Raw genomic sequence first — 57,671 nt, 5'->3', positions numbered from 1 at the left:
TGCGCGGCTACACGGTGGTGGTCAACAAGAGCACGGTCCCCGTGGGCACGGCCCGTCAGGTGGCGCGGGTCATCGCGGAAGCCAATCCGGAAGCCGATTTCGATGTGGCCAGTAACCCGGAATTTCTGCGGGAGGGGGCGGCCATCGGGGATTTCATGCGCCCCGACCGCGTGGTTATCGGAACGGACAATGCCCGGGCGGAAGAAATGCTCAAAGCCATCTACCGGCCCCTCTATCTGATCGAAACCCCTTTTGTCCTCACAACCATCGAGACGGCCGAGCTGATCAAGTACGCCGCCAACGCCTTTCTGGCCACCAAGATCAGCTTCATCAACGAAATGGCGAACCTGTGCGAAGAAGTGGGCGCCGATGTACACGCCGTGGCCAAGGGCATGGGGCTGGACGGCCGCATCGGCCCCAAGTTCCTCCACCCCGGGCCCGGATACGGGGGCTCATGTTTTCCAAAGGACACGCGGGCCCTGCTGCGCATCGCCCAGGAACACGGGGTGGCGTGCCGCATCGTGGAGGCGGTCACCGAAGTGAACGCCGCCCAGAAGGCCCGGATGGTCCGAAAGATCCGAAACGCCCTGGGCGGCAGCGAAGCGGGCAAGGTCATCGCCGTGCTGGGACTGGCCTTCAAACCGGAAACGGACGACATGCGGGAAGCTCCGTCTCTCACCATCCTGCCGGCCCTCATGGAGCACGGAGCCACAATCCGGGCCCACGATCCCCAGGCCATGAAGGAGGCCGCCAGGCACCTGCCGGAAATCACCTACTGTTCATCGCCCTATGAGGCATGCCGCGGCGCCGACGCGGTGGTGCTCATGACCGAATGGAACGAATACCGAGCCCTGGACCTGGTCCGCATCAAGGAGCTTCTCCGAACGCCGGTCTTCATCGACTTGCGAAACGTCTATGAGCCGAAACACATGGCGGAGCTGGGCTTTTACTACGAAGGCGTGGGCCGCCCGATCCGGCCGGCGGGGAGAACGTGCTGAGTCTTCCCTGCCATATGCCAAAGAATCGGCTGAAACCGCTTCGCGGGGAGCACCCATGGAGAAAGCTCATGGGGTCCCCTCTTTCACGGGTGCGGCCGCGGCAGGATGAACGCTCACCGGCAGATAGATGGATACGGTGGTCCCCAGACCGGGTGTGGAGTCAACGGTAACGGCCCCCTCATGACGCCGGACGATGGAGTGGACGATGGTCAAGCCCAGACCCTGGCCCTTATCGGTTCCGCGGGGCTTGGTGGAAAAGTAGGGATCGAAGATCTTGTCCAGCACCTGGAGGGACATTCCCTGTCCGTTGTCCCGGACCTGGATGCGGACGACCTGTCGGCATTGGAGCCCCATTCTTTCCAGCTCCGCAAATTCATCGGCCCCAAGGGATACCCTGCTCGCCTCCACCTGCACTGTTCCGCCCCGGGCCATGGCTTCCCTGGCGTTTTTCAGCACATTGTAGAGAGCGTGGCGCAGCTGGTCCGGATCCGCCTCCACCGAATCGAGCCCCTCCCCGATCCTGGATTCACAACGCACATTCGATCCGGCCAAGGCCAGGGAGGCCGCATCCTCAATCAGGCTCTTCAGGGATGTCTCCAGCTTCCGGGGTGTGCCCCCCTCGGAGAAGGTGATGAGTTTTTGCGTCAAATCCTTCGCCCGGAGAGACGCCTTTTCCGCCGCCAGGAGCCTTTCCGCTTCGGGGCTCGCGGGCGGAATCCACAGCCTGGCCATGTTGATGTTACCGAGGATCGCCGTAAGCAGATTGTTGAAATCGTGGGCGATGCCCGCCGCCAGATAGCCGATGGCCTCCAGCCTTTTGGCCTTGTGGAGCTCTTCTTCCATTCGGCGGATCGGAGTCAGATCGATGTCGAATGCGAAGAACTCCGGCCGCTCGTCTTGGCGCCGTAGAACCACCGTGCTGGAAAAGACGTCCACGGGGCTGCCGTCCTTTCGCAAGTAGGTCTTCTCCCTGGGCTCCGAAACCCGATGGGTGTTCGGCAAGGCCCGGATCCCACCGCGGTCGGCCGGGTTCAAGACCTGCCACACGTTCTTTCCGATCACCTCTTCGGCTCGATATCCATAGATTTCTTCGCAGGAACGGTTCCAGTAGTGGATCGTTCCATCCGGCCCGAAGCCCCGGACCGCCACCAATGGGATGGTCTCGAGAAGGTAGCTGAACCTTTCTTCGCTTTCCCTGAGCGCCTGCTCGCTCCTGGTTCTTTCCTTCACTTCCTTCTGGAGTGCTTCGTTGGTGCGCAACAGGTCCGCAGTCCGCTCCTCCACCAGCTCCTGGAGCCTTTCCTGGTGAGCCTCCAACCGCTCGTAATTTTCCATCAGGCTGTGCTGCATCCGTTCGAAGGCGTCCTTGAGGTCGCTCACCTCGCGGGTGGTGGTCTGCACCTGGGACAGGTCCAGGGCGCGCACGCCGGAAGCCATCTTCTCAGGCCCGCCCGCAAAAACGTCTCTCAACTTTTCGGTCATCAGCTGCAGCGGACGCACTTCGCGGCGCACCACCAGGAAGATGGCCCCCAGAACAGCCACTAACAGACAGCCCTCCAAAGCCAGGAACGTCCGGCGGTTTTGGCGAACCGATTCCAACACGGGGCGCCTCGAAAACCCCATGCGCAAATGTCCCAACACGGTGTCTCCGTGAATCACGTCGGCGCGCACGTCCAGGATCCGTTCGCCGGCGTGTCCCCGGAGGCGCCCCCCGTGGACGACGGAGCGTTCCAGCCGCGTTTCCTGGACCAACAGCCTCTGGCGCAGCCGGGAAGCCAGAAGCTGGAATGTCCGGTCGAGCAGGACCTTGTCGGGATCAACCGACGTCTTCATGTAAAAAGGTTCGCCGCTTTCCATCTCCTCGGGAAGGGTGGAAAGGAGTACGCGTCCCAACGGATCGGTCACACGGCAATAAACCAGATCTTCCCTGTTGGCGAAATCATTGGAAAGGGTGATGAGTACGTTGGCCCAGCTCTGGCTGTACACAAACGGGGAGATGCGCCGCACCGTATTCTCGGCCATCATCGCCATGTCCTGGAGAGCCGAGACGGTGAGAATTCGGGTTCTCCACCACGAGATCCACAGAGCGCCGGCCAGGCTCACACCGACGATGATCGCCGCCACGGATACCGCCAGTTTGCTCTGAAGTTTCCATTTTCTCATGGCCTTGAACCGCTTCCTACCCCCATGTCGGGTCACCCGTCAAAGCCCGCCCTTTCAGCTCAGGGGTGCAACCGCACCGCCTTGAGGAAGAAAAAGGCGGGAGCTTCCCCCACCCATTGGAGCAATTCCCGATATTCGCCCGTGGGCAGCAAGACCCAAACCGGTCCCCCGAACGCCACCGGGACTGGTCGACCATCCCAGATATTCACGAGTAAAATCGGGATTCTCTCCGCCACCTCCCAGGGCAGGTGCAGTGATTTTCCCACCAACGGAACGAATTCCACGAAGTGAACGCCGGAAGGATTCCCACCCAGCACATCCCGCAGCAGAAGTCCCCGCACTTCACTCAACACAGGCAGCGGGTCCCATCCCGCCCGATAGCCCTTGGGCACGGTGGTGGGAATGCGCTTCAAGAAAAGTTCTTTCTGGGAGGATGGAAATGTGAAGGTGGCGGCGCGCCCCGACGTGTCCACGACCTGAACGGAACTCCCGCAATCTTCTCCGATCCAAAAAGCCTTCACGTACCAGATGTACGCCGCTGGATCCGCCTCGCTTTCCTTGGGAAAAACGATCTTCAAAGGACCGCCCTTGAGCGGCGAGATGGGGTTTCCATCCCTTTCGAAGGCGAGAAAGGCCTTCATCTTGGAGAACATGAGGCGGGGCATGGCCAGAACGTAGTGGTCTTCCGCCAGGACCGTGATCTGGGTGTCGGCGGCGACGCCCAGTTCGTCCAGCAGCGAACCGAGATACACCCCTCGGTAGGTGCCCGGGCCCTGCGCCGGAAAGTTGGGGTCCTCCGTCTCCAAAGTCGCCCACAGGTCCCGATAGGATTCCAGGGACACGGTCCGAGGTTCTCCTCCGCACCCTTCCGGCAAATTCCCGTAAAACTCGATCTCCGGGAGCGTGGCGGCCGAGGCCGAAGGCCCCGCCCAGACGGTCCAAAAGGCCCACACCAGCAACAGCGCCTTCTTCAACGCCCTTCCCGTCACCTTCCATCTCCCGCGCCCATCGTTACCGGATCTTCAGGGTTGCCAGGGCCATGAGGGCCAGCAGGCCCGAAATGATCCACAAACGGATCACCACCTTGGTTTCGGCGATCCCCTTGTGCTGCAGATTGTGGTGGAGCGGGGCCCGATAGAAGATTCTCCTTCCCAGCCAGCGCACACCGATCTTGTCCTGGATCTGGCTGGTGAGGGCTTCGGCCACGAAGAGTCCCCCCAGAATGGGAAAGAGAAACTCCTGCTTCAGGAGGACCGAAATGACCGCCATGGTGCCTCCGATGGCCAGAGAACCCGTATCTCCCATGAAGATCTGAGCCGGGTAGGCATTGTACCAGAGGAAGCCCAGCCCGGCCCCCACACAGGCTGCCGCGAAAACGGTCAGTTCCCCCGCCCCCCTCAGGTAGGGATAGAAAAGGTACGAGGAATAAATGGTGTTGCCCTCCACGTAGGCAAAGACCCCCAAGACCCCAACGACAAAAAGGGACGGCGTGATGGCCAGGCCGTCCAGGCCGTCGGTGAGGTTCACGGCATTGGAAACGAAAATGACAAAAAGGAAGATGAAAATACCGTAGAGCACCGGATGCAAGCTGAAGAGGGGGTATTTGATGAAGGGCACATAGATGCGGGTGGCCATTTCGGGACCCACCGGGGAAAGAGGCCCGACCATGGCCCAGGCAAATCCCGCGCTGAAAAGGCTCTGCAGCAGCAGTTTCATGCGCTCGGACATGCCCCGGTTTCCACTGCCTCTGCGTATCTTGGCGTAGTCGTCCCAGAACCCCATGGCCCCGTGCCACAGCATGGCGATCAGCGGGTAGAGGAGAAAGGGGCTTGTCCAGTTGCCCCACAGCCCCAAGGAAAAGACCACGGCCCCGATGATCAGGATCCCACCCATGGTCGGGGTGCCGCTCTTGTCGTGGGTGGCCAGGCCCGTGTCCCTTTCCTGGTCCTGAAAGCCGAGTCGATGCATGTGAAAGATGAAGGACCGGCTGAAAACGAACATGAAGACCGCGGCACTCAGCGCCGCCATGATGGCCCGGAAAGTCAGATAGTTGACCAGCCGGAGAAAGGAAAAGAGATCCGAGTATTCCTGCAGGATTCTGCCCAGTTCAAAAATCATGCGTCTTTCCTCGAAACCTCCAGGTCCGATCGGCCCTGCCGAGCTTCCTCCCGGCCCATGTTTCCCCGGCGGCACAAGTTCACGATGGCGTTGTAGTTTTCCCGTATGGTGAAGGTGGGTCGGAAGTCAGGCGCCGTGAGGAGGAAGCGATTCACGTCCCGGAGGACTTCCTCGCAAGGACGGAGCACCCTCCGATCCAACAGGCGCTTGATCCCCATGAGTGCGGCGTTGCGCACCTGCCAATGAAAGGCATGTTTCAATCCCACCAGGGCATCGAGGGCACGGCCATCCACCCCCACCTCGCCCAGGGCCTTGGCGGCCTCCACCACCACCTCGAAGGACGGATCCCGAAGCCGCCGGAGCAGGGCCTCCACCCATGCGTCCTTGCCCGCCAGGTGCTGGGCGAAATTCGGCACCACCCGGCAGACCTCGGCGCGCACTTCATAATAGGGGTCGTCCAGGGCTTCCAGGAGCGCTGCTTCCACCGAAGAATCGAAGCGGCCGATGACGGAAAGCGCCGTTACGATGTTGCGCCGGATGAAGCCCACCTGCTCGAAATCACCTCCCAGCAGCCTCTTCAAGCGGCCGACCGGCGTACGGTCCCGCAGCATGTGGAGCAGAGCGGGAACCTTGGCCTCGTAGCGGGTCAGCCCCACCAGTTTGACGCCCACATTGCGCACCTGCCACGAGGGGCTTGCGAGGAGGGCCGCCGCCCGGTGTCGGTAGTAGGTGAGATCGTCCAAGTCGCCCACCACTTCCGTCGGGTCATAATCTTTGGGGTTGGACGCATGGGCCGCCTGCAATCGGCGCAGCAGTTGGGCATTGGAAAGGAAGGGGGGACCGCTTTCCACCGTCTGAAGGGCGTAGCCGTTGTCGTAGAGCCTGTCCTGATAAAGTTCGCTCAGGATGCGGGCCGTGGCCTTCCGGCGGAGAAACCCCCGGCTTCGCAAGGCCATCTGGCTGAGCCGCTCCTCATCGTCGAGAAGCGACAGGATGCGGGATGCCAGCTCTCGGCTGTCGACCCGGATCTCCACCCTTCCATCCGCCAAAAGCACGTCTTCGAAGAGCACTTCCGCGGCGCCCGCCTGTTTCATGGCCCGAGCGTTCATCACCTGGTGATCTCCCGGCAGGTTGGCCTTGGGGATCAACAAAGCGGGTTTACCCAGTCGGGCCAGTTCGTTGAGACTTCCGGCGCCGCTGCGGCAGACCACCAGATCGCTCACCGCATACACATCGGCGATATTGTGAAAATAGTCCTGGCGGTAGTAAAAGTCGGAAAAGGAATCCAGGGTTTGGTCCGGATAGAGTTCACGCAGAAGCCTTTCGGTGTCCTCCGCGGCATGGTAGTCCTCGGACCGGGCCAGACCCATGCCGTGGATGATGAAAAGGCGATCCCTGTGTTCGGCCAGGTGCCCCAGGGCCTCCACCAGGGCGCGATTGATGGTGCGGGCCCCCTGGGAGCCTCCGAACACGAAGACAACCCGCCTCTGAGGAGGCAGCCGAAAACCGAGCCTTTGGAGCGCCTCCTCCCTGGGTACGGCGCCGATGGCGTGGCGCACCGGGTAGCCCACCACCACGCCATTTTTCGGAAAGTAGGAAAGGGTCTGCGGAAAGGTGAGCAGCACCCGATCCGCCCATCTTCCCAACAGGGCGTTCATCTGCCCCGGAACGCTGTTTTGCTCGTGCATGTAGATGCGCACCGGCGCCACGCGAAGGAAGCGCAGGAAGATGGCCGCCGAAACGATAGGGGCGCTCACATAGCCTCCGGTGGCGATGACCCAGTGGGGCCGGAACCGCACGAGAATCACCGCGGCTTGAAGGATGCCCCAGCCCACGGTGGCAACGAAGCGCACCAAGGCCGGAGACGGGCGCATTCCCGGAAAGCCCCGTGAAGAGACGAAGGCCAAGGGATAGCCCGCCCGCTTGACGATCACGGCTTCCGCCTTGCCGGCAACCCCCACGTAGAGAAAGCGGGCATCGGGCTCCCGCTCCTTGATGGCCTCGGCGATGGCCAGTGCCGGGTTCACATGACCGCCCGTGCCGCCGCCGGTCAGCAACACACGCCTGGGAGCGGTGAGCGCCCGGCGCCAGCGCCGGGCGCTCAGCACACCGGCCGCCAGAAGGACTGCCAAAACACCTAGGAGAGAAATCAATAGTATATCCACGTCCTAATCACCGGACTCCATGGCGTCCACGCCGAGAACCCGGGCCACGTCTTCCATTTCCACGGCTCCCCGGCGCAGGCACCGCCATCTCAGGGGCCCGCCCCGCAAGAGCTCCACCACCGTGGACGGAACCTCCTTTTCCAGGCACCCCCCATCCACCAGGCCGTCCACCCGGCGGAGCAGTTCCCGTGACAGGTTCTCCGGATCCCGTGTCGGGGGCTCCCCCGACAGGTTGGCACTGGTGGCGATGATCCAGCCTCCGCAGGCTTCCGCCAGTTGTCTGGGAACCGGATGGGGGCTGATGCGAACAGCGACCGTCCCCTCATCCGAAAGAAGTTCTTGGGGGAAGAGGGGAGCCGCGGGGAGGACCAGGGTCAGGGGCCCGGGCCAGAATTTTGCCGCCAGTGCCCGGGCGGCCTGCGGCCACCAGGCAACTCCTCTCAGCACGGCTTCCCTGTGGGCAGCCACCAGCGGCAGGGGCTTTCCTTCCGGGCGCTCCTTGATGGAAAAGATCTTCCGGATGACGTTCTTATCCAGCGGATTGCCGCCCAACCCATACACCGTTTCGGTGGGAAAGACCAGCACCCCTCCGCGTCTTATGACCCGTAAGGCCTCTTCGGGCACGCGCCCCTGTTCGATTCGCCACCTGCGCACGGGTCCCTCCAAGCTCAGAAAGCCACCCCGATCGCGGGCAAGTGCATCTGAAATCGGATTGGTGTCCACCTTCGGCACAAGATTGGTCCTCCATTGGTGGCCGCGGGGCGGCACATAAGGGCACAATCAAATGTCCAGGAGCCTTTTGCGAGAACATGCCGGCATGCCATTCATGTGCGCCGCTTGTAGGGGCGAAGGATCATTCGCTCCCACAGGGCCCTGGGAGCTTGTCTGAGAACGCCGCGGGCGACCTCTTTTCTCGTAGCGCAGCCCTTCAGGGCTGCGGAGGAACCCCCGGCCGCCCAATAGGCCATCGTCTATTTCCTGTCGCTTTATGGAGTTACGATGACCCTTTCCGCGGGGCTGAAGCCCCGCGGCTACGAGGAGGACCAAAATTCCTCGGCCTTGTAAGTCGGAGAGCCGTTGTCAGGGCCTCCCAGGATGGAACGTTTTGAGGCACGTCCCTAAAGCTCAAGCACGCGCACGGCGGGGTCGATCTTTTCGTTCTTTTTGAGGACACCCGCCGCCATGTCCGCCTTGTATGCCTTGAGCCGGGCCGCCAGGTTTTCGTCGGCCACGGCCAGGATCTGCACGGCGAAGAGCGCCGCATTGCGGGCCCCGCCCTTGCCGATGGCCATGGTGGCCACCGGTATCCCCGGCGGCATCTGGACGGTGGACAAGAGGGCGTCCATGCCGTTCAGCGGCGAAGAATCGATGGGCACGCCGATCACCGGGAGCGTGGTCTTGGATGCCAGAACGCCGGCCAGGTGCGCAGCCCAGCCCGCACCGGCGATGAGCACCTTGATCCCCCGTTCGGCTGCTTCGGCCGCATACCGGGCCGCCTGTTCCGGGGTGCGGTGGGCGGACAGGATCGCCATCTCAAAAGGCACGCCGAATTCCCGAAGCACCTCCGCTGCGGCTTCCATCACGGAAAGATCCGAATCGCTTCCCATCAGGATGCCCACCAAAGCCTTCTTCCTCTCCATGGAATCTTCCTCCCGCACGTTCTAATCTTTGCCGATGTCGCTTCGATAATACATCCCCTCAAAGGAAACCTTGGCCATCTCCCGATAGGCGATGTCGCGCGCCTCGTTCAGCGTGTCACCCGTGCTGACGATACAAAGCACCCGCCCGCCCGTGGTCACCAGGTTCCCGTCTTCGCCCCATCCGGTTCCCGAATGGAAGACCAGACAGCCCGGGTCCACCGCCTCCAGGCCCTGGATGGGCACCCCGATCTTGTAGCGCTCGGGATAGCCCTTGTACCAGCCCTTTTTCCCCCTGGTTCGTCCGCTCACGGCGATGAGGCAGAGCCGATAGCGGGGATCCCATTGGAGATCGAGGTCCTTGAGGTTCCCCGTGAGGATGGCCTCGGACACCTCCACGAGATCCGTTCGGAGCCGGGGAAGAATAACCTGAGCTTCCGGATCTCCCAAACGGATATTGATCTCCAGAACGTACGGCGTGATGCCGCCCGGTTCCTCCACCAGCATCAGCCCCAAATACAGGATACCACGGTACAGGATATCGTACTTTTCCCGAATGCCCCGGATGACCGGCTCGGCCACCCGGCTCATGATGGTTTCCACCAGGGCGTCATCGAGCCACGGATGAGGCGAATAGGAACCCATCCCTCCGGTGTTCTTTCCCTCATCGTTGTCGCGGGCGCGCTTGTAGTCCTGGGCCGCCACCATGGGCACGATGCTGTAGCCGTCCGTAAAGCAAAAGAAGGAAAGCTCCCGGCCGTACAACCGCTTTTCGATATCCACCCGGGCACCGGCATCTCCAAAGATCCTCTTTTCCATGATGTCGTGGATGGCCGCTTCGGCATCGGCCACACCGTCGCAGACCAGGGAGCCCTTTCCGGCTGCGAGTCCGTCGGCCTTGACCACCACCTGATGGCCCACGGACCGCACGTAGTCACGGGCCTTGTCGGGATCCGAAAAGATCTCGAATTCCGGCACCGGAATCCCCAGCTCCCGCAGCATGACCTTGGTGTCGCACTTGCTCGATTCCAGGCGGCTCGCCTTTTGATTGGGGCCGATGATGGGCAGTCCGCGACTCTCGAAAAGATCCACAATGCCGGCCGAGAGGGGTTTTTCCGGCCCCACGAAGGTCAGATCGATCCCTTCCTTTTCGGCGAAGGCCGCCATCTCTTCCGGCGTCTTGGCATCCACGCATTCCGCCGTCTGAGAGATACCCGCATTGCCATGGGCCACGTACACCTTCCGAACCCGATCGCTCCGGGTGAACTTCCACGCGATGGCGTGGTCCCGACCCCCGCTGCCGACCACAAGAACCTTCATGCTCTTCCTTCCATCCTTTCCCAATCGTTGAGAGATATTCGGATTCCGTCCCGGCTCAGCTCCTTCAGACGGAATGGAAAAGCGGGGAACTTCCCCGCTTTTCCTTCCTCGAACCTGTCACGATCTGGCGAAAACCGTCCTCTTCCAGGTGGCGTTTAAGTTAGCGGCTATCGCTCATCTTCTTCAAATAGTCGCAGATGGCGCCGTCGTAACGGTGCGTCAGGCAAAACGCCTTGGCGGCCAGGCGAAGACGCGTCTCCCTGGAGAGGGCCCCGTTGGAGCGATCCATTTCCTCCAGGATCCGTTCATAGTCTTCCGGATCGGTGACCACGGCCACGTGGGCATTGTTCTTGGCCGCGGCCCGGATCAGGGTGGGCCCCCCGATGTCGATGTTCTCGATGGCCTCTTCCAGCGTGCACCCCGGTTTGGCCACCGTTTGCTCGAAGGCGTACAGATTGACGACCACCATGTCGATGGGCTCGATCCCATGCTCGGCCATGGTGCGCCGGTGCTCCTCCCGGTCCCGCATGCCCAGGATGCCCCCGTGGATTTTGGGGTGGAGAGTCTTGACTCGACCGTCCAAGATTTCGGGAAATCCCGTGAAATCACTGACGTCCAGGACCTTCAGACCCCCTTGGCGCAATGCGGCGGCCGTTCCCCCCGTGGAAAGGATGTCCACGCCGTGCCGGGCAAGCCCCCGGGCGAACTCCAGGAGGCCCGACTTGTCCGTCACACTCACCAAAGCCCTCTTGATGACCGTCATGATCGCCCTCCCCTTTGCAAGCCGCTCGGCTCCCTCAGGCCGCCTTTTCCGCCCGGGGCAGCACCTTGTCGAAGATCGCGTAGGCTTCCTGAACCACCGGCGCATCGGCGGGAAGCCGGCTGGTGGGCTTTCCTTCCATGTCGAACTGAGCCAGCAAGGGATCCGCGGGAAGCACGTAGATGTTGCCGTCGCCGAACATCTTTTCCACATCCTCCGGCCACCGTGCCGGCGGTTCCTGAACCTGGTTGACCACCAGGATGCGGTGGCCCACCCGCATGGGCAGAGAATCCACCAGCTCGGCGATCCGGCAGGCCGCCATGAGGCCCCTCCGACTGGAGTCGGAGACCAACAGCAGGAGATCCACGTCCTTTTGGGTCAACCGGCTGAAATGTTCCATGCCCGCTTCGTTGTCGATCACCAGATAGTCGTAGTTCTTCATCAGCCTGTCCAGCAGGCTGCTCAGCAGGTTGTTGGCCGCGCAGTAACAGCCCGGTCCTTCCGGACGGCCCATGGCGATCAGGTCGAAGCCTTCGCCTTCCACCAGAGATTGTTCCATCTTCATCTCCATGAAGATGTCCTTGGTCATTCCCACGGGGACGTCCTTTTTCATCATTTCCCGGGCATCGGAAAGCGTCTCTTCCAAAGGAACACCCAGCACCTCGTTGAGGTTGGAATTGGAATCCGCATCCACCGCCAGGACGGGCTTCCGCCCGGTTTCGATGAGATACCGGATCACCAGTCCCGCCAGGGTTGTCTTGCCCGTGCCGCCCTTACCACCCAGCGCTATTGTCAGGCCCACGCGTTTCCTCCTTGATTCGCCGACATATTAAGATCTTCAGAGCCGCATCATCCTATTCAGCCCTCCCGGGAGTGTCAACCGCGGGTCCCTTCTTCCCGGCCGGCGGCCGTCGGGTTTCGCGCCCCCTCCCGGCGCCCCCGCCGGGCCGAGCCAAGAAAAAAGGCGGGAAAATTCCCGCCTTTTTTCTGCGAACAGGATGGGATGAGGCGGTGCGCCTCAGTCCACTTTGGGCCGCGGCAGGAGGCCCGCCGCTTCCATGATCTCCGGCACCTTGTGTTCCCACTCGATGGCCATGAGGTGGATGCCGGCCACGCCGGGCATTTCCCGGATCTCCTGGATCTGTTCCACGGCGATCTTGATGCCTTCCTCGGCCTGCTTCCTCTTTTCCACGCCTTTGAGGCGCTCGATGTAGTAATCGGGCACATCCAGACCGGGAACGAACTTGGCCATGTAGCGCGCCATGCCCACGGACTTGAGGGGCGTGATGCCGGCCATGATGTAACACTTCTCGGTGAGACCCTCTTCGTGGGCGATGTGCATGTACTTGCGGAACTTTTCCATGTTGTAGATGCATTGGGTCTGAATGAAATCCACCCCGGCGTCGATCTTCTTGGCAAGACGCGTTACCCGGAATTCGAAGGGATCGCCGAAGGGGTTGGCGGCGGCTCCGATGAAGAACCTGGGCACGCCTTCGCATTCCTGGCCGCTCAGCATCTTGCCCTCATCGCGAAGCTTCTTCACGATGGAAATGAGCTGGACCGAGTCCACATCGAAGACGTTTTTGGACTGGGGATGGTCCCCGAACTTGTTGTGGTCGCCCGACAGGCACAGGACGTTTCGGATCCCCAGGGCGTAGGCCCCCAAAAGATCGCTCTGCATGGCGATCCGGTTGCGGTCGCGGCAGACCATTTGCAAGTTGGGCTCCAGACCCATGTCCACCAGCAGCTTGCAGACAGCCACGCTGGACATGCGCACCACCGACGTCTGGTTGTCGGTCACGTTGATGGAGTCCACCATGCCCTTCAGGTAGCCGGCCTTCTTTTCCACGGCCTCCACACTCGCACCCCGGGGAGGACCCAGCTCGCCAGTGACCGCAAAATGCCCGCTGGTCAAAACCTTTTCCAGATTGCTTCCGGCTTTCATAGCTTCAAATCCTCCCTCACGATCTTGCGTGGACCACCATCACGGCTCGTCGACCAGTCTTTGATGGGAAAGACGGTGCGGAGCTTTTCCACCTTGCCCAGTTCCACCATGCGGTCGTAGATCAAGTGCCAGATACAGTCGATCTCCGGGCTCACTTCGCACTGCTTGTTGGCCGAACCGCCGCACGGACCGTTCATGAGGCTCTTGGAACACCGGGCGATGGGGCACAGGCCTCCGAAGTTGTGGATGATGCAGTTGCCGCAGGACTGGCAGAATTCCGCCCACACGCCGTGCTCCAACGCGCCGCCGATGAAGGTGGTGTTGAGCATGGGGAAGACCTGGATGGGATACTTCTTGGCGATGAACTGGGGCCCCACGCTGCAGGCCATGGAAAGGACCGCGTCGAAACCGTTTTCCTTGATCATGGGGGCCAGCTGATCCACGTATTCCGGATCGCACTGACGCTCCAGGGTGTGCTCCACCACCTCCAGCGGGTTTCCTGCCTTTTTTCTGGCGATCCGAAGCGCGGAGGCCAAGATGCCCACCTCTTTGGTTCCTCCGGCACAGCAGACCGTCACGCAACCCTTGCAGCCGACCAGAAGCACCTTTTTGAAGTCGGCGACCATCGCAAGGATCTCCTCGATGGGTTTGCGTTCTGCAACAACCATGGATCCTTTCCTCCCCCGGCATGCCTCCACGCATGCCTTGCCAAATGACCGGTCACATCCCTTCTGGTGCAGTCAGATCGAACCGCACCCCCAAAATGTCATGTGCTCATGGCCTCGGCCCCACCGCCTTCCCACAGAGGATCCTCTTCGGCCGCCCCCCTGACGGGCGACGGGCCCAGACGGCGGATCCTTTCGGTCATCTCCCGCGCAGCGGCGGCAAAGCCGGGGCCGTCGGAAGCGGCCACATGGAACATCTCCACACGCTCCGGCTCCAGCCCCACCTCTTTCAGGATCTCTTTGACCGCCGCCACCCGGCGCTTGGCCTTCAGGTTGCCGTTTTGGAAGTGGCATTCCCCTTCGTGGCATCCGGCCACATAGACCCCGTCGGCGCCGTTTTCGATGGCCTTGAGCAGATGGAGCATGTCCACCCGCCCGGTGCACGGGACATTGACAATACGCACATTGGGCGGGTAGTCGAGCCGCATCGAACCTGCCAGGTCCGCCGCCGTGTACGCTCAGTACATGCAACAGAAAGCCACGATACGCGGTTCAAAAGGTTCCATAGGCAGCTCTTCGGTGGGGTTTCTGGAAACGGCTCGTCATCCCCCGACCCATCGCGCCTCCATCGTCCCACGGGCCCGTCGGCGTCGTGCGGGGTGCCGGCCGCACTGGGGAAGCTGGCGAAATGGGACAATTTTCACACGCTGAGCATATATCGGATGGGCATTTCCTTGTCAAGCTGTCAACCGGATCCGATGATGTTTCACCCCCCACGGTCCATCCGCACTGCACAGGGAAAGAAATTGCCCATTGAGGTCACGATTTTTTTCACGCATCCGGGGCTTGGACCAGGGCCCGGACCGCCCTTCGGAGCACAAAAAAACAGCGGGGACAAAAAAGGACGTCCAGCCGGTCCAGGTGTTGGACGGACGGACTGAACTGCATGAGGCATCCCGGCGTGTCGCAATGATAGATCTCCAGGGTGTGGCCCAACTCGTGCAAAGCCACCTTCACCAGCCGCTCGTAATACCGGTCCAGGGGCGCCTCCCCCCCGTCCGCATTCCGCCTGAGCCTCGCCCCCGAAACCAGAGCGAACCGGCCGCCTATCTGAGCCTCCCCGAACACGAAACGGAGGATGGGCACGCACAGGTCCACCGAAGCCAGCCCCACGATCCGACGGTGTCCGGGAAGATCCGTCCATGCGGCCATGTGGGCCACGATCCTGGACGCGTCGAACTGATGCCTGTCGGCCAGGTAGGCCGATTCGGGCAAGGGGCGCGGCTCCAAGATATCCGTGGCCAGTCCCAGGACCGCCTGAACATTGGCCGCCACAATCCGCACCGCCACCCCGCCCACGTCCCCCAGAGGAACCACGCCCACCACGCCCCCAGTCCCGGAAGATCGCCTGTCTGCTTGGGTTGCACCCGTCACCCGTTCACCCGCAAACCATACTTCTTGATTTTGTTGTGGAGCGTGGTTCGATTGATCTCCAACAGCTTGGCGGCCCGGCTGATGTTGCCCCCGCACAGGGAGAGGACCCGCTGGATGTGAAGCCGCTCCATCTCCTTGAGGGAATGGGGCTCACTGGGAGCGCCCCCCCGAAAGAGAAAGGCGAAATCGTCCCGCTGCAACCTCCGGCCCTTGGTGAGCACCACGGCGCGCTCCACCGCGTTTTCCAGCTCCCTCACGTTTCCCGGCCAGTCGTAGGCACACAGCAGTTCCAGCGCCCCCGCATCGAAGCCCTCCAACGGCTTGTTGGTCTCACGACGGAATTTGCCCAGAAAGTGCTCCGCCAGCACCGGAATGTCCTCCCGGCGCTCCCTGAGCGGAGGCACCTGGATCTCAATGACATTCAGCCGGAAATAGAAATCCTGCCGGAAATGGCCCCGCTCCATTTCCCGGCTCAGGTCCCGGTGGGTGGCGGAGATGAGCCGGAAGTCCACCGGGATGTCCCGGGTCCCTCCCACCCGGTGAATGCGCCGTTCTTCCAGGACCCGCAGGAGATCCACCTGCATCTTCATGGGGATCTCCCCGATTTCGTCCAGAAAGAGCGTCCCGCCTTGGGCGATCTCCAGCCGGCCCTTCTTGGCCTTGGTGGCCCCGGTGAACGATCCCACTTCATGGCCGAAAAGCTCGCTTTCCAGCAGGCTTTCCGTGAAAGCTCCACAGTTGATGGGTACGAAGGGACCGAAACGCCGGGGGCTGCGCGCGTGGATGGCCTTGGCCACCAGTTCCTTTCCCGTGCCCGTCTCACCCCGGATGAGCACGGGCGAATCCACGGCGGCCACTTCCTCGATGAGTTGGAAAAGGGCCTGCATGGGTTCCGAGATCCCCACGATGTCCTGGTATCGCTCGGCGGCGGTGGTGGCGATCTGTTGTTTCAAGAGGAGGTTTTCATCGAGGAGGCGTTTGTGCTGTTGGAGCTTTTCCACCAATAGGGTGAGCTGCTCCGGCTCGAAGGGCTTCATGAGATAATCGTTGGCGCCCAGTTTCATGGCCTCCACCGCCGTCTCCACGGACCCGTAGGCGGTGATCATCACCACCATGGTGGAGGCATAGCGTTCTTTGACCTGCTTGAGCACCTCCATGCCGCTCACGTCCGGCATCTTGATGTCCAGGAAGATCAGATCGTAGTCTTCCCGTTCCAGGCGCTCCAGGCCTTCCCGTCCGCCCGAAGCCCCTTCCACGTGGTAGCCGCCCTTCTTGAGCCAGCCCACCAGGGACTCGCGAACGATGAGCTCATCATCGATGACCAAAATCTTGAAACGTCCCGTCATGACCGCCCCTGTTCCCCCCGGCTCTCCTGCCTGCACGGAAAACGGACAATGAAGCGGGCGCCTTCGCCCACCCGGCTCTTCACATAGATGGTTCCGCGATGTTCCTTCACGATGCCGTAAACAACGGAGAGACCCAGGCCCACGCCCTTGTCCTGGCTCTTGGTGCTGAAAAAGGGCTCAAAGATTTGAGACATCATCTCCTGGGGAATCCCCACGCCCGTGTCCTCCACCTCCAGGCGCACTTCGCCCCGGGTCTCGTCGTGGGCCGTCCGGATGGTCAGCCGCCCCCCGTCGGGCATGGCCTCCATGGCGTTGAAGATGAGGTTGATGAGGCACTGCTGGATCTGGCCGGGATCGCCTTCGATTTCCGGCAGGTCTTCTTGCAGATCGAGCACCAGGTCGATCTGCTGCAGCTGCATTTTGTGTTTGCTCAGCAACACCACCCGGTCCACCACCTGATTCAGCCGGAAAAGGCGCTTTTCCAGCTTCTGCTGGCGGGAAAAGGAGAGAAGATTGCCCACAATGGCGCTGCACCGGGCCGATTCCGTATCGATGAGACTCAAGTAATACTTGAACTGCTCCACATCCTCCGGACTCAGGCCCTGTTCCAGCTGCTTGCGCATGAGCCGCGCCAGGGCGTGGATCCCCGAGAGGGGGTTGTTGATTTCGTGTACCGCGCTGGCCACCAGCTTTCCCAGGGCGATCATCTTGTCTTCATGGATGAGCCGGGCCAGGTCCCGCTTGAGGGCCCGTGTCTTTTGTTCCAGCTTCTGTTCCAGTTCGTCGGTGATGTCCCGGAGAATCTCCAGCACCAGCTCCACGGACCCCTTGCGGTTTTTAAGGGGCACCGTGGTGATTTCGCAATAGCGAACGGCCTGGTTGCGGTCGTAGTGCTCGTGGATGGCATGACCCGTTCCGCCCGTCTGGAGGCATTCGTCCAGCGGACAGTGAAGACCATTATGGGAGCAGGGGGTGAGCGTGCGGTGGGTGATCTGGTGACAGAAGGCGCCGATCACATCATCCTTGCCCATGCCCGTCCATTCCAGGAACGCGTCGTTGGCGTCCAGAATCTTTCGATCGGGCTGCATGATGAGCACCCGGTCGCGAATGCTGGAAAAGATGCTGTCGGCGATCCCCTCGATGAGTTCCAGCTGCCGCTCCCGGAAAAGATACTCCTCCTGGAACCGGATGATGTCTCCGAAAAGGCGGGAGATGGCCGCTTCCAGCACCCGGACCTTGGCCGGGTAGTGGCTCAAAAAATCCTCCAGGAGCTCTTCGTTTCCGGTGAGCTCGATGACCAGGTCCAGATCGGGGATCTCGTAGAAATCGCGGTAATCCGCCGTGGTTTGGATCCCCATGGTCCGGGCCAGGCGGATCCCCTCGGCCGAATCGTCCGGATCGGCCACGGCCACGATCTGGGCCTGAAGCCGGGGAAACCTCCGGGCATCCATCATCTCAAGAAACGCCCGGCATCGCTTTCCCCCGCCGATGACGGCGATCTTCATGGGCCTTTGCCGCTGCATGGCAATCCCGCCCACCTCCCGTTTCCTGTGCCGAAAAAAAGAACAGCCTGTTTAAATTTTCATCGACCACCGCCCGGCCCCGCCCTGCCAGCTTTCGCCGAGATGGGGACGGGGAACTTGTCTAAGAATTAGACATCCGCGGGCTCGGAAAGAAAAGCCTTTTTGCCTCCGGGCGCCGTTTTCGGCCGCGGCCCGGGAAAGCTTTAGCAAGACCGGTGCTGAAGCGCCGGAGGACCGTTGCGGCGCGATGGTCCAAACGATGGAGATCCGCGGGGGATAAGGGCCCGCCCTACGGGGAACCTTTCTGGAGGACTCGGGCTGGGGGGAGGCCGATCACGGCCAAGGCCGCTCCCACAGCGGCGAAGAAACCCGTTGGCCTACGACCTTCCCGTCGGCTGGCATGGCGATTGCTCACTTTAGCGACCAGAAAACCCCAACACGGGAGGGTGACGCCATGAAGGAAAAAGCTGCCAAGAAGAGGCAAAGGATGCAGGTCTTCGGCCTGGAAGGGGAGCTTCCCTGCGTGTGGATGAAGGCCGGGGTCATCAACTTCAAGCTTTGCGACAACGCCTACAACTGTCTCACCTGCGCCTTCGACAAGGCCATGAGCGGGCGGCTGAAGGAAGGGGACGAACGGCTGGAGAGCTGGCGGGCGCCCTACCAGGCCAAGCCCTACGGCCAAAAGGAATGCCGCCACATGCTTTCGGCCAGCGTGCCCTTCCGGCTCTGCGGTAACGCCTACGACTGCGCCACCTGCGAATTCGACCAGGTTCAGGAAACCCGTACCCTGACGGGAGAGACCGGAAGGCCGCCGGTCCGAAACGTGGCCGGATTTTGGATGGCAGACCAAACCTACTACCACCGGCGCCACACGTGGGCCCGCGTGGAGCACGGTGGGTTGGTGCGAATAGGTGTTGATGATTTCACCATGCGCTTGTTAGGATATATCACTCAGATCCGGCTACCCCGCCTGGGAGCCCACCTGGAACGGAACCACGCAGGCTGGACCTTCCGGCGGGAAGACAAGATCGCTCCCTTGGTGTCCCCCATGGACGGCGTGGTGGTGGCTCGCAACCACGCGGCGGTGGAATCGCCCGACCGGGCCAAGCGGGACCCCTACGGAGACGGTTGGCTGCTGGTCATCGAACCGACACATCTCAAGCGCGACCTCCAAGAACTCTACACGGACGACGCCGCTCGAAACTGGCTCCTCGCGGAAACCCACAGACTGGAATCGCTCGTTGCCGTGGACACGGAACTGCCCCTGGCAGCCACCGGTGGTGAGGTGATCGAGGATATCTATGGCAACGTGGCGCATCTCAGCTGGGATCGTTTGGTGGAGGAGTTTCTTCGGCCGTGAGGACGCAAGGGCGTGGAAGGAAGGACTGAGGTTTGTCGAGGACGGGGGCGCCCCCGTTCTCGATTTTTTTTGATGGGAAGGGAGGTGGCGCATGGATGACGGGCTGAACACCGCTCGCCTTCGCGTGAACTACGAGCTGGCCGAACAGGTTTTCCAAAAGAGCCGGATTCAACCGACCGTCTGCTATCAGTGCCGAAAATGCACCAGCGGCTGCCCTCTGACCTTCGCCATGGATTACCCGCCGGACCGGATCGTGCGGTTCCTCATCCTGGGTCTGGAAGAGCGCATACTCAGGAGCCGCACCATCTGGGTCTGCTCCTCCTGCGAGACCTGCACCACCCGGTGTCCCAACGACATCGACATCGCAGGCCTTATGGACCATTTGAAGGAAGAAGCCCACGCCCGCGGCATCGTGCCTCCCGAGTGCCGCCCCATTCACGCCTTCCACGAGGCTTTCCTGGAGGATGTGGCCCGGCGGGGCCGCGTGTTCGAAGCGGGCCTGCTTCAACGCTACATGCTCACAAGCGGAGCCTGGAAGAGCCGGCTGGCCGACGGGACCCTGTGGAGCGAAGTCCGGACGGGCCTGGCCCTTCTGCGAAAAGGCCGCCTGCCACTGCTGCCCAGGGGAGTCCAGGCCCGAGACGAGATCCGGCGGATTTTTCAGGGAGTCGGGGATTCGGAAGCACCATCCGATCCGGTCCATGCTTCCTCCGGAGCGGAAAACGCCGATGCCTCGGCCGACCCGTCCTGATCCGCTGGCGGCTTATTGAAACAAGAACCCCCAAGGAGCGCCATAAATCCCCAAACGTGCCATGACCTGCGGAACATAAGGAGAGGCTATGGAGACCGTTGGCTACTATCCGGGCTGTTCGCTGGAAGGAACGGCACGTGATTACGCCGCTTCCATCCGGGGCGTGTGCCAAATGCTCCACGTGGAACTTCGGGAACTGGACGACTGGAACTGCTGCGGCGCCACGGCCGCCCACAGCCTGAACCGCCGGCTGGCCGTGGAGCTTCCCGGCCGCAACCTGGTTCTGGCCGAAACCCAGGGCCTTTCGGAACTGGTGGTTCCCTGCGCCCTGTGTTTCAACCGGCTGAAAACCGCGGAAAAGGCCCTCCTGGGGCCCGAATCCCACCGCTACTCGCTCCAATACGAAGGATCCGTCCGCGTGATGGACCTCATGGACTTTCTCACCCGACCCGAACGCCTCCAATGGATGGAAACCCACCGGGTGCGCCCCCTGGAGGGAATCCGGGCGGTCTGCTACTACGGGTGCATGGTGAATCGACCTCCCAAGATCACCGACGCCCCCTCCTGGGAAAACCCCACCAACATGGATGCTCTCCTTTCCACCCTGGGCGCCCGGGTGCTGGACTGGCCCTTCAAGACGGATTGCTGCGGGGCCAGCCATTCGGTGAGCCGCCCGGATCTGGTGACCACCCTCACGGGCCGACTCCTTTCCAGGGCTCTGGCCCAGGGCGCCAACTGCATCGTGGTTTCCTGCCAGATGTGTCAGGCCAACCTGGACATGTTCCAGGAACGGGTGGCCCGGGAACTGGGAACCGCCCTGGATCTGCCCGTCTTTTACTTCACCGAATTGATGGCCCTGGCACTGGGACACCCCGACGCCGCAAGCTGGGCGCGCCGGCACCTGGTGGACCCGGTGCCGCTTCTCGAAGCCTCGGGCCTTGCCGTGTGAGCGGGTAAAGGTTTGGTGTGCTTAGAAACTCGCCCTGGAAGAACAAAAACGGAGGCGCTATGAGTTCGCACGATTCCGGAAACGGGAACGCCGTCGGGTCCGTCCTGGTGGTGGGCGGAGGCATCGCGGGCATGCAGGCGAGCCTCGATCTGGCCAACAGCGGATACCGGGTGGTTCTGGTGGAAAAGGACATCAGCATCGGCGGCAACATGGCCAAGTTGGACAAGACCTTTCCCACCAACGACTGTTCCACTTGCATGATTTCCCCCAAACTCATCGAAGTGGCCAGCCATCCCAACATCCACATTTTGACGCGCACCCGCGTGGTGGATTTGGAGGGGGAACCCGGTCGCTTCCGGGTGACCGTGCAGCGCGAGCCCCGCTATGTGCTGGAAGACCGCTGCACCGCCTGCGGGGAATGCATGCAGGTCTGCCCGGTGGAAATCCCCGCCGACTTCAACCAGGGACTCAACAAGCGCAAGGCCATCTACCGCCACTTTCCCCAGGCCATCCCGTCCAGTTTCGCCATCGACAAGAAGGGCATGGCCCCCTGCAAGGCGGCCTGCCCGGCCGGTATCAGCGTCCAGGGATACGTGGCCCTCATCGCCCAAGGAAAATACCGGGAAGCCCTGAAGCTCATCCGAAAGGACAATCCCCTGCCCGCCGTCTGCGGCCGGGTCTGCCACCACCCGTGCGAGAACGCCTGCAGCCGGGGCCGCCTGGACGAGCCCGTGGCCATCGATTTTCTCAAACGCTTCGTCTGCGATTGGGAAGCCGCCGAGGGACCGGCCGAACCGCCCGAACGGAAGCAATCCACGGGAAGGAAGGTGGCGGTCATCGGAGCGGGCCCGGCCGGCCTGACCGCCTCCTACTACCTGGCCCTGGAAGGTCATGAAGTCACCATCTTCGAAGCCATGCCCGAACCGGGCGGTTGGCTCCGGTACGGCATCCCCGAATACCGCCTGCCCCGACACGTCCTCAAGGCCGAGATCGACTTCATCCGGTCCAGCGGCGTGGAGATCCGGACAGGCATGCGCCTGGGCCGGGATTTCCAACTGGAGGACCTTCGAAGCCAGGGCTACGAGGCCTTCTTTATCGCCATCGGCACGCAACAGGATCTGAAATTGAACGTTCCCGGAGAAAATCTGCGGGAAGTCTACACGGGAACCAGCTTCCTGCTGAAACTCAACAGCGGAGAAACCCCACCCATCGGAAGGAGAGTGGCGGTCATCGGCGGCGGCAACTGCGCCATGGACGTGGCCCGCTCGTGCCTCCGGCTGGGGGCCGATGAGGTCCACGTGATCTACCGGCGGAGCCGGGAGGAGATGCCGGCCAACCCCGAAGAAGTGGAGGAGGCTTTGGAAGAGGGGGTGCAGATCCACTTCCTGGCCGCGCCCATCGCCATTGACGGAAGCGAAGACGGGCACGTGACGGGTCTCCAGTGCATCCGCATGGAACTGGGAGAGCCCGATGAGAGCGGCCGGAGGCGTCCCGTGCCCGTGGAGGGATCCGAGTACCACGTGGACGTGGACAGCGTCATCGCGGCCATCGGACTCATGACGGACCTGGACGACCTCGAGGCCATGGATCCGGCCAGCCGGCCCCAGGTGAGCCGCTGGGGCACGCTGGTGGTGGATCCGATCACCTACGAAACCAGCGTGCCGGGTGTTTTTGCCGGTGGGGACGTGGCCACGGGGCCCGCCACGGTGGTCCAGGCCATCGCGGCGGGAAAGGAAGTGGCCGTCTCCATCGATCGGTTCCTGCGCGGCCGGGACCTCAAAGCCGGGCGTCTGCCCCATGTCCATACGGCCCCGACGCCGGATCTCCGGGTTCCCAAGGTCCCGCGGACCGCAATGCCCCGACTGGATCCCCAGGAGAGGGCCCGCACGTTCCAGGAAGTGCAGCTGGGATTCGACGAGGAAGCCGCCCGGCGGGAAGCCGAAAGGTGCCTCCACTGCGGGGTGTGCAGCGAATGCTACCAGTGCGTGGAAGTCTGTCTTGCCCGGGCGGTGGACCACTCCATGGAGCCGAGAGAGGAAACCCTGGAAGTGGGCGCCGTTCTCTACGCCTGCGGCTTTTCGCCCTTCGATGCCCGCCAAAAGCCCGAATACGGCTACGGACGCTATCCCAACGTGATGACCAGCCTGGAATACGAGCGGATCCTGGCGGCGTCGGGACCCACCAACGGGCATGTGGAACGCCCCAGCGACGGCGCCGTTCCCAAGAAGATCGCCTGGATCCAGTGCGTGGGATCCCGGGACGTGACCATCGGCAAGGACTACTGCTCCACGGTCTGCTGCATGTACGCCACCAAGCAGGCCATCGTCACCAAGGACCACGAGCCGGACGTGGAAACCACCATCTTCTTCATCGACCTGCGGGCCATGGGGAAGGGATTCGAGCGCTACCGGGACCGGGCCGTCACGCGTCACGGCGTTCGCTATGTCCGCTGCCAGATCAGCCGCATCATCGAAACCCCGCAAGGGAACGATCTGGAAGTGACCTACGTGGACGAGGAAGACCGCATCCGAACGGAGGTCTTCAACCTGGTGATCCTGTCGGTGGGTCTGAGCGTGCCGGAAGGGGCGGTGGAAACGGCCCGTGCGCTCGGCATGGAGACGGACCGGTTCGGCTTCGTGGAAACTGATCCGCTGGATCCCGTGCTGAGCCGCCCGGGCGTGTACGTCTGCGGGGTGAGCGCAGATCCCAAGGACATTCCGGAGACGGTGGCCCAGGCCAGTGCGGCCGCCGCATCGGCCCAGAGCCTCCTGGCCGAAGCCAGAAACACGCAGACCACCCCGCCGCTCCAGGTGGAAGAGCGGTCCTTGCCGGGAGAGATCCCGCGGATCGGAGTCTTCGTCTGCCATTGCGGCATCAACATCGCCGGAGTGGTGGACGTGGAGGAGGTGGCCCGCTACGCCCAAGGTCTACCCAACGTGGTTCATGCGGAAAACCTGCTCTTTACCTGTTCCACCGATTCCACGGAAAAGATCAAGAACATCATCCGGGAAAAGAACCTGAACCGGGTGGTGGTGGCCTCCTGCTCGCCCCGCACCCATGAGCCCCTCTTTCAGGACTGCCTGAAGGAGGCGGGAATCAACAAGTATCTCTTCGAAATGGCCAACATCCGGGACCAGTGTTCTTGGGTGCACGGGGCGGACCCGCAAAAGGCCACGGAAAAGGCCAAGGACCTGGTGCGCATGGCCGTGGCCAAGGCCCTCTTCCTGGAGCCTTTGCAGGAACTGCCCGTTCCGGTGACCCAGCGCGCCCTGGTCCTGGGCGGGGGAGCGGCCGGCATGACGGCGGCCAAGAACCTGGCCGATCAGGGGTACTTCACGTATCTCGTGGAGATGGAGAACGCCTTGGGAGGAGAGGCGCGCAAATGGCTCCGGCGCCATCCCTCGGGGCTGGATGTGACCGCCGCCCTGAAGCGGCTCGAAAAGGACGTGCGGCACCACCCCCAAATCGAGGTCCTGTTGGAAAGCCGGGTGCTCTCCTTTGAGGGACATACGGGCCATTTCCTCAGCCGGGTTGCCACGCCGCGGGGGCCCGTCACTCTGGAATACGGAGCCCTGGTGGTGGCCACGGGAGGGGAGGAGTACCGTCCCCGGGAGTACGGCTACGGCACCGACCCCAGGGTTCTCACCCAACGCGAGTTTCACAAGAAGATGGCGGAAGATGCTGAGGCGGCCGGGCGGGCGAAGCGGGTGGTGATGATCCAGTGCGTGGGATCCCGGGATGAAGAGCGCCCCTACTGCAGCCGCGTCTGCTGCACGGCGGCCATCGCCAACGCGCTGCTCCTCAAGGAAGCCGATCCCGAAGCGCAGATCACCATCCTCTACCGGGATATCCGCACCTTTGGAAAACGGGAGCTGCTCTACCGCAGGGCTCGTGAGGCCGGCGTGCGTTTCTGCCGTTACAGCCCGGAAGCCAAGCCGGAGGTGGTCCCTGAGGAGGATCGAATCCTGGTTCACGTGTTGGACCAAAACATCGGCGAGGTGCTGGAGCTGGAAGCGGATCTGCTCGTTCTGAGCGCCGGGATCGTCCCCCGAAGGACCAATCAGGACGTGGCCGCCCTCTTCAAGCTCAACACCGACGCGGACGGCTTTTTCATGGAAGCCCATGTGAAGCTTCGCCCCCTGGACTTCGCCAATCCCGGCCTGTATCTCTGCGGCCTGGCCCACAGCCCCAAGTTCCTGGAGGAATCCATCGCCCAGGCTAAAGGGGCCGCCGCCCGGGCGGCCACCATTCTGAGCAAGGAACGGCTGTTCGTGGGGGGGCGGGTGGCCGTGGTGGATCCGGCCCGCTGCGCCGTGTGCCTCACCTGCGTCCGCACCTGTCCCTACGAGGTGCCCGTGGTGGCGACCCCCACCCAGTCGCTACGGCGCGCAGCCTACATTGATCCGGCCAAGTGCCAGGGCTGCGGCGCCTGCGCGGCCGAATGCCCTTCCAAGGCCATCCAGCTGCAGCATTTCACCGACGTTCAGATCCTGGAAAAGGCCAAAGCCGCCGTGTGCTGAGGCGATCCTTTGGCTTTTTCGTCAAGAGACGGCACGGTCAACCCCCGGCGGTAGGGATGAATCATGATTCGTCCCTACCGCCCACGTCTCCGTTGCAGAAGGTTCTTGGAAACCCGGAATGAACCTTGACGTTGCCTCTTTTTTCACATACAAAGATTCTGTTTTGTGGATAGTCTGCCCAGAAGGACCGGAATCGTAGACCCTCTTGGTTCAACCCACTTTGACCGGTTTCGCGCCAGGGGTGTGCCGGGGCCGGGTTGTCGTGTTTTCGGATAGGTTTTCACACTTTTTCGGCTGCAAGGCCACAGAGAGTCGAGGGATCCTATGGCGGGTACAAATGAAAAGAAGTTCAAAGGCAATGTGCTTGTGGTAGGCGGCGGCGTTGCCGGCATGAACGCGGCGCTGGACCTGGTCGCCCAGGGCTACCACGTGGACCTGGTGGAAAAGGAAGCGGAGCTGGGTGGCACGGTAAGCAAGCTGCACCGTCTCTATCCGCTGTGCAGCTGCTGCAAGGTGGCCAATCGCGCCACGGCCTGCGCCCAACATCCGGACATCACCGTGTGGACGGGTTCCACCGTGAGCGCCGTTTCCGGAAGCGTGGGCGATTTCAAGGTCACGGTTTCCGGTCCGGACGGCGAGAAGACCCTGGATGCCGGAGCGGTGGTGCTGGCCCTGGGCGTGGAACCCTTCGATCCCTCCGTTTACGACACCTATGCCTACGCCCAGTTCGAAAACGTCATCACCAGCGTGGAGCTGGAATGGCTCCAAAAGCCGGTGGGACCGTTCCAGGGCATCCCCAAAAGGCCTTCCGACGGCCAGGTGCCCAAGAAGGTGGCCTGGCTCCAATGCGTAGGATCCCGTGAAATCAACAAGTGCGATGCCCCTTACTGCTCGTCCGTCTGCTGCATGTACGCCCTGAAGGAAGCGGTACACCTCAAGGACGCCCTGCCGGAAGCGGAAACCGCCATCTTCTACATGGACATGCGCACCCACGGAAAGGGCTACGAGCGCTACTTCAACGAAGCCAAGGAAAAGGGCGTGCGGCTGGTGCGCAGCCGAATCCACAGCATCGAGAAGGCGGCGGGAACGGAAGACCTGGCCTTGGAATACGTGGACGAAAACGGGAAGAAGCAGGAAGAGGTCTTCGACCTGGTGGTTCTTTCCGTGGGGCTTCGCCCCTCGGCGGAACTGGCCGAGCTGGCCGAAAAGCTGGGGGTTCAGCTTTCCGAAGACCATTACGTGGCCACGGACAATTTCAAACCGGCGGAGACGAACGTTCCGGGTGTTTTCGTTTGCGGCGGGACCACGGGACCCCGGGATGTGCACCAGAGCGTGGTGGAAGCAGCCGCGGCGGCCGGCAAGGCGGCCGCCGCTCTCAAGGGCGCCTCGGGCAACGGCGCGACACCTGAATTTCGGGACGTGAGCGGCGAAGAGCCCGCCATCGGCGTGGTCATCAGCCTGTGTCCGTCCAAGAGCCCCGAATTTGCCGGACTGGTGGAACCGCTCGCCTCCTTCGTCAAGGAGCTTCCCGGCGTGGCCTTCGTGGAACGGCTGGATCTTACCGACGGCGGAGCCTTCGTCCGGTTGGGCGGCCTCCTTTCGGAAAAGAAGGCCAATCGACTCATCTACGCCAGCTGTACGCCCATCATGCACCAGGAACTGGTGGAATGGGCCATGAAACAGGCGGGCCTCAATCCCAGCCTTTATGACTTTGTGGACCTCAGGGCCCTGGGTGCCGCCCCCGCCGAATTGGACCGCCTGAAGGATCTTCTCCGGACGGCCGTGCTCCGTGCCCGACTCCTGGAACCCATGACGTACACCAAGGTGCCCGTCCACAAGGCGGCTCTGGTGGTGGGCGGCGGGTTGGCCGGCATGGAAACGGCTCTGGCCCTGGCCGAGATGGACGTTCCCGTGACGCTGGTGGAAAAGAAGGAGACCCTGGGCGGCCACGCCGTCAAGGTCCGCTCCACGTGGAAGGGCGAATCGGTCCAGGATTTTCTGAAGGCCACCGTTCAGAAGGTGGAATCGAATCCCAAGATCACGGTCCTCACCTCGGCCCAGGTGGTGGGAGCCCGGGGGTTTGCCGGAAACTTCGTGTCCACCGTCGTTCAGAACGGCGAGAAGAAGGAAATCGAGCACGGCGTGGTGGTTCTGGCCACGGGTGCCCACTCGATCAAGCCTGCGGAATACGGCTACGGAACGCATCCCGCCATCTATCGGTGGTCGGACTTCACCAGGAAGATGATCGACGATCCGGCAGCCTTCAAGGACGCCAAATCGGCCGTCTTCATCCAGTGCGTGGGGAGCCGCGAACCCGAACGGCCCTACTGCAGCCGGTTGTGCTGCACCTTCGCCGTTCGCTCGGCCATCGACCTCAAGACCCAGAACCCCGACATGGACGTGTACGTGCTCTACCGCGAGCTGAGAGCCTTCGGCGAGCGCGAGCGCATCTACAAGGAAGCCCGGGAAAAGGGCGTCTTTTTCATCCGCTACGATTTGGATTCCAAGCCGCAGGTGGCGGTGGAAGGCGATCAGCTGAGGGTGTCGGTGGTGGATCCCATCCTGGGCCGGGAACTGGTGCTCACGCCGGATGTGATCTCGCTCCAGACGGCCATCGTTCCGGCGGAAGCAACGGATCTGGCGGCCTTCTACAAGGTCTCTCTCAACGAGGACGGGTTCTACAAGGAGTCTCCCGCCAAGATGAGACCGGTGGACGGCGAGACCGACGGAGTCTTCTTCGCCGGTCTGGCCCTGGCACCCAAGGCCGTGGAAGAAAGCCTGGCGGAGGCCTGGGCCGTGGCCGCTCGAGCCAAGCGCATCCTGGATCAGGACGTGATGCTGGTGGGCGGTGCCGTGGCCGAAGTGGATCCCGACAAGTGCGCGGTGTGTCTTACCTGCGTGCGCACCTGTCCGTTCGGCATTCCTTTCATCGACAGCCCCCAGGGCCACGCCTTCATCGACCCGGCCCTGTGCCAGGGCTGCGGCATGTGCGTGAGTGAATGTCCGGGCAAGGCCATTTCCTACCGCAGGCTGAGTGACGATCAGATCGCTCTCATGGCCCGAAGCCTCCTTCAGGGCTCTTCGGCCAACTAACGGCCTCGGAAAGAATGCATCGTTCAACCGGCACAGGACGACAACATAAGGAGTTGGTCTCATGAGCGCCTTTGAACCCCAAATCGTGGCCTTTTGTTGTTCCAATTGCGCGTCTTCGGCGGCGCAGATATCGGAAAAGATGGCCCTCAGCCTGCCGCCCAATGTGAAGGTGATTCAGCTGCCCTGCACGGGCCGCTTGGACAGCCTCCATCTTCTCAAGGCCCTGGAAGCCGGTGCCGACGGCGTCTATGTGGCCGGGTGCCAGCCGGACAGCTGCCAATACAAGCACGGCGTGGAGAAGGCGGAAAAGAAGGTCCAATACGTGCAGAACCTCCTCTCCAACGTGGGCCTGGAGCCCGAGCGGGTGGCCCTCTATCATATGATGGCCGGCAAGGGCCAACTTTTCGTGGAAGCGGCCCAGGAGATGGTGGAAAAGATCAAGGAACTGGGACCGAACCCGGCCAAGTAGAACATCAAAAAGAAGGTCATCAAAAGGAAAGGGCGCCCTCTTTCGAGGGCGCCCTTTTTTGTCGCTTGGTGGGCTGTCAGTCCTTGATGTTGTGATGCACTTTGCAGCCTCGCACCGTGTTCTTCATGAGCATGGTGATGGTCATGGGGCCAACACCGCCGGGAACGGGCGTGATGGCGCTGGCCACTTCCTTGGCTTCATCGAAGGCCACATCGCCCTTGAGGATCCGTTTGCCGTCCGCCGTGCGGCCCACTTCGTTGACGCCCACGTCGATGACCACCGCCCCCGGCTTGATCCAGTCGCCTTTGACGTATTCGGTGACACCGGCGGCCACGATCAGGATGTCCGCCCGCTTGGTATGGAACTGCACGTCCTTGGTGCGGGTGTGACACACGGTCACCGTGGCGTTGGCCCCGGGGCCCTTCTGCATCATCATGACGGCGATGGGTTTCCCCACGATGTTGGACCGCCCGACCACCACCACTTCGGCACCGGAGGTTTCCGTGCCGGAGCGGATGAGCAGTTCCTGGATGCCCGCCGGGGTGCAGGGCAGGTAGTCGGGCTGGCCGATCATGAGCTTGCCCACGTTGAAGGGATGGAACGCATCCACGTCCTTGCTGGGATCAATGGCGTAGAGAACCTTGTTTTCATCAATGTGCTTGGGCAGCGGCAGCTGGATGAGGATGCCGTCGATCTTGGGATCCTTGTTGTACTTGTCGATGAGGGCCAGCAGAGCTTCTTCCGAAATATCGGCGGGCTGATCGTCCTGAACCGAGTAGAAGCCCAGCTCGTGGGCGGCCTTCTGCTTGGCCCGCACATAGCTCTGGGAAGCCGGATTTTCCCCCACCAGGATCGTCACCAGGCCGGGTACGACACCGTACTTTTCCTTGATATGCTGGACCTCTTCCTTCAGTTCCGCGCGAATCTCCTTGGCCACCTCGGCCCCTTTGATGAGCTTTGCCGACATCTTCTTCTCCTTTCAAACCAAAAAAACGGCGGGGACGCATCCCCGCCGCTCCCGTTTTTTGGACGTCCTTAGAACAAACCCATCACCTTGCCGGTCTTCACATCCACGTCGATGCGGCGGAAGGCCGGGTTGGAGGAAGTACCGGGCATGAGGCTGATGGTGCCGGCCATGGGGCAGAGGAACTTGGCGCCCGAGTAGATCAACACATCGCGGATCGGCAGCACCCAGCCCTTGGGCACGCCCTTCAGGGACGGGTCGTGGCTCAAGCTCAGGTGGGTCTTCACCATCATGGTGGCGAAGTCTTGGTACTTGGGATCGGATTCCAGCATCTTGGCCTTGGCTTCGGCCTCCGGAGTCCAAGCCACACCGTCGGCGCCGTACACTTCCTTGGCAATCATTTCCACGCGGTCACGCAGCTTCATTTCCAGCGGATAGAGGAACTTGAATTCGCTTTGCTCGTTGCACGCATCGATGACCGCATCGGCCAGCTCCAGGGCGCCCTCGCCGCCCTTGAGCCAGTGCTCGGACAGGGCGCAGCGGGCTCCGGCCGCCTCGGCCGCCTTGCGCACCGCTTCGATTTCGTCCTTGGTGTCGGTGTGGAAGGCGTTGATGCACACCACGGGGTTCATGCCCGACTTGCGGATCACGTTGATCATGTGGAGCATGTTGGGAATGCCCTTTTCCACCAGCTCCACGTTTTCCTTGGTGTACTCTTCGGGCAACGGCAGACCCGCCACCACCTTGGGGCCGCCGCCGTGCATCTTGAGGGCGCGGATGGTGGTGGTGAGCACCGAGACATGGGGCTTGAGGCCGCTGTAGCGGCACTTGACGTTCCAGAACTTCTCGAAGCCGATATCCGCCGCAAAGCCCGATTCCGTCACGTGGTAGTCGAAGAGCTTCAGGCCCACGCGGTCGCCGATGATGGACGACTGGCCCACGGCAATGTTGGCGAACGGGCCGGCATGGACCATACAGGGCTGGTACTCGGCCGTTGAGCACAGGGTGGGGTTGATGGATTCCACCATGAAGGCCGTCATGGCGCCGGCCACTTCCAGGTCGCCGGTGGTCACGGGATTGCCGCGCTTGTCGAAGGCCACCGTGATGTTGGCCATGCGCTCGCGCATGTCAGCCAGGTCCCTCACGATGGAGAGAATGGCCATGATCTCGGAGCTCACCGCGATGCCGAACCGGGACTGCATGGTGTAGCCGTCGTAACGGCCGCCGAGGCCGATGACGATGTTGCGAAGAGCCTGGGCACAGAAGTCGATGATCCAGCCCATCTCCACGCGGGTGGGATCGATGTCCAGACGGCGCATCTTGGTCAGGCGCTCCAGTTGCTCGTCCGTGTAGTTGCGCTCATGTTGCATGCGCGCCGTCAGGGCCACCATGGCCAGGTTGTGGGCGTTCATGATGTTGTTGATGTCGCCCGTGAGGCCCATGGAGAATTCGGTCATGGGAATAAGCAGAGCGTTGCCGCCGCCGGCCGCCGTTCCCTTGATGTTCATGGTGGGTCCGCCCGAAGGCTGGCGCAAACAGCCGCCCACGTTCACACCGCGCTTGCCCAAGCCTTCCATGAGGCCCAAGGAGGTGGTGGACTTTCCTTCACCCAGCGGCGTGGGGGTGATGGCGGTCACCTCGATATACTTGCCGTCGGGCTTGTCCTTGAGGCGTTCCATGATCTTCATGAAGTTGAGCCGGCAAAGGCGCCCCACCGGGATCACTTCATCCTTTTCCAGACCCAGGCGATCCCGCCAGTCATCGGGCGTGGGCATGTTCTTTTCGGCTTCTTCCGAAATCTGCCAGTCGGCCATTTTGGTCGGATCGTACGGCATGTTTTCCTCCTAACTATGCGGCTTTGAAAGTTACGGTTGGGGGAAAAGGAACCGGTTTCTATTCTGATCTCCCCGGCCCTTTTCGACTCACTCCCTCCTGCACAGATCCACGACAGGCCCCCTACCCGGCGGGACGCGGACCCGAATGGACTCGCTTGACCGCTTGTGAAAAAAGTGTGGAGACGGGCACCGGAGTTGTCCGTCGGCGGGCACACTCCGATCAAGATATATTTTTCACATTCAGCGGAAACCTACTTGAGCTTTCCTTCGTTGTCAAGCGGAAAAGGTCATTGGAAATTGGCTGCTTAAGGTCAATTGTGCTTTCCCTTGTAAAGGGCACAACCCCTCGAAGGGGTGTTGAAAGGAAAGGCGCCGATGTTCAAAACGCGTCGAAGGATGTGGAAAACGGTCGGGATGCATCGCATTTTACTCGGTTTCGTGGAAGGACGGATGGAAAGATGTTCAGTCGCCAGCCTTTTAATATCAAGGTGTTGGCAATGGTTTTGACAATTTGACAGGCCTTGATTACGATGACGAACCCTTATGCAGAAAAGAAAAAGACCAACAACCATCACGACCTTCCCGCACTCGGGAGTGACACGATGAAATGGGAGATCGAACGGGACGCCCTCTTGACAGCTCTTACCAAGGTGGCCGGCATCACGGACAAGAAAAGCACCATGCAGGTTCTGAGCCACGTGCTTTTGGAAGCGGATGAGGACCAGCAACTGCACCTTTCGGCCACCGACCTGGACATCAGCCTGAAGACACAGGTGGACGCCCAGGTGAGCATACCGGGAAGAACCACGGTATCAGCGCGGAAATTCCTGGACTTGGTGAAGGAACTGCGCCAGGAAACCATCCAATGCGAGCTCACCGACAACGACCGTCTCACGGTGGTGGGAGGGCGTACCCAGTATAAGCTGGCGACGATCCGAGCGGAAGATTTTCCCCATTTTACGGTTTCCGTGGCCCGCCAGAGCTTTGATGTGGAAGCGGGGGTCTTGCGCCGGGCCCTTTCCCGGACGATCTACACGGTTCCCATGGACGAAGATCCCCTGAGCATTCCGGGACTCTACTGGCACCCCGTGGGCGAGGAGCTGCTTCGCATGGTGGGCTCGGACGGTCATCGCCTGGCCTACGACCAGATTCCCTTTCCGGCCGCCCGGTTTATTGGGGATGAAGCGGGGATCACCATACCGAGGAAGGGTGTTCAGGAGATTTTGCGGCTGCTGGAAAAATCCCATGAGATCTCCTTGGGTCTCCACGAGAATCGCCTTTTTGCGCAAACCCCCAATACGCATCTTTCCATCCAGCTTCTGGAGGAGGAATTCCCCCAGTATGATCTCATCATACCCGATGCCGAATCGGGGCACCTGGAAATGGACCGGGAAATCCTCATCGGGGCGCTCAAGCGCATGGCCGTGGTCACGGACCAAAGCTGGGTTTTCGTCCGCATGACGGTGAGCGACCGCCTGCTGGTGTTGGAAGCCGGAAACCCCGAGCTGGGAACGGCCCAGGAGGAACTTCCCGTGGACTACTTGGGGGACGGATTCAGCGTGGCCTACAACATCCGCTACGTGATCGAAGCGCTGCAGAACATGCAGTCGGAAAGGGTTCGGTTCCAATGGCTGGATGAGTACCATGGGGGCATGTTCCTGGAGCCCGACAATCCGGACCATCTGGCTTTGGTGATGCCGATGATGGTGTGAGGAGTGCTTTTAAGTTTTTAAAATAACAGACTAAAAACCTTCCATCCCCTCCACTTTTCCATTGATTCCCTCCCCTAAAAGGGGTATATAAAACTGTTTGGCATGCTTGCCGTGGTGGGCCTTCGCGCCCGCCACGGCTTTCGTGCATCGCCCGCTCGGGCCATTTGCCCGAAGGCTTTGAAAATAACGAGGATTGAGGATCTTTTATGGAAAAAACCGATCATCTGGTCACTCCCAAGAATCCCGATGACTACACCGCCGAGCGCATCACCGTTCTGGAAGGGCTGACGGCGGTCCGGAAACGCCCGTCCATGTACATCGGCAATGTGGCTGTCGAAGGCCTGCATCACCTGGTCTACGAGGTGGTGGACAACAGCATCGACGAGGCCCTGGCCGGCTACTGCGATCATATCCAGATCACGATCCATCTGGACGGCAGCGTGACCGTGGAGGACAACGGGCGCGGCATTCCGGTGGACATCCACGAAAAGGAAGGCATTCCGGCGGTGGAAGTGGTCATGACCCGTCTCCATGCCGGGGGCAAGTTCGACAATTCCGCCTACAAGGTTTCCGGTGGTCTACACGGTGTGGGGGTTTCGGTGGTCAACGCCCTCAGCGAGTTCCTGGAGGTGGAGATTCGTCGGGACGGCAAGATCTACCGCCAGCGCTACGAGCGGGGGGTGACCCGCACCCCCTTGGAACAGACGGGGGAGACGCGGCGTCGGGGCACCCGGGTGACCTTCAAGCCCGATCCGCTCATCTTTTCGGATACCAATCTCAGTTTCGACATCCTGGCCCAGCGCATGCGGGAGTTGGCGTTCCTCAACAAGGGGGTGCGCATCGATCTGGTGGATGAGCGGACTTCCAAGGAGAAGAGCTTCTTCTACGAAGGAGGGCTCATCCAGTTCGTGGAGCACCTCAATCAGAACAAGGAACCGCTCCATCCCGAGGTGATCTATATCGCCGGTGACCGCCAGGACGTATCCATCGAAGTGGCCCTGCAATACAACCGGACCTACAAAGAAAAGATCTTCACCTTCGCCAACAACATCAACACCAAGGAAGGCGGATCCCACCTGGCCGGGTTCAAGGCGGGGCTCACCCGGAGTATCAAGCAATATGCCGTCCAGAATAAGGTGGCCAAGACGGATCTGGACCGCATGACCGGCGACGATGTGCGCGAAGGGCTGACCGCCGTGGTCAGCGTGAAGATCCCCCAGCCCCAGTTCGAAGGGCAGACCAAGACCAAGCTGGGCAACAGCGAAGTCAAGGGGTTGGTGGAAAACCTGGTCTATGAAAAGCTCAGCTCCTTTTTCGAGGAAAATCCCAAGGTCATTCGAGCGATCTTGGACAAGGTGCTGGAAGCCATGCGGGCGCGGGAGGCGGCCCGCAAGGCTCGGGAACTCACGCGTCGCAAGGGGGTTCTGAGCGATCACAGCCTCCCGGGCAAGCTGGCGGACTGCCAGGAGCGGGATCCGGAAAAGAGCGAAATCTTCATCGTGGAGGGCGATTCGGCCGGCGGTTCGGCCAAGCAGGGACGGGACCGGCGATTTCAGGCGGTGCTGCCGCTGCGGGGAAAGATCCTCAACGTGGAAAAGGCCCGTTTCGACAAGATGCTGGAAAACCAGGAAATCCGCACCATGATTTCCGCCCTGGGCACCGGCATCGGCCAGGAGGAATTCAGCCCCGAGAAGCTTCGCTACCACAAGATCATCATCATGACCGACGCCGACGTGGACGGGGCCCACATCCGGACGCTTCTCCTCACCTTCTTTTTCCGCATGATGCCGGATCTCATCGAGCGGGGGCATCTCTATATCGCCCAACCTCCGCTCTACCGGGTGGCCGTGGGAAAGAAGGAGCAGTACCTGAAGGACGAATCGGACCTGGACGTCTTTTTGATCTCCCGGGCCGTGGAAAAGCACCAGGTTTTCCTGGGCGACAGCCCGCAGCCCGTGGAACCCCGGGAGCTGGTGCGGCTCATGAAATCCTACGGACGTTTCCAGGATTGGCTGGAGCGGTTGTCCCGCAAAGGCATCCGCAAGGGGCTCCTCAGCACACTCACCGGCATTCTGCGATCCCTGGACCTGGCGCCGGAAGATCAGCACAGCATGGAGCGTCTCAAGGACACGCTGGAAAAAGCCGGCTATGCTGTGGCCCGCATGGAAATGGAAGAGGAGCAGCGCGGCTACGACTTGGAAATCTGGCAGCCCACCAACGGCCAGGAGCGCTTCCGATTGCGCTACGATTTCCTGCGTTCCGTGGAATTCCAAAGGCTCCTGGAGCTGTCCCGGCAATTGGTGGCCCTGGATCAGCGGCCCTACCGGGTGGTCAACTCCTCCGGGGAGTTTTCCGTCGACGATCCCGAAGCCCTCTTCCAGTACCTGAAGGACGAGGCCTACAAGGGCCTGACGGTTCAGCGCTACAAAGGTCTCGGCGAAATGAATCCGGAGCAGCTGTGGGAAACCACCATGAACCCGGAGACGCGCACCCTGCTGCAGGTGCGCATCGAAGACGAATACCTGGCCGATGAGCTGTTCACGACGCTCATGGGGGATCGTGTGGAGCCGCGTCGGGAATTCATCCAGCACAACGCCTTGGATTTCCGCGAACTGGACATTTAAGGGTTAAGGATTACGCCTCACGCCTCACGGCTTACGCCTGACGACGAACCAGCGACGGACGACAACGATGACGCAACCGACCATCAACATCGAAGACGAAATCAAGCTTTCGTACCTGGACTATGCCATGAGCGTGATCATCGGGCGGGCCCTTCCCGATGTGCGCGACGGCCTGAAGCCCGTGCACCGGCGCGTGCTCTACGCCATGTACGAGCTCAAAAACGACTATAACAAACCCTACAAGAAATCGGCCCGCATCGTGGGCGATGTGATCGGTAAGTACCATCCCCACGGGGACGCGGCCGTCTACGACACCATCGTGCGGATGGCCCAGGATTTCTCCATGCGCTATCCCCTGGTGGACGGCCAGGGCAACTTCGGTTCCGTGGACGGGGATCCCCCGGCTGCCATGCGTTACACGGAAATCCGCATGGCGCGCATGGCCCACGAGTTCCTGCAGGATATCGAAAAGAACACGGTGGAATTCACCCCCAACTACGACAACTCCCTGCAGGAGCCCGTCGTCTTGCCCACCCGGGTGCCCAACCTGCTGCTGAACGGCGCTTCGGGGATCGCCGTGGGCATGGCCACCAACATTCCTCCCCACAACATCACGGAGCTGTGCCGGGGACTGCAGGCCCTTTTGAAGGATCCGGAACTGACCAGTCTGGATCTCATGAAGACCATCCCCGGCCCCGATTTTCCCACGGGCGGGTTCATTGTGGGCACGGACGGCATCCGGGAAGCTTATGAGACGGGCCGCGGCCTCGTGCGCATGCGGGCTCGGGTGGAACTGGAGGAAGTCGGAAAGCGCCGCCAGCTGGTGGTGACCGAGCTTCCCTACCAGGTGAACAAGGCCAAGCTCCAGGAGCGGATCGCGGAGCTGGTCAAGGAAAAACGCATCACCGGCATCCAGGACATCCGGGACGAGTCCAGCCGGGAAGGGATGCGCATCGTATTGGTCCTGAAGACCGGTGAAAACCCCCAGGTCGTGGAGAATCAGCTCTACAAGTTCACTGCCCTGGAGTCCACCTTTGGGGTGATCCTGTTGGCGGTGGTGGACAACCGGCCCCAGCTGCTGGATCTCAAGGGGGTGCTTTCCCATTTTCTCGATTTCCGCCGGGAGGTGGTGGTCCGGAGAACCCGCTACGACCTGGAACAGGCGGAAAAGAGGGCCCACGTCCTGGAGGGCCTCAAGATCGCCCTGGACCACCTGGATGAGATCATTGGCCTCATCCGTTCGGCGCCCAACCCGCCCGTGGCCAAGCAGCGGTTGATGGAGAACTTCGGGCTGAGCGACGTTCAGGCCCAGGCCATCCTGGACATGCGGCTGCAGCGCCTGACGGGCCTGGAACGCGACAAGATCCTCAAGGAATACGAGCAGGTCCTCAAGGATATCGAGCGATTCCGACAGATCCTGGCCTCCCCGGCCCTCATCGACCAGATCATCGACGGGGAACTGGAAGAACTGGTGAACACCTACGGGGATGGGCGCCGGACGGAAATCGTCCCCGACGCCAAGGATGTGAGCCTGGAGGACCTTATCGACGAAAGGGAAGTGGTGGTGACCATTTCCCACGCGGGCTATGTGAAGCGCACCCCTGTGGACATCTACCGGAGCCAGCGCCGCGGCGGCAAGGGGCGCATGGGCATGAGCATACGCGAAGAGGACTTCGTCCGTTCCGTTTTTACCGCCTCCACCCACGACTACCTGCTGGTGTTCACATCCTTCGGCCGCCTCTACTGGCTGAAGGTTTACAACATCCCGGAAGTGGGTCCGGCGGCCAGCGGCAAGGCCATTGTGAACCTCTTGCCGCTGCTGGAGGGCGAACGGGTGGCCACGGTCATGCCGGTGCGCTCCTTCGACGAGGGCCGTTACGTGGTGATGGCCACCCGGAAGGGGATCGTGAAAAAGACGGAACTGAGCGCCTTCAGCAATCCGCGTTCGGTGGGGATCCGGGCGATCCTGATCGACGAGGGCGACGAACTCATCTCGGTCTGCATGACCGATGGGGAGCAGGATCTTTTCTTCATGAGCCGGGCGGGCAAGTGTATCCGGATCAGCGAAAAGACCGTGCGCCCCATGGGGCGTTCCACCCGCGGCGTCAAGGCCATGGAGCTTTCCGGCAGTGAACTGATCGGAATGGACACCATCGACGACGGTCGCTCCATCCTGGTGGTGACCCGCAAGGGATTCGGGAAGAGAACCGCTTCCTCGGCCTATCGGGTCCAGGGCCGCGGCGGCCAGGGGGTGATCAACGTGCGGATCACGGAAAAGAACGGGGAGGTGGTCGTCTTTCGGCAGGTCAGTGAGGACGATGAGGTCCTGCTGATCACCAACACGGGGCGCCTCATCCGTCTGGCGGTGGCGGAAATCCGGGAAATGGGTCGTTCCACCCAGGGGGTCAAGTTGATGGATCTGAACGACGACGAAGAGATCGTGGATGCAGCCGTGGTCGCTGAATCCGAGGAGGAGTAGGATTGGTGGATGGATCGCAGCGGATCGCAGTGATCGGGGCCGGCAGCTGGGGAACGGCTCTGGCCCAACTTCTGGCGGAGAAGGGCTATGGGGTGGATCTGTGGGTCTATGAACCGGAGTTGTGCGAGACCATCCGCCGGACCCGGGAAAACGACTACTACCTCAAGGGCTTTCGCCTGAGCGACAACATTGCTCCGTCCACCGATCTGGCCGGAACGGTTCGCGATCATTCCATGCTGGTCATGGTGGTGCCGTCCCATGTGTATCGCAGCGTGGCGTCCCTCATGGTCCCCCACCTGGAAAAGGGCTGCATTCTGGTGTCGGCCACCAAGGGCATCGAAAACGACACGCTGCTCACCATGTCGGGCATCTGGGAAGAGCTTCTTCCTCCGTTTTTGGAAGCCCATGTGGTCACCCTGGCGGGCCCCTCGTTTGCCAGGGAGGTTATGCAAAAGACGCCCACGGCCGTCACGGTGGCCGCCGATTCCCTGTCCACCGCCGAAAAGGTCCAGCGCATCTTCCACACCCCCACGTTTCGGGTCTACACGAGCCGGGACAAGGTGGGGGTGGAACTGGCCGGGGCGCTCAAAAACGTGATCGCCCTGGCGGCGGGCGCCTGCGACGGGCTGGGCTACGGCCACAACACCCGGGCCGCCCTCATCACCCGGGGCCTGGCGGAAATCACCCGGCTGGGAGTCAAGATGGGAGCGCATCCCATGACCTTTGCCGGATTGTCCGGAATCGGCGACCTGCTGCTCACCTGCACGGGGGATTTGAGCCGGAACCGAACCGTGGGCTATCGGTTGGGGCGGGGCGAAAAGCTGGCCGATATCCTGGCGGACATGCGCATGGTGGCCGAAGGGGTGAAGACGAGTAAATCGGTCTATCATCTGGCCCGCAAGATGGATGTGGAAATGCCCATCAGCGAGCAGATCTACAAGGTTCTTTACGAGGGCAAGGACCCTCGGCAAGCAGTGCGGGATCTCATGGAAAGGGATTTGAAGTCGGAAATGGAGTTTCCGCTGGGTGCGCAGTGAGCAACCGGTTCCGCGGGAAGCAAGGGGGGCGCCGTGTCCAAGGACACCTTGCAGGACATACGACAGCGCGTTCGGGAAAAGAAGGAAGCCTACCAGCGCTACAACTTCGAACGGCTCCAAGAGGAGGCCTTCGCCACTTTTTTTGATCTGGCCCAGGAATACACGAGCCTCGAAAACCTTTATCTCCTCTGTGTTGCGGTCCCCAAGGAATTCTTCGACCTGGAAAGTCGTCTCTATGTCTACAACCGCAAGAGCGGGCGCCTGGAGCGGGTGAGCACCAGCACCGACGGATTGATCACGAACCCGGAAGAACGGCTCCGGTTTTCCCTTCCCGTTCCCGCCGAGATCCAGGAATCCGAGGATGCGGTCCTCTTTCCCATCCGGGGCAACCGGGCCCTCACCCAATGGCTTCCCTTCAGCAGCCGCGGCGACCTGTTGGGTCTTTTCGAAGTGTTCCCCAAGGAGAAGGTGGACGACAAGGGTCGGTTTTTTCTTGAAAAACTGGCCAACCGCATCGGCTACAACCTGCACCAGAAGCTGCTGATTCAACAGAACCTGGAACATATCAAGTTCATCAACCAGCTGGTTGCCGACATCGAACACAACGTCATCTCCCCAAATCTCTATTACCGGCTCTTCATCCGGCGGCTCGAAAAATCCTTGGATAACTACAAGGAAATCCAGGAAAGGATGCGCGATCTCATCCTTTTCACCCAGACGCAGGATGAGGATCTCTGCCGGGAGCTGTGCGAGATCTACCACATGCTGTCCACGGAAAACGAGACGCTGGAAGAGGAGAGCCGGGCGCTTACCAAGCACTATGAGCACACGAGCCTTTTTCTGGAAACCTTGCTGAGGCGGGACCATTTCGAAAAGGGGACTTACGTGCTCCGCAAGCAGCCTTGTAACTTCAAGACCGAGATCATCGAACCCCTGTTGGAACGTTACCGGCCGGTCTTCGAGAAGAGGGGTATCGTGGTGGACAACCGGCTGGAGGAGATCCCCGATGAGGAGGTGATCCTCTTCGTGGACAAGGGCCTCATTTCCCAGGTCTTCGACAATCTCTTCTCCAACGCGGTCAAGTATGCCCGTGCGGTGGAAGACAGCCGGGGCCAGAAGGTCAAGCTCATTTCCTACAATCGCAAGATCCTCAAGAATCACTTCGGAGATGGGATTCACGGCGTGCGGTTCAACATCTTCACCACCGGAGAACCTCTGGATCCCGAGGAGGCGCGGCGTCTTTTCGAGGAAGGCTACAGGGCGTCCAACGTGGGCCAGGAACGGGGCACGGGCCACGGACTCCATTTCGTCAAGAATGTGGTGGAAATCCACGGCGGCCAGGTGGGATGCGAGCCCAAGAAATTCGGAAATGAATTCTACTTCATCCTTCCCCTCAAGGAAGAAACACCCCTGGAAGACCTTTCCTGATCCTTTCCCTTTCAGCTCCTGACGTTCATGGTTTTCTCGTCGATGTAGGCGGCGATCATGGATTCATATTCCTTGCCCACATGATGGCGGAAGCGGAAGAGCTCCTTTTTCAAATCCTGCCAGTAAGCATCCAGGGCTTGCGGATCGTCCATGGCATAGATGGTGGTGGACACCCGGGTAAGGAATTCGTCCCGGATCCGGGACCGATGGAAGTCGAACAGCTCCTGAAGCAGAAAGACGTCGTCGTCGGAAAGGGCGCTTTCGGCGATCTCCCGCTCCATCTCCGCCTGCACCCGGTCCAGTTCCGAAAAGGTGCCCACGGCCGCCAGGCGCTCCTGGAACTGCTTGAGAATGCCCTGGCTGATGCTCCGGAAGTGTTCCTGGTAGGCTTGCTTGAGGGCGTCCAGCTGTTCCGCGGTATCGGAGGGCAGCTTTTGAAGCTCTTTGACATGGAAACGATACTTGGTCCGCAGCTCCTCGTGGGTCCGAGCGGCGCGCAGATCCTGGATGAGGGAATCCACGTGCAGGGTGTCCCGGAATCCGATGCGCAGGCCCGGTCCGAAGGGGCTCGTTTCGAAAAGAAGACCTCCCTGCAGATGCTTCCGTGTTCCGTCTGCGATGGGAGCTCGCAGAATGCCTCCCAGGGAAAAGTCCTCCAGGATGTCCTTGAGGGCCTGCTGCTTCCGCTTGACGCTCTGGCTCAGGGGCCGGAAGCTCACAAGGCCCCTGGACGTGCTTTCCTCCATGAGCACATGGTAGCTGTGAAGGCCCATGACGAGCATCTTGATGCTTTCCTCCACGGTCAAATACCGGGTGAGTGGGTGAAAGTCGTAGATCCGGAAGGCTCCTCCCAAGGGATCCAGGCAGTGGAGGAGATAACAGCGCACCTCCGGCTCCATGGCGCTGAGACTTCGAAGAACGGCGGCCGCCTTTTCCAGGGATCGCTCGAAATGCGCGAGGCCGATGCTCTTCAAGCCCTTCTGGTGATAGATGAAAGGCGCCGGCAGATTCATGAAAAACATCTGCAGGTCCTTGAAGTCCACCCACTGGATTTCCAGAAGGTGCAAGAGTCTTTCGAAAGCCGCGATCTGGCGCCCCCGCCAGAGCACCTCGTCGTGGTCTTTCTCGTCCAGGAAGAAGCAGAGCGTGCTGTCCAGGGTTAGAAGAAAGTGCATTTCGGAGGGAACGGACTGGGGATCGTGAACCAGGGCCCGTCCCTTTTCCGTGAGAACGTCGTGCAGGCGGGCTTCCCAGGTTCCCCCCGATTTGATGATATGAAGGGCTTCATGACGGTATTCCAGGAACAGGTCCAGGAGGTCTTCGGTCATGAGGCCTTCCTCCACGGCCGCCGCCGCCAGAATGCAATGGAGGACGTAGGCGTCCAGGAGGCGGTCGTCCTTTTCCCGAGTCAGGTGGTCCAGGGCGGAAAGGGGCTCGGCGCCCTGAATCACGTGGCCGATGGCGCCGTGATGGCGCACCAGGTCCAGAATCAGGCGCTGCAGGGGTTCATCCAGGCCGTACTGGTCCAGAATGGCCCGCCTTTCGAGAATGTGGGCGCTTCGCTCCGCGTGGGTCCAGATCCGGCGAAGGGTCTCTTCTTCTTCCGCGTAGCTTTCCAGTTTACCCAGATCCTGGAAGAGGAGCGCCAACGTGAAGGCTTGGTAGAGCAAGGGGCGCTGCTGGATCCGCCCCACCAGGTGCTCCAAGGCTTCCAGTTGGTGGTGCTTGGCCCCGATGTCCTCTTCGGCCAAGGGCCCGAATTCCAGCTTGGCCAGCTGGTAGAAGGTGTTTTGATCCTGGAAGGAATCCCTGTCCTTGGTGATGAGGGCCTGGAATTTGTTGAGGCAGCGCATCACGTAGGTGCCCACGGACTGTTTCTTGCGGGTGGGCCAGTTTTCGATGAGCCGGCCCAGGGTGTGGAATTCGGGCAGCAGAAACTGAAGCAGCGTGGGGCAGTGGCCCACCAGGAGATCCACCGTGTCGTAGATTTCTTCAGGGACGAAGATTTGGGACAGAAAGACGTTTCGGATCCTTTCCTTGATGGAATCCAGGCGCTGACTGATGGGGATCGGCTGGGCCGCCTCCGGGGCCTCTCCCGGAACATCCTCGCAACGGCCCTGGCACAGATAGACGTTGTAGCTTTCCAGCTCGGCAAAGAGGCGTTCCAGCTCCTGGACATCCTTCAGGGCGATGTCCCTCAGCTTCCGGTTTTCGAAGCGGGCCAGCAACGTCTCCATGTGTTTCATGTTTTCATGGACATCCACGTAGGAAACGTCTGTGGCCTTGGTGGTGGGGTTGTGGATGAGCCGGATCCCCGTGTTCTTGATGAAGGCCGGACGGCCCTGGGCCAGGTGGGTCCGGATTCTTTCCAGATAATCGGTGTTCACCGATTCCGGGGGAAGCTGTAGGAGGCTTCTGCGGATCTTTTCCAGCCGCTCCGGCCTCTTTTCCGGCTGAACCGAAGCGAAGATGGGATTGAAGTTCACGATCTTGTGCCGACTCACGTTGACGGTCACCCAAAGCAGGCGGAATCCCGCTTCCGGCCCCAAGTTGGGAAAGAGATGGCCCGTTCCGTGGAATTCCGTCTTCAGGAATTGGCGGAAGAAGAAGGTCTGCCTCGGGATGGGGTCTTCGCGGAAACGGGCCCGGAAGAGATTGGCCGTGTGGGCCAAGGTGAGCACCTGATCCAGTTTCTTCAGCCGTTGGGGATCGTAATCGCACAGGACCTCCTTCTCGTGGGGGCCCTTGTCCAGGAATTCCTGCCAGTTGTTCAGGAATTCGAACAGGTTGAAGAATTTGAGCATCTCACGGAGAGCCTTGTTCTGAACGCCCCCCAGTTCGCTGATCCGTGCATCCTCCAGGGCGTCCCAATCCAACATGGGCTGGGTGGCCACCTGCACCGCATCGTCATAAACCCGAAACACCTCCTCCGCCTGCGCGGCCGTGAAGTTTTCGCCCAGGGCGGCGGCGATTTCCGCTACGGTCATGAGCCGGCACACCCGGAGGGTTTCCAGGGCTTCGAAGGGATTTTGGGTCGCCGCCATGTCGGTGAGGGGTTTGAGGCTTCGGGCGGGCATCTTGCCGAAAACCACGCGGCTCATGGAGCTGTGCCCCACCACGGTGGCGACCAGTTCCTTCAGCTGAGTCTTGCTGAAACCGTGAAGGGAAAGCTTTTCGATGTTTTCCAGCACCGGGGTGGAAGCCCCTTCGATGTGGTCGGGATTCAGGTAATCTTCGATGCGCCTAAGTCGCTTCATCTGGCGCAGAAGCCGGAGGATTGCCTGGAAGTCTCCGTTTCGAGAACCTTTTCGTCTAAACGGGTTGGTGAGGCGGTCCCTTTCCACTTCGCGGATCTTGTGGAGCTTGCCCTCCCGGATCTGGTGCAGGGCGTGGAGCACGTCCAGGACGAAGCGGAAGGAGTTCCGGTAAGCGGCCACCAGGGGCAGCTGGCAGCCGAGCTGTCCCTGGCGGCGAATCTCCTCTTCCAGGGCTTCCAGGCTGGCGGTCGGCGCCTTGGGCCTTCCCACGTAGAGGGCCAGGTTGTGGGGGAGGGGCCGATCCGTTCGAACCTTCCTCTTCCAGTACGATTCCTGGGATTCGGAAGACTTGCTGGAAACCAGCTCCGTTTCAAAATAGACGGAAAAGACCCTGTCCCACGCGGGTTCCGACGTGCTCTGGTAATGGTCGGGCAGGGGCCGGTCCAGGTGGGGCAGGCGGTCGATGTCCCGGAGGGTCAGGTCCTGGAGGGACTGGCTGCCCAGGAGCTCCTTGAGGTGCGATTCGTTCAGGTCCTTCTGGTTGAGGAAAAAGTGCAGGTCCATGGGGTGCACGTGAAAGACCCGGCTGTTTCCCCCGTAGCGTTTGTGCGTTTTGTAGATGTGGGTGAAAAGCAGAAAATTCTTGGCGTCTTCCGGGGTATCGAATTCCACCCGGTAGTCCCGCGGATCTTCGTTGCAGAAGATACAGTTTCCCACCACCAGCAGGATGCCGTCGGGTTCCATGAGGTCGTGGATCTTTCCCGCCAGGTAGGCTGCGTAGTTGAGCATCCGTTGCTGCCGGGGCAGGCGTTTGACCGGTTTGGGCAGGGGCTGATCCAGAAGGTATTCGAAGGGGTCCCGGGGAAAGATCACCACGTCCAGGCTGATACGCCAGGATCTCACCTTGTCCAGCGAATCGAAGATGAACAGACGGTGGTTGGAAAGGCGGGCTGCCAATTCGTGGGAGATGAGGTCCCTGGGCGGTGTCATGAGGCCGATGTCCAGCCGTTCCGTTCCCGTCTCCTTGATGCGCTCCAGGATGATCCGCTCGATCTCGTCGGCTTTGGTCTTGATGTCCTGGATGGACTGGGCCACCAGGTTGATGGGGATGAGGAAATATCGGGATCCTTCCCTGGAGAAGCGGATCAGAAGTCCCAGTTTCTTGTAGATCTCGTTGATGCGGTCCGCATTGCGGGCGATTTCCTGCGGGTCGGTGAGGTCCAGATCTTGGAGGAATTCGAAGTCGGCTTTGGAAAGCTTGGTCTGTTCCACCAGCCCGAATCCGTAGGCGTTTCCGCCGTGGCGGCTGAGAAGAAAGGACGGGTGATCCTGGGCCGCGTAGGTCCCGATGGGCACGTCCCTGGGATCGATGCCGTGGCGGGCGTAGTCCGCCGGGTCGATGACGCGAAAGACGATTCGCGGATCTTCGGAAACGGACGGCATGGTCGACTGGTCGGCTCGGGCCATGGGATCACCTCGTTCAAAGCCTCCAGAGGTTTGAAAAGCGCTTGTGGCGCCGTAACCCCTTATGATACCGGTAGGGGGCGCGGAGAACCAGAAAAATTGGCTGGAGCCCATGGAGGATAAACCGACTGGGATGGACGCGGTGGCTTTGGCGTTGGCTCGCTTGGGCTTTCTCGGACGATCTCCGGCGGCCCCGGGAACGGTGGCCACGGTGGTGGCGGGGATTCCGGCCGCCTGGGCGGTGGCGCAGCTGCCTTACGGCTGGGCCTGCCTGGTGGTGGCGGCTGTCTTTTTCCTGTCTTGTTGGGCGTGCGACCGGGCGCAACGAATCCTGGAAAACCCCGACCCGGGGCAGGTGGTCCTGGATGAGCTGGCGGGTTACCTGGTGACCGTGATCGGACTGCCGGCCACGGGGCCTTCCCTCCTTGTGGGTGCGTTCTTCTTTCGCCTTTTCGACATCTGGAAGCCCTGGCCCGTGAGCGTGTTGGACCGGGAGCTTCACGGCGGTCTGGGAATCACGGCCGACGACGTGGCCGCCGGTCTCTACGCCCACGCCGCCACGGCCTTCCTTCTCCCTTTCTTGGAAAAACTCTAAAGACCCGGCCGATACGTGAAAGGGCCTGCGAACGTTTAACATAAACGTTCCGCCGTCCAGGAACTTGCGGCGGCGAGCGCCCAATGGAGGGGCGGATTCGAGAACCGTCCCTGCGCGAATGGGCAAGAGGCGACTCTCTCGGAACTTACTCCGCGAGCGGGAACCCGTTACGTGCCCGGGCACCGCCAGCCCGGAGAAATTCTCTTCATCCAGAGCACCAGTGCCGCCCCCAGGGCGAGACCCGCCAGATCCCAGGTCAAATCGGTGAAGCTGGGAACGCGTCCGGGCACCCAGCTCTGGTGCCATTCGTCCGTCAGGGCGTAGAGGCTTCCCGTGCCGAGAACGGCGGCCATGAGATGGGTGGATTTTTTTCTACAGAGCGGATGCGCCCAGGCCCAACCCAGCAAGATCCCCAAAGAAGCGTATTCCAGGGGATGGAAAAAGTCTCCGGGGATGGGAAGCTCCACGCCTTCCAGGGACTGTCCCGAAAGACAGTAGATGAAAAGCCCGTAGAAGCCGGCCGGCACAAACCGGGCCCACCCCGGGTCTTTCCGCTTCCGCGACCGCCATCCGGCCGCGAGGCAAAAGAGACCTCCCCCCGCCAGGGCGCTCAAGGCCCACCGCACATCCAGGTTTCCGGCCTGGTTCTTGGCCGCCTTGTAGACGAACAGAACCAGGGCCTGGACGGCGAAGAGCAACGCCAAGTGGTTCCACCCGTTCCAGGAAAGGAACGAGGCGATCCCAACGGGTTGTTTCCGGGCGGTGGGGGAGAGGGAACTGTTGACTGTTTGCCGCGGCGGTGGCTTTTTGGTAGGTTGGTAGGCCATGAAGGATCTGCCCTGTGGGAGTTTTCATGGAAGGAGATAAAACGATTCCTGGTCTCTGGCGCAACTCGAGGGCCCTTTCCGGCAATCGGCGGCTCGGTGCCCTTCGTCTGGGGTTTTGGGTGCTCGTCCTTAGCCTCTTTGTTCCCGGCACCTGCCGGGCGCTGCTGCAGGAGGAAAAGAATACCATCGCCGTCTACGAAAAGGTATCCCCGTCCGTGGTCAATGTGATCACCACCAGCATTCTCTACGATTTCTTCTATCGGCCCGTTCCGCAGGAAGGGGCTGGATCGGGTGTGATTTTGAAGGCGGACGGAACCATCGTCACCAACTACCATGTCGTCCGGGACGCCAAGGCCATAGAAGTGCGGCTGGCAGACGGAAGCCGCCGGCCCGCGGAGGTGGTAGGGATCTCTCCCGAAGACGACCTGGCCGTCATCCGCATCGAGGCCGAGGGCAGGGAACTGGTTCCCATCGAACTGGGGGATTCGGACGCCCTGCAGGTGGGACAAAAGGTCTATGCCTTGGGCAATCCCTTCGGCCTCGGCCATACACTCACGGCCGGGGGCGTCAGTCAGCTGGGCAGGACCATCCGGGACGAAGGCCGGGTGCTCCAAGATCTCATCCAGGTGGATGCGGCCATCAACCCCGGCAATTCGGGAGGGGCTCTGGTGGACAGCCGGGGGCGGCTGGTGGGGATCAATACGGCCATCTTGAGTCCCACGGGGGCCAATGTGGGCATCGGGTTCGCCATCCCGGTCAACCGGGTGAAGGCGGCGGTTCCCGGCATGACGAACTGGCTGAACAGGTATTTGGGTTACATCCTGGCGGGCCTGCTGGCCTATTGGATCTGGAGGCGGATTGCCCGTGTTCGCTGAGGAGGAGCGTGAAATGAGGCTCTGGAGGAAGACGTGGTGGGGGACCGTGGCGGCGGTGTGCCTGATGGTCCTGGTTCTTCCCAAGGCCTGGGCCTTGACGGAGGATGAAGAAAACAACATCGAGCTGTACCGCAAGCTTTCCCCGGGCGTGGTGAACATCACCAGCACCGTCTTGGAGCGGGACTTCTTCTTCAACATCATTCCTCGGCAAGGCGCCGGGTCCGGATCCATCATCAGCGACGAAGGCTACATTCTGACCAACCACCACGTGATCGAGGATGCCCGCAAGCTGGAAGTGACCCTGGCCAACGGCAAGAAGTACGCCGCCAAGTTCATCGGGTCGGACCCCAACACCGACATCGCCGTCATCAAGATCGATGCGCCCAAGAAGGATCTGGTGGTGATCCCCATGGGCAGCTCCAAGGACCTCAAAGTGGGCCAGAAGGTTCTCGCCATCGGAAACCCCTTCGGCTTGGGCCAAACCCTCACTACGGGGATCATCAGCTCGGTGGGCCGAACCCTGCGCTCTCCCGGCGGTGCCCTGGTGGAGGACGTGATCCAGACGGACGCCTCCATCAACCCCGGCAATTCCGGCGGGCCGCTCATCGATTCGTCGGGAAAGATGATCGGCGTCAACACCGCCATCTTCAGCCCCACGGGCGCCAATGTGGGCATCGGGTTCGCCATCCCTGTGGACACGGTCAAACAGGTGGTCCGGGAGCTGATTGAAAAGGGCTACTACGGATATCCCTGGCTGGGAGCCACCCTCATGACCCTCTTTCCCGATTTTGCGGAAGCGCTGCAACTGAGCGTGTCCCGGGGAGCCATGATCGTGGAGGTGGTGCCGGGAGGACCGGCGGACAAGGCGGGGCTTCGCGGCGGCCACGCCCGCGCCCAGGTGGGCAACTACGTGCTCATCGTGGGCGGTGACGTGGTGGTGGGAATCGACGGGGAGCCCGTGGAAAGCGCCGACGACCTCATGCGGGCCCTTCGGCGGCACCGACCGGGGGACCGCGTGCGCCTGGACGTGGTTCACTGGGAAGGAGATCGGGACCGGGTGACGGTGATCCTCGGGGAGCGGCCCCGGGGTTACCGGTACAGGTAAGAGGCCGGGAGCGAACCCCATCTGAAAAGAGGAGGGATCCATGTCGTACCAGACCATTCTCGTGGAAATCGGTGAAGACTTCGTGGGCTCCATCACCCTCAACAGGCCCAACCATCTCAACACCTTCACCACCCAACTGGCGGAAGAATTGAACGACGCTCTGAAGGCTCTGGATCAGGATCCCAAGGTGCGGGTAATCCTTCTCAAGGGGGCGGGGAAGCACTTCTGCGCGGGAATCGACGTCACCGAGCTGGAGGGGAAGACTCCCATGGAGCTGCGCCGGTGGATCGCCCACATGGAAGAGCCGCTCATCACCATCAGCCGCCTCAACAAGCCCGTGATCGCCCAGGTCCAGGGGACCGCTGCGGCCAACGGGGCGGGGCTTGTGGCCGCCTGCGATCTGGCCATCGCGTCCGAAAAGGCCCGCATCGGTTTGACTGCCATCAACGTGGGGCTCAACTGCGTGGGACCCGTGATCCCCGTTTCCAAGTGTGTGGGGCGCAAGGTGGCCCTGGAAATGCTTCTTTTCGGCGAGCTGCTGAAGGCCGAAGACGCGCTGGCCAAGGGTCTCTTCAACAGGGTGGTTCCCCATGGGGAGCTGGACGAAGCCGCGCGACAATGGGCCGCCACCCTGGCCCAAAAGAGTCCCATCGCGGTGCAGATCGCCAAGAGCGGCTTCTATACCGCAGCGGACATGGAATACCACCAGGCCTTCGAGTACATGAACGAGGTCTTTGCCCGGCTCTGCACCACCGAGGACGCCAAGGAGGGCGTGACGGCCTTCCGGGAAAAACGTAAACCCGTGTGGAAGGAACGCTGAAAGACTATGGAACGGCAACGGTTGCTCCAAGGCGGGTTAAAGGGCCCGCTCACGCTGGTCATCATGGACGGCATCGGCTTTTCGGAAAGGAAGGAGGGCAACGCCGTGGCGGATGCCCTCACGCCCCACCTGGACTGGCTGCTGGCCCACTGTCCCCATACGCTCCTTAGGGCCCACGGCACGGCGGTGGGCCTGCCCTCGGACAAGGACATGGGCAATTCCGAGGTGGGCCACAACGCCATGGGGGCCGGGCGCGTCTACGCCCAGGGAGCCCGGCTGGTGAACGAAGCCATCGAGACCGGCCGCCTTTTCCAGGGAAAGACGTGGCGGCGGCTCGTGGACTTCTGCCGGGAACACAACGGAACGCTTCATTTTATCGGCCTCTTTTCCGACGGGAACGTGCACAGCCACCTGGACCATCTGAAAGCCATGCTGGAACGGGCGGCTCTCGTGGAAAAGATCCCCCGATGCCGGATCCACATCCTCCTGGACGGACGGGACGTGGGGGAGACGTCGGCGTTGGACTACGTGGACCCTTTTGAAGCGTACCTTCAAGACCTGAACGCCCGGGCGGGAGTGGATTATCGGATCGCCAGCGGTGGTGGGCGCATGTCCATCACCATGGACCGCTACGAGGCCGACTGGTCCATGGTGGCCCGCGGCTGGGAGACCCACGTGGCGGGCAAGGGCCGCACCTTTCGAAGCGCCCGGGAAGCCGTTGAGGCCTATCGCAAGGAAATCCCGGGGGTCATCGACCAGGATCTGCCGCCCTTCGTCATTGCCGACGAGCAGGGGCCCGTGGGTCCCATCCGGGACGGCGACGCGGTGATCTTCTTCAACTTCCGGGGCGACCGGGCCATCGAGATCAGCCGCGCCTTCGAAGAGGAGGACTTCGACAAGTTCGTCCGGGACCCGTATCCCAAGGTGGCCTATGCGGGCATGATGGAATACGACGGCGATCTCCACATCCCCAAAAATTACCTGGTGGAACCGCCGCACATCGAAAAGACCGTGAGCGAACTTCTGTGCGCCAAGGGCGTCCGGCAGCTGGCCATCAGCGAAACCCAGAAGTTCGGGCACGTCACCTATTTCTGGAACGGCAACCGGTCGGGAAAGTTCGACGAGAAGCTGGAAGAATATGTGGAGATTCCCTCGGATCGGGTGCCCTTCGAGGAACGTCCCTGGATGAAGGCGGCGGAGATCACCGACCGGGTGGTGGAGGAGATCCGGGGGGGGCGGTTCGACTTCATCCGGCTCAACTTCGCCAACGGAGACATGGTGGGCCACACGGGCATCTACCAGGCGGCCCACATCGCCGTGGAGGCGGTGGATCTGTGTCTGGGGCGGATCATGAAGGCGGTCCGGGAAGCCGGCGGGATGCTGCTGGTGACGGCCGACCACGGAAACGCCGAGGAGATGTACGAGATCGACAAGAAGACGGGGGAAGTGAAGCGCCACCCGGACGGAACGCCCAAGGCGAAGACTTCGCACACCCTGAGCCCGGTCTGGTTCATCGTCTATGAGCCTTCCGGGAAGCTGCAGGTTCGCTTCGACCCGGATGTGAAGACCCCGGGACTCACCAACATCGCCGCCACCTGCATGCAGATTCTGGGCGAGGCCCCGCCGGATTTCTACGACCCGCCGCTGCTTCTTTTCCAAGAACAGGCATGACGGGGCGGGTTCATCCGCTTTCCCCATGGCGGGCGCGGGGCCCCAGGATAGCCCCACTTCCACTGGCCTTGTCCGTGTTTTAAAGCCCTGGTGAGGCTCTCCACCTGCTGTGGGGGTGAAAAATCTTTCGCCTCCCCAGGGGGCCGCTTCATGGAGTGAAGGGGCCCCAACGCACCCTCGCCGGTTTTTCCGCCCTTGACAAGATGAGGACCCGTTGACTATAAGCAAAAATTCGCTTTTCGGGGCCTTAAGAGCTCCGCCGGAGTGAATTTGGCCAGGTCAACGAAGGCCGTGGGGCCTGAGCATATCGACGATCGAAGGGGAGAAGAAAATGAAGCGAACCTATCAGCCCAGCAATCTCAAAAGGAAGCGAACCCACGGATTTCTCGTCCGCATGTCCACCAAGGCAGGGCGTCAGGTCATCAAGCGGCGCCGGGCAAAAGGGCGCAAGCGGCTGGCCGTCTGAACGCGGGAACCGGGTTGCGGCTTCCCATGGCCGGCGAGAAGCGAGGAGATTACCGTTTCCGCCCACAGGAACGGCTCCGCAAACGTTCGGAATACCTTCGCGTCAAAGGGGAAGGCCGCCGCCTTCCCTGTAAGAGTTTCGTGGTCAATGTGGCTCCCAACGGGTTGGAACATCATCGGTTGGGCCTCATTGTCCAGAAAAGGTTCTGGAACGCGGTGCAGCGCAATCGCATCAAGCGATGCCTTCGTGAATGGTTCCGACTCCACAAGCACCGCCTCCCCGGACCGGGAAAGGATATCGTGGTGATCGCCCGGCCCGGCGCCGAGCGGCTCAAAATGCCCGAAATGGCCGAGTTGCTCAACCGGTGCCTTGGGGTGGATCCCAAGCGACGGTCATGATCAAACGCCTATTGCTTGCCTTTGTGCGCATCTACCAGGTCGCCGTTTCTCCCTTCCTGGGAGCCAACTGCCGCTTTTATCCCTCCTGCTCCGCCTATACCTTTCAAGCCATCGATAAATACGGACCCTGGCACGGCACGCTCATGGGAATCAAGCGGTTGCTGAAGTGCCACCCTTTTCATCCGGGCGGCTACGATCCCGTACCGGAAAGACCGGATCATCCAATGGAGTGTTGTTAAATGGAAAAAAGAGCTCTGCTTGCGTTTGTGCTGTCTTTGGGAGTCGTTCTGCTCTGGGAGGTCTTCGTGGCTCCCCGGATCACCCCGCAGGCTCCCGTGGAACAGGCGGCCCAGCAGGAGGCCGCCTCGAATCCTTCGGAAGAGCCTCCCGGTCAAGGAGAGGCTTCCCCGTTCGTGGCCGGGGCGAACAATGCCGGAGCCGACTTGAACGCCATCCCCCGGGCCCATGCCGATACGCAGCCGGTGGAGATCAAGATCTGGGAAGTGGATACGCCGCTTTACACGGCCCGTGTGGCGTCCGCCGGAGCGCGCCTCGAAAGCTTCAAACTCAAGAAGCATCGCCAGGCCGTGGATCCTGACTCCCCGCCCATGGATCTCATCCCGGCCCAGGGAGCCGGCTACTACCCGCTGGCCGTGGATTTTCTGAAGCACCCGCAATGGTCTTTCGCCACGAAAAACTTCGAAAGCCCGGCTCCCGAGCAGGTTCGAATCAACGGAGGCGAGAAGGAAGCGGTGCTCACCTTTACGGCCGAGGAACCCGGCGTGGCCAGGGTGACCAAGGTCTTTCGTTTCGCTGCGGACACCTACACCGTCCAGGTGGACGTCATCGTGGAGAACCTGGGAACGGAGGCCCTTTCCGACCAGCTGGGGATCAGCTCCTATGCCCTGCCCTTTGATGCCAACGAAAACGACTACAACAAAGCGCACGTGAGCGTGCTTCAGAACGGCAAGCTCGAGAACATCGACCGGAAGAACCTGGCCGAGGAGACGCCCGTCTTCAAGGCGCCGGTGCAGTGGATGGGCTATCAGAACAACTACTTCCTCCAAGCCACGGTGCCCCTCAAGGAAGATCACTACCAACTGGTGCCCCGGCTGGTGGACGAGAACCTGGGCCTGGTGCAGATGGTGCTCCTGACGGATCCCTTCGAACTGGCTCCGGAAGCCAAGGCCGTCATCCCGGCCAAGTACTACTTCGGTCCCAAGGAAATGGACCACCTGAAGCTGGCCGATCACAATCTGGAGCGGGCTCTCGATTTCGGCTGGTTTACCTTTCTGGCCAAGCCCCTCCTGGTCTTTCTCAAATGGCTCTACAACTATTTCCACAATTACGGTATCGCCATCATCATCCTGACGGTCATCATCAAGATCCTTTTCTGGCCCTTGACCCACAAGAGCTACAAGTCCATGCAGGTCATGAAGAAGATCCAGCCCAAGATGGCCCAGATCCGGGAAAAGTACAAAGACGACCGGGAAAAGCTCAACCAGGAGCTCATGATGCTCTACCGCACCTACAAGGTGAACCCCTTGGGGGGCTGCCTGCCCATGGTGCTCCAGATCCCGGTCTTTTTCGCCCTTTATCGCATGCTCTACGGGGCCATCGAACTGCGCCACCAGCCCTTCTGGCTCTGGATCAACGATCTCACGGCCCCGGATCGGCTGAACGTGGGCTTCGACATTCCCTATCTGGGCGGTCTGCCCGTGCTCACCCTGCTCATGGGAGCCTCCATGTTCATCCAGCAGAAGATGACGCCCACGTCGGGAGATCCCCGCCAGGAAAAGATGATGCTCATGATGCCCGTGATCTTCACGGTCTTCTTTATCAACTTTCCGTCGGGGCTCGTGCTATACTGGCTTGTGAACAACGTCTTGTCCATCGTGCAGCAGTACTGGATCAATCGTACCGCTTAACCAGGCGCCCTCCGCTCTCGGCTGGCGAATACGACGCATGCGCTGCGCAAGACAAACGGAGGAGAGTATGCCAACGCAGGAATTCGAAGGTAAATCATTGGAAGAGGCGATTCAGAACGCCTGCGACGCCTTCCATCTGCCTCAGGAACAACTGGACATCGAGATCCTTTCCAAGGGCTCCTCGGGCATCTTCGGCATCGTGGGGGCGCGGAAGGCCCGGATCCGCGCAACGCCCAAGGAAACCCCGCTGGATGCGGCATCCCAACGGGCCAAGGAGGTTTTGGCGGAGATCCTGAAATACGTGGATGTGCCCACCGTCGTGGAAGCGGAAGTCCGCGAAGAATGCGTGTACCTGAACATTGTCAGCAACGGCTCCGGGCTCCTCATCGGCAAGCGGGGAAAGACCCTCAACGCGCTGCAGTACCTGGTCAACAAGATCGTAAGCCGCGAGATGGGCAAGAACGTGCCCATCGTGGTGGACACGGAAAACTACCGCTCCAAGAGGGAAGGAAGCCTGACCGAGCTGGCCCTCCAATTGAGCGAAAAGGTCAAGAAATCCAGACGCCCGCTCACCACGGGCCCCATGAACGCCCAGGATCGGCGCATCATCCACCTGGCCCTCAAGGAGGATCAGGACGTTCGCACCAAGAGTAAAGGCGAAGGCACCATGCGTCGGGTGGTCATCTACCCCGTCAAGAAGAGCAAGGGCCATTCCAGCTCCGTGGCCGAAGCCAAGACCAGCGCCTGACCCAAGGAGGCTGCATCGAGGCACGATGGACATTGCCTGCCGCCGGGACACAATCTGTGCCATCGCCACACCCATCGGCATCGGGGGCATCGGGATCCTGAAGATTTCGGGGGCCGATGCCCTCCGCATTTTGCACTCCCTTTTCGTGAAACCCAACGGAGAACGCCCCGCAGCGTTTGAGTCCCACCGGCTCGTCTACGGTTGGATCCGGGATCCGGAAACGGGTGATCCCGTGGACGAAGTGCTGGTGAGCTACATGGCCGGCCCGCACAGCTACACCGGGGAAGACGTGGTGGAAATCAACTGCCACAGCGGCTATGCCGTTCTGAACCGGATGCTGGAGATAGTCTTGCGACAAGGGGCGCGGCTGGCCGAACCGGGGGAGTTCACCCAGAGGGCCTTCCTGTCGGGGAGGATGGATCTTTCCCAAGCCGAGGCGGTGGCAGACCTCATCCATTCCAGATCCGAAAAGGCCCTGAGTCAGGCTACCCGTCACCTCCGGGGGGATTTCGGCCGGGAGGTGAACCGCTGGCGGGAGCTCCTCATGGATCTGGAGGCTCAGGTGGAGGCGCATCTCGACTTTGCAGACGATCTTTCCGACGAGGGCGAGCCGGAATTGGAGGCGCTCTTGGACCGTGTGCGCGCCCGGGTGATCCCGGCGCTGGAGCGGATCGTTTCCCGCTACGAAGAGGGCCGGGTGCTCCGGGAAGGCCTCTCGGTGGTTCTGGTGGGAAAACCTAACGTGGGGAAGTCTTCCCTTTTGAACGCCCTGGTGGGCCGAGACCGGGCCATCGTGACCCCCATGGAAGGAACCACGCGGGACGTGGTGGAAGACAGCTTCTGGGTGGCCGGGATCCAGGTTCGGGTGCTGGACACGGCGGGCATCCGCGAAAAGCCCGACGCCATCGAATCCATGGGAATCGAGCGAACGCTTCGCAGCGTGGACGAAGCGGACCTGGTCCTGTGGATCCTGGATCACAGCCGGCCTCTGACCGAGGACGACGACCGGATCCACCGGAGGATTGCGGGAAAACGGATGCTGGTGATTCTCAACAAGACGGACCGCCCGGGCCCGACCGGCGTGGAGGCGGCCCGGAGCCGCTACGGGCTGCAGGGCGACATCCTGGAAATGTGCGCCCTCAGGGCGGAGGATGCCGAGCGGTTGAAACAGGTGCTGGAAAGGCGGGTTCTTAAGGACATTCTGCTTTCGGCGGAATCCACCTTCGCCGTGAACCGCCGCCAGCGGGACTGTCTGGCTCGGGCCCTGGAGGCCTTGGAGCGGGCCTGCGCCCTGCCCCATCCGGAGTCCGCTCCGGAACTGGTGAGCGAGGAGCTGCGGGCCGCCCGCAAGGAGCTGGATGCCCTCTTGGGCCTGGAAGCCGATGAGGCCCTGCTGGATCGCATCTTTTCTCGCTTTTGCATCGGAAAGTAGCGGCCTCCACGGGGGGGCGGCCATGCCGTTGACCTAATCCTTTTCATCCTTTCTGAGCACCGCTTGTTGGGGGATCGTTTGGTGACTTTCAAGTCAAATCCAGCGTTCTTGGGCCCCTCGACCTTTGACGTGATGGTCATCGAGGTTGCGGCAAGAAGCGTCTTGATCTCGAGCACGCCCTTCTGGCTTCCGTACCGGTCTTCCACTGACCATCGACGGAAACAAAGCTCAATGTTCTTTTCTTTGGGGAACCTGGCTTGCTGCAGCAGGTTGGTGAGGAGCACCGAGACCTATGCTTCGGGGCTCACCAGCCGGATCATTGGCAGCTGGATCGCACCGACTTTCCTGCGTTGCAGGCTGCTGAGCCCTTTGAGGGAGTTGTTGGAAGGGGTGATGCGAATGGTGGGGACATCTGCAATGACTTATTTATGCATTTCCGTGTTTTCGAAAAGTGCTCCCCAATGCTGGCCCTCTTAACCCAAGTTTGTCACTTTTGTGTGTAAGTTACTGATTTTGTTGTAGAGTGTTTTCAAATTCTACACTACAAATTTTTCATTCGATGGTGGTCAGCCTCCTTAATGGTCGTACCGGCAGCCCGAGAGCATTGTAAATTTTCACGTGAACCGGTTCCGGCTCGGAGGTGTGTCGTATGTGAATGGCCTGCCCTTTGTCATTGACCATGCTGGTGGTCACCCGCACCTGGCCACTCAGATGCGTTCGCAAGGTGGCCCAGTGGTGACGAATTCCGCTTTCGCGAAGCGTCCTCTGGATGACGCACAGCAGATGGTAA

General features: G+C 61.3%; 41 protein-coding genes and 2 pseudogenes (1 of these 43 running past the window's edge). 23 read left to right on the top strand and 20 right to left on the bottom strand.

What is annotated here, in order from left to right; all coding sequences use genetic code 11:
- On the top strand, nt 1–998 hold the 3' portion of the coding sequence (locus tag BUB04_RS06750) for a UDP-glucose dehydrogenase family protein (protein WP_073038197.1). Its footprint begins 334 nt before the window's first position; only the last 998 of its 1,332 coding nucleotides appear in the window; the start codon falls outside the window, past its left edge; its stop codon occupies nt 996–998.
- A 66-nt stretch (nt 999–1,064) separates the two neighbouring features.
- Here BUB04_RS06750 and BUB04_RS06745 read toward each other — a convergent pair whose 3' ends face one another.
- The 15 genes and pseudogenes from BUB04_RS06745 to BUB04_RS06675 form a co-directional block, all read right to left on the bottom strand.
- Nucleotides 1,065–3,161, bottom strand: a complete 2,097-nt coding sequence (locus tag BUB04_RS06745) for an ATP-binding protein (protein ID WP_073038195.1) — start codon at nt 3,159–3,161, stop codon at nt 1,065–1,067.
- A 59-nt stretch (nt 3,162–3,220) separates the two neighbouring features.
- Complete coding sequence (locus BUB04_RS06740) at nt 3,221–4,150, bottom strand: molybdopterin-dependent oxidoreductase (protein ID WP_073038193.1); 930 nt, start codon at nt 4,148–4,150, stop codon at nt 3,221–3,223.
- 22 nt (nt 4,151–4,172) lie between these two features.
- The gene (gene mraY / locus BUB04_RS06735) at nt 4,173–5,279 is read right to left on the bottom strand and encodes a phospho-N-acetylmuramoyl-pentapeptide-transferase (RefSeq protein ID WP_073038191.1); all 1,107 of its coding nucleotides are present in this window, start codon (nt 5,277–5,279) and stop codon (nt 4,173–4,175) included.
- Entirely contained in the window at nt 5,276–7,444 is a 2,169-nt protein-coding gene (locus tag BUB04_RS06730; protein ID WP_084076270.1) for a glycosyltransferase, read from the bottom strand. The genes mraY and BUB04_RS06730 overlap by 4 nt, the downstream gene beginning before the upstream one ends.
- A gap of 3 nt (nt 7,445–7,447) precedes the next feature.
- Nucleotides 7,448–8,098 carry an L-threonylcarbamoyladenylate synthase gene (locus BUB04_RS06725; RefSeq protein WP_178371926.1) on the bottom strand — a complete coding sequence of 217 codons (651 nt, stop codon included), beginning with the start codon at nt 8,096–8,098 and terminating at the stop codon, nt 7,448–7,450.
- A 464-nt stretch (nt 8,099–8,562) separates the two neighbouring features.
- The gene (gene purE / locus BUB04_RS06720; RefSeq protein ID WP_073038292.1) at nt 8,563–9,084 is read right to left on the bottom strand and encodes a 5-(carboxyamino)imidazole ribonucleotide mutase; all 522 of its coding nucleotides are present in this window, start codon (nt 9,082–9,084) and stop codon (nt 8,563–8,565) included.
- A 21-nt stretch (nt 9,085–9,105) separates the two neighbouring features.
- Complete coding sequence (gene purD, locus BUB04_RS06715) at nt 9,106–10,401, bottom strand: phosphoribosylamine--glycine ligase (protein WP_073038187.1); 1,296 nt, start codon at nt 10,399–10,401, stop codon at nt 9,106–9,108.
- Nucleotides 10,402–10,585: 184 nt separating this feature from the next.
- Nucleotides 10,586–11,164, bottom strand: a pseudogene (locus BUB04_RS06710) (IMP cyclohydrolase); the annotation flags it as partial.
- 34 nt (nt 11,165–11,198) lie between these two features.
- Nucleotides 11,199–11,963, bottom strand: coding sequence for an ATP-binding protein (locus BUB04_RS06705; protein ID WP_073038183.1), 765 nt, complete (start codon nt 11,961–11,963; stop codon nt 11,199–11,201).
- A 216-nt stretch (nt 11,964–12,179) separates the two neighbouring features.
- Entirely contained in the window at nt 12,180–13,106 is a 927-nt protein-coding gene (locus BUB04_RS06700) for a methylenetetrahydrofolate reductase (RefSeq protein WP_073038181.1), read from the bottom strand.
- On the bottom strand, nt 13,103–13,774 hold the full coding sequence (locus tag BUB04_RS06695) for a methylenetetrahydrofolate reductase C-terminal domain-containing protein (RefSeq protein ID WP_073038179.1): 672 nt from the start codon (nt 13,772–13,774) through the stop codon (nt 13,103–13,105). The genes BUB04_RS06700 and BUB04_RS06695 overlap by 4 nt, the downstream gene beginning before the upstream one ends.
- Before the next feature lie 98 nt (nt 13,775–13,872).
- Complete coding sequence (locus BUB04_RS06690; protein ID WP_084076268.1) at nt 13,873–14,337, bottom strand: hydrogenase iron-sulfur subunit; 465 nt, start codon at nt 14,335–14,337, stop codon at nt 13,873–13,875.
- 265 nt (nt 14,338–14,602) lie between these two features.
- On the bottom strand, nt 14,603–15,205 hold the full coding sequence (locus tag BUB04_RS06685; RefSeq protein WP_178371925.1) for a zinc metallopeptidase: 603 nt from the start codon (nt 15,203–15,205) through the stop codon (nt 14,603–14,605).
- Nucleotides 15,202–16,551 (bottom strand): sigma-54-dependent transcriptional regulator, encoded by a 1,350-nt coding sequence (locus tag BUB04_RS06680; protein WP_073038175.1) that lies wholly within the window; start codon nt 16,549–16,551, stop codon nt 15,202–15,204. Before BUB04_RS06680 ends, BUB04_RS06685 begins: the two co-directional genes overlap by 4 nt.
- Entirely contained in the window at nt 16,548–18,074 is a 1,527-nt protein-coding gene (locus BUB04_RS06675; RefSeq protein WP_073038291.1) for an ATP-binding protein, read from the bottom strand. Before BUB04_RS06675 ends, BUB04_RS06680 begins: the two co-directional genes overlap by 4 nt.
- 454 nt (nt 18,075–18,528) lie before the next feature.
- On the opposite strand from BUB04_RS06675, the gene BUB04_RS06670 reads away from it, so the two are divergent.
- The 6 genes from BUB04_RS06670 (at nt 18,529) to BUB04_RS06645 (ending at nt 29,216) form a co-directional block, all read left to right on the top strand.
- Nucleotides 18,529–19,434 carry a glycine cleavage system protein H gene (locus BUB04_RS06670; protein ID WP_073038173.1) on the top strand — a complete coding sequence of 302 codons (906 nt, stop codon included), beginning with the start codon at nt 18,529–18,531 and terminating at the stop codon, nt 19,432–19,434.
- Nucleotides 19,435–19,525: 91 nt separating this feature from the next.
- Nucleotides 19,526–20,185, top strand: a complete 660-nt coding sequence (locus tag BUB04_RS06665) for a 4Fe-4S dicluster domain-containing protein (protein ID WP_073038172.1) — start codon at nt 19,526–19,528, stop codon at nt 20,183–20,185.
- Nucleotides 20,186–20,273: 88 nt separating this feature from the next.
- Entirely contained in the window at nt 20,274–21,134 is an 861-nt protein-coding gene (locus BUB04_RS06660; protein WP_073038170.1) for a CoB--CoM heterodisulfide reductase iron-sulfur subunit B family protein, read from the top strand.
- Between the two features lie 59 nt (nt 21,135–21,193).
- Nucleotides 21,194–25,654 carry an NAD(P)-binding protein gene (locus BUB04_RS06655; RefSeq protein WP_073038168.1) on the top strand — a complete coding sequence of 1,487 codons (4,461 nt, stop codon included), beginning with the start codon at nt 21,194–21,196 and terminating at the stop codon, nt 25,652–25,654.
- Nucleotides 25,655–25,978: 324 nt separating this feature from the next.
- Nucleotides 25,979–28,747 (top strand): FAD-dependent oxidoreductase, encoded by a 2,769-nt coding sequence (locus BUB04_RS06650; protein WP_073038166.1) that lies wholly within the window; start codon nt 25,979–25,981, stop codon nt 28,745–28,747.
- 61 nt (nt 28,748–28,808) lie between these two features.
- On the top strand, nt 28,809–29,216 hold the full coding sequence (locus BUB04_RS06645) for a hydrogenase iron-sulfur subunit (RefSeq protein WP_073038164.1): 408 nt from the start codon (nt 28,809–28,811) through the stop codon (nt 29,214–29,216).
- Nucleotides 29,217–29,292: 76 nt separating this feature from the next.
- Here the strand turns inward: BUB04_RS06645 and BUB04_RS06640 are convergent, their stop codons facing one another.
- Nucleotides 29,293–30,183 (bottom strand): bifunctional 5,10-methylenetetrahydrofolate dehydrogenase/5,10-methenyltetrahydrofolate cyclohydrolase, encoded by an 891-nt coding sequence (locus BUB04_RS06640; protein ID WP_073038162.1) that lies wholly within the window; start codon nt 30,181–30,183, stop codon nt 29,293–29,295.
- 68 nt (nt 30,184–30,251) lie between these two features.
- Nucleotides 30,252–32,015 carry a formate--tetrahydrofolate ligase gene (locus BUB04_RS06635; protein WP_073038159.1) on the bottom strand — a complete coding sequence of 588 codons (1,764 nt, stop codon included), beginning with the start codon at nt 32,013–32,015 and terminating at the stop codon, nt 30,252–30,254.
- 602 nt (nt 32,016–32,617) lie between these two features.
- Here BUB04_RS06635 and dnaN point away from each other — a divergent pair.
- From dnaN to BUB04_RS06610, 5 genes are all read left to right on the top strand, one after another.
- A complete protein-coding gene (dnaN, locus tag BUB04_RS06630) occupies nt 32,618–33,727 on the top strand; it encodes a DNA polymerase III subunit beta (protein ID WP_073038157.1) in 1,110 nt (369 codons plus the stop codon).
- 206 nt (nt 33,728–33,933) lie between these two features.
- Nucleotides 33,934–36,351 carry a DNA topoisomerase (ATP-hydrolyzing) subunit B gene (gene gyrB, locus BUB04_RS06625; RefSeq protein ID WP_073038155.1) on the top strand — a complete coding sequence of 806 codons (2,418 nt, stop codon included), beginning with the start codon at nt 33,934–33,936 and terminating at the stop codon, nt 36,349–36,351.
- 67 nt (nt 36,352–36,418) lie between these two features.
- Complete coding sequence (gene gyrA, locus BUB04_RS06620) at nt 36,419–38,830, top strand: DNA gyrase subunit A (RefSeq protein ID WP_073038153.1); 2,412 nt, start codon at nt 36,419–36,421, stop codon at nt 38,828–38,830.
- Nucleotides 38,831–38,835: 5 nt separating this feature from the next.
- The gene (locus BUB04_RS06615; RefSeq protein ID WP_073038290.1) at nt 38,836–39,867 is read left to right on the top strand and encodes an NAD(P)H-dependent glycerol-3-phosphate dehydrogenase; all 1,032 of its coding nucleotides are present in this window, start codon (nt 38,836–38,838) and stop codon (nt 39,865–39,867) included.
- Nucleotides 39,868–39,900: 33 nt separating this feature from the next.
- Nucleotides 39,901–41,295, top strand: a complete 1,395-nt coding sequence (locus tag BUB04_RS06610; protein WP_073038151.1) for a sensor histidine kinase — start codon at nt 39,901–39,903, stop codon at nt 41,293–41,295.
- Nucleotides 41,296–41,306: 11 nt separating this feature from the next.
- Here the strand turns inward: BUB04_RS06610 and BUB04_RS06605 are convergent, their stop codons facing one another.
- Nucleotides 41,307–46,019, bottom strand: coding sequence for a hypothetical protein (locus tag BUB04_RS06605; RefSeq protein WP_073038149.1), 4,713 nt, complete (start codon nt 46,017–46,019; stop codon nt 41,307–41,309).
- 130 nt (nt 46,020–46,149) lie between these two features.
- Between BUB04_RS06605 and BUB04_RS06600 the strand changes: the two genes are divergently transcribed.
- Complete coding sequence (locus BUB04_RS06600) at nt 46,150–46,611, top strand: phosphatidylglycerophosphatase A family protein (protein WP_073038148.1); 462 nt, start codon at nt 46,150–46,152, stop codon at nt 46,609–46,611.
- A 167-nt stretch (nt 46,612–46,778) separates the two neighbouring features.
- On the opposite strand, the gene BUB04_RS06595 is transcribed toward BUB04_RS06600, so the two are convergent.
- A complete protein-coding gene (locus BUB04_RS06595; protein WP_178371924.1) occupies nt 46,779–47,315 on the bottom strand; it encodes a VanZ family protein in 537 nt (178 codons plus the stop codon).
- A gap of 149 nt (nt 47,316–47,464) precedes the next feature.
- On the opposite strand from BUB04_RS06595, the gene BUB04_RS06590 reads away from it, so the two are divergent.
- The 10 genes from BUB04_RS06590 (at nt 47,465) to mnmE (ending at nt 56,881) form a co-directional block, all read left to right on the top strand.
- A complete protein-coding gene (locus tag BUB04_RS06590) occupies nt 47,465–48,313 on the top strand; it encodes a S1C family serine protease (RefSeq protein ID WP_143156386.1) in 849 nt (282 codons plus the stop codon).
- A 13-nt stretch (nt 48,314–48,326) separates the two neighbouring features.
- Nucleotides 48,327–49,418, top strand: coding sequence for a S1C family serine protease (locus BUB04_RS06585; protein WP_073038142.1), 1,092 nt, complete (start codon nt 48,327–48,329; stop codon nt 49,416–49,418).
- Between the two features lie 40 nt (nt 49,419–49,458).
- Nucleotides 49,459–50,238 (top strand): enoyl-CoA hydratase/isomerase family protein, encoded by a 780-nt coding sequence (locus BUB04_RS06580; protein WP_073038140.1) that lies wholly within the window; start codon nt 49,459–49,461, stop codon nt 50,236–50,238.
- A gap of 6 nt (nt 50,239–50,244) precedes the next feature.
- Complete coding sequence (gpmI, locus tag BUB04_RS06575; protein ID WP_073038137.1) at nt 50,245–51,909, top strand: 2,3-bisphosphoglycerate-independent phosphoglycerate mutase; 1,665 nt, start codon at nt 50,245–50,247, stop codon at nt 51,907–51,909.
- Between the two features lie 331 nt (nt 51,910–52,240).
- Nucleotides 52,241–52,375 (top strand): 50S ribosomal protein L34, encoded by a 135-nt coding sequence (gene rpmH, locus BUB04_RS06570; protein ID WP_073038135.1) that lies wholly within the window; start codon nt 52,241–52,243, stop codon nt 52,373–52,375.
- A 26-nt stretch (nt 52,376–52,401) separates the two neighbouring features.
- Entirely contained in the window at nt 52,402–52,773 is a 372-nt protein-coding gene (gene rnpA, locus BUB04_RS06565; RefSeq protein WP_073038289.1) for a ribonuclease P protein component, read from the top strand.
- On the top strand, nt 52,773–53,012 hold the full coding sequence (gene yidD, locus BUB04_RS06560; RefSeq protein WP_073038288.1) for a membrane protein insertion efficiency factor YidD: 240 nt from the start codon (nt 52,773–52,775) through the stop codon (nt 53,010–53,012). Before rnpA ends, yidD begins: the two co-directional genes overlap by 1 nt.
- Nucleotides 53,013–54,701 (top strand): membrane protein insertase YidC, encoded by a 1,689-nt coding sequence (yidC, locus tag BUB04_RS06555; protein WP_073038132.1) that lies wholly within the window; start codon nt 53,013–53,015, stop codon nt 54,699–54,701.
- Nucleotides 54,702–54,768: 67 nt separating this feature from the next.
- The gene (jag, locus tag BUB04_RS06550; RefSeq protein WP_073038130.1) at nt 54,769–55,449 is read left to right on the top strand and encodes an RNA-binding cell elongation regulator Jag/EloR; all 681 of its coding nucleotides are present in this window, start codon (nt 54,769–54,771) and stop codon (nt 55,447–55,449) included.
- A 25-nt stretch (nt 55,450–55,474) separates the two neighbouring features.
- Nucleotides 55,475–56,881, top strand: coding sequence for a tRNA uridine-5-carboxymethylaminomethyl(34) synthesis GTPase MnmE (gene mnmE / locus BUB04_RS06545; protein ID WP_073038128.1), 1,407 nt, complete (start codon nt 55,475–55,477; stop codon nt 56,879–56,881).
- Between the two features lie 552 nt (nt 56,882–57,433).
- Here the strand turns inward: mnmE and BUB04_RS19270 are convergent.
- Nucleotides 57,434–57,671: pseudogene (locus tag BUB04_RS19270) on the bottom strand (hypothetical protein); the annotation flags it as partial.

The sequence above is a fragment of the Desulfacinum infernum DSM 9756 genome (genome assembly GCF_900129305.1).
Classification (GTDB): Bacteria; Desulfobacterota; Syntrophobacteria; order Syntrophobacterales; family DSM-9756; genus Desulfacinum; species Desulfacinum infernum.
Note: the sequence above shows the minus strand (reverse complement) of the source record. Positions and strands in the feature narration are given on the sequence as shown.

What these genes read in the sequence shown, in the direction of transcription:
- BUB04_RS06745 (WP_073038195.1), bottom strand. Translation starts at nt 3,161, where the DNA reads ATGAGAAAATGGAAACTTCAGAGCAAACTGGCGGTATCCGTGGCGGCG.
- mraY (WP_073038191.1), bottom strand. Translation starts at nt 5,279, where the DNA reads ATGATTTTTGAACTGGGCAGAATCCTGCAGGAATACTCGGATCTCTTT.
- purE (WP_073038292.1), bottom strand. Translation starts at nt 9,084, where the DNA reads ATGGAGAGGAAGAAGGCTTTGGTGGGCATCCTGATGGGAAGCGATTCG.
- purD (WP_073038187.1), bottom strand. Translation starts at nt 10,401, where the DNA reads ATGAAGGTTCTTGTGGTCGGCAGCGGGGGTCGGGACCACGCCATCGCG.
- BUB04_RS06700 (WP_073038181.1), bottom strand. Translation starts at nt 13,106, where the DNA reads ATGAAAGCCGGAAGCAATCTGGAAAAGGTTTTGACCAGCGGGCATTTT.
- BUB04_RS06695 (WP_073038179.1), bottom strand. Translation starts at nt 13,774, where the DNA reads ATGGTTGTTGCAGAACGCAAACCCATCGAGGAGATCCTTGCGATGGTC.
- BUB04_RS06680 (WP_073038175.1), bottom strand. Translation starts at nt 16,551, where the DNA reads ATGACGGGACGTTTCAAGATTTTGGTCATCGATGATGAGCTCATCGTT.
- BUB04_RS06675 (WP_073038291.1), bottom strand. Translation starts at nt 18,074, where the DNA reads ATGCAGCGGCAAAGGCCCATGAAGATCGCCGTCATCGGCGGGGGAAAG.
- BUB04_RS06670 (WP_073038173.1), top strand. Translation starts at nt 18,529, where the DNA reads ATGAAGGAAAAAGCTGCCAAGAAGAGGCAAAGGATGCAGGTCTTCGGC.
- BUB04_RS06665 (WP_073038172.1), top strand. Translation starts at nt 19,526, where the DNA reads ATGGATGACGGGCTGAACACCGCTCGCCTTCGCGTGAACTACGAGCTG.
- BUB04_RS06660 (WP_073038170.1), top strand. Translation starts at nt 20,274, where the DNA reads ATGGAGACCGTTGGCTACTATCCGGGCTGTTCGCTGGAAGGAACGGCA.
- BUB04_RS06655 (WP_073038168.1), top strand. Translation starts at nt 21,194, where the DNA reads ATGAGTTCGCACGATTCCGGAAACGGGAACGCCGTCGGGTCCGTCCTG.
- BUB04_RS06650 (WP_073038166.1), top strand. Translation starts at nt 25,979, where the DNA reads ATGGCGGGTACAAATGAAAAGAAGTTCAAAGGCAATGTGCTTGTGGTA.
- BUB04_RS06645 (WP_073038164.1), top strand. Translation starts at nt 28,809, where the DNA reads ATGAGCGCCTTTGAACCCCAAATCGTGGCCTTTTGTTGTTCCAATTGC.
- BUB04_RS06640 (WP_073038162.1), bottom strand. Translation starts at nt 30,183, where the DNA reads ATGTCGGCAAAGCTCATCAAAGGGGCCGAGGTGGCCAAGGAGATTCGC.
- BUB04_RS06635 (WP_073038159.1), bottom strand. Translation starts at nt 32,015, where the DNA reads ATGCCGTACGATCCGACCAAAATGGCCGACTGGCAGATTTCGGAAGAA.
- dnaN (WP_073038157.1), top strand. Translation starts at nt 32,618, where the DNA reads ATGAAATGGGAGATCGAACGGGACGCCCTCTTGACAGCTCTTACCAAG.
- gyrB (WP_073038155.1), top strand. Translation starts at nt 33,934, where the DNA reads ATGGAAAAAACCGATCATCTGGTCACTCCCAAGAATCCCGATGACTAC.
- gyrA (WP_073038153.1), top strand. Translation starts at nt 36,419, where the DNA reads ATGACGCAACCGACCATCAACATCGAAGACGAAATCAAGCTTTCGTAC.
- BUB04_RS06605 (WP_073038149.1), bottom strand. Translation starts at nt 46,019, where the DNA reads ATGGCCCGAGCCGACCAGTCGACCATGCCGTCCGTTTCCGAAGATCCG.
- BUB04_RS06600 (WP_073038148.1), top strand. Translation starts at nt 46,150, where the DNA reads ATGGACGCGGTGGCTTTGGCGTTGGCTCGCTTGGGCTTTCTCGGACGA.
- BUB04_RS06590 (WP_143156386.1), top strand. Translation starts at nt 47,465, where the DNA reads ATGGAAGGAGATAAAACGATTCCTGGTCTCTGGCGCAACTCGAGGGCC.
- BUB04_RS06585 (WP_073038142.1), top strand. Translation starts at nt 48,327, where the DNA reads ATGAGGCTCTGGAGGAAGACGTGGTGGGGGACCGTGGCGGCGGTGTGC.
- BUB04_RS06580 (WP_073038140.1), top strand. Translation starts at nt 49,459, where the DNA reads ATGTCGTACCAGACCATTCTCGTGGAAATCGGTGAAGACTTCGTGGGC.
- gpmI (WP_073038137.1), top strand. Translation starts at nt 50,245, where the DNA reads ATGGAACGGCAACGGTTGCTCCAAGGCGGGTTAAAGGGCCCGCTCACG.
- rpmH (WP_073038135.1), top strand. Translation starts at nt 52,241, where the DNA reads ATGAAGCGAACCTATCAGCCCAGCAATCTCAAAAGGAAGCGAACCCAC.
- rnpA (WP_073038289.1), top strand. Translation starts at nt 52,402, where the DNA reads ATGGCCGGCGAGAAGCGAGGAGATTACCGTTTCCGCCCACAGGAACGG.
- yidC (WP_073038132.1), top strand. Translation starts at nt 53,013, where the DNA reads ATGGAAAAAAGAGCTCTGCTTGCGTTTGTGCTGTCTTTGGGAGTCGTT.
- jag (WP_073038130.1), top strand. Translation starts at nt 54,769, where the DNA reads ATGCCAACGCAGGAATTCGAAGGTAAATCATTGGAAGAGGCGATTCAG.
- mnmE (WP_073038128.1), top strand. Translation starts at nt 55,475, where the DNA reads ATGGACATTGCCTGCCGCCGGGACACAATCTGTGCCATCGCCACACCC.